At 55.3% G+C, this 57,671-nt stretch carries 41 protein-coding genes (2 of these 41 running past the window's edge); 24 read left to right on the top strand and 17 right to left on the bottom strand.

Going from position 1 to position 57,671, the window contains the following annotated elements; genetic code table 11:
* The 3 genes from ABSH60_RS19665 to ABSH60_RS19675 all read left to right on the top strand — a co-directional run.
* Positions 1 to 487, top strand: partial view of a phytanoyl-CoA dioxygenase family protein gene (locus tag ABSH60_RS19665; protein WP_056777312.1) — the 3' portion only. The gene continues 281 nt to the left of window position 1, outside the view; only the last 487 of its 768 coding nucleotides appear in the window; its start codon lies off the left edge, out of view; the stop codon is at positions 485 to 487.
* Positions 488 to 626: 139 nt separating this feature from the next.
* The gene (locus ABSH60_RS19670) at positions 627 to 1,463 is read left to right on the top strand and encodes an AraC family transcriptional regulator (RefSeq protein WP_056777310.1); all 837 of its coding nucleotides are present in this window, start codon (positions 627 to 629) and stop codon (positions 1,461 to 1,463) included.
* Between the two features lie 80 nt (positions 1,464 to 1,543).
* On the top strand, positions 1,544 to 2,074 hold the full coding sequence (locus ABSH60_RS19675; RefSeq protein ID WP_390975440.1) for a chorismate mutase: 531 nt from the start codon (positions 1,544 to 1,546) through the stop codon (positions 2,072 to 2,074).
* A gap of 57 nt (positions 2,075 to 2,131) precedes the next feature.
* Here the strand turns inward: ABSH60_RS19675 and ABSH60_RS19680 are convergent, their stop codons facing one another.
* Positions 2,132 to 3,046, bottom strand: a complete 915-nt coding sequence (locus ABSH60_RS19680; protein WP_238485019.1) for a DMT family transporter — start codon at positions 3,044 to 3,046, stop codon at positions 2,132 to 2,134.
* The gene (locus ABSH60_RS19685) at positions 3,043 to 3,636 is read right to left on the bottom strand and encodes a TetR/AcrR family transcriptional regulator (RefSeq protein ID WP_056777300.1); all 594 of its coding nucleotides are present in this window, start codon (positions 3,634 to 3,636) and stop codon (positions 3,043 to 3,045) included. The genes ABSH60_RS19680 and ABSH60_RS19685 overlap by 4 nt, the downstream gene beginning before the upstream one ends.
* A 200-nt stretch (positions 3,637 to 3,836) precedes the next feature.
* On the opposite strand from ABSH60_RS19685, the gene ABSH60_RS19690 reads away from it, so the two are divergent.
* The 4 genes from ABSH60_RS19690 to ABSH60_RS19705 all read left to right on the top strand — a co-directional run bounded on the left by ABSH60_RS19690 (position 3,837) and on the right by ABSH60_RS19705 (position 7,752).
* Positions 3,837 to 4,262, top strand: coding sequence for a CopD family protein (locus ABSH60_RS19690; RefSeq protein ID WP_390975442.1), 426 nt, complete (start codon positions 3,837 to 3,839; stop codon positions 4,260 to 4,262).
* A gap of 196 nt (positions 4,263 to 4,458) precedes the next feature.
* Entirely contained in the window at positions 4,459 to 5,481 is a 1,023-nt protein-coding gene (locus ABSH60_RS19695; RefSeq protein WP_390975444.1) for a substrate-binding domain-containing protein, read from the top strand.
* 156 nt (positions 5,482 to 5,637) lie between these two features.
* Entirely contained in the window at positions 5,638 to 6,681 is a 1,044-nt protein-coding gene (locus ABSH60_RS19700) for an oxidoreductase (RefSeq protein ID WP_056777292.1), read from the top strand.
* Positions 6,682 to 6,741: 60 nt separating this feature from the next.
* On the top strand, positions 6,742 to 7,752 hold the full coding sequence (locus ABSH60_RS19705; RefSeq protein ID WP_390975446.1) for a bile acid:sodium symporter: 1,011 nt from the start codon (positions 6,742 to 6,744) through the stop codon (positions 7,750 to 7,752).
* A gap of 64 nt (positions 7,753 to 7,816) precedes the next feature.
* Here the strand turns inward: ABSH60_RS19705 and add are convergent, their stop codons facing one another.
* The 3 genes from add to malX all read right to left on the bottom strand — a co-directional run bounded on the left by add (position 7,817) and on the right by malX (position 11,881).
* Positions 7,817 to 8,815 (bottom strand): adenosine deaminase, encoded by a 999-nt coding sequence (gene add / locus ABSH60_RS19710; RefSeq protein ID WP_056777285.1) that lies wholly within the window; start codon positions 8,813 to 8,815, stop codon positions 7,817 to 7,819.
* 207 nt (positions 8,816 to 9,022) lie between these two features.
* Positions 9,023 to 10,207: a PatB family C-S lyase gene (locus ABSH60_RS19715; protein WP_390975449.1), complete on the bottom strand. Its 1,185-nt coding sequence runs from the start codon at positions 10,205 to 10,207 to the stop codon at positions 9,023 to 9,025.
* Between the two features lie 60 nt (positions 10,208 to 10,267).
* On the bottom strand, positions 10,268 to 11,881 hold the full coding sequence (malX, locus tag ABSH60_RS19720; RefSeq protein ID WP_056777271.1) for a maltose/glucose-specific PTS transporter subunit IIBC: 1,614 nt from the start codon (positions 11,879 to 11,881) through the stop codon (positions 10,268 to 10,270).
* A 256-nt stretch (positions 11,882 to 12,137) separates the two neighbouring features.
* Between malX and malI the strand changes: the two genes are divergently transcribed.
* Positions 12,138 to 13,169: a Mal regulon transcriptional regulator MalI gene (malI, locus tag ABSH60_RS19725; protein WP_056777268.1), complete on the top strand. Its 1,032-nt coding sequence runs from the start codon at positions 12,138 to 12,140 to the stop codon at positions 13,167 to 13,169.
* A 100-nt stretch (positions 13,170 to 13,269) separates the two neighbouring features.
* Here the strand turns inward: malI and araA are convergent, their stop codons facing one another.
* Positions 13,270 to 14,775: an L-arabinose isomerase gene (gene araA / locus ABSH60_RS19730; RefSeq protein ID WP_122095370.1), complete on the bottom strand. Its 1,506-nt coding sequence runs from the start codon at positions 14,773 to 14,775 to the stop codon at positions 13,270 to 13,272.
* 36 nt (positions 14,776 to 14,811) lie between these two features.
* On the bottom strand, positions 14,812 to 16,491 hold the full coding sequence (locus ABSH60_RS19735) for a ribulokinase (RefSeq protein WP_390975452.1): 1,680 nt from the start codon (positions 16,489 to 16,491) through the stop codon (positions 14,812 to 14,814).
* 416 nt (positions 16,492 to 16,907) lie between these two features.
* On the opposite strand from ABSH60_RS19735, the gene ABSH60_RS19740 reads away from it, so the two are divergent.
* The 4 genes from ABSH60_RS19740 (at position 16,908) to araC (ending at position 21,748) form a co-directional block, all read left to right on the top strand.
* Positions 16,908 to 17,894: an arabinose ABC transporter substrate-binding protein gene (locus ABSH60_RS19740; protein WP_056777260.1), complete on the top strand. Its 987-nt coding sequence runs from the start codon at positions 16,908 to 16,910 to the stop codon at positions 17,892 to 17,894.
* Between the two features lie 148 nt (positions 17,895 to 18,042).
* The gene (gene araG, locus ABSH60_RS19745; protein WP_122095368.1) at positions 18,043 to 19,626 is read left to right on the top strand and encodes an L-arabinose ABC transporter ATP-binding protein AraG; all 1,584 of its coding nucleotides are present in this window, start codon (positions 18,043 to 18,045) and stop codon (positions 19,624 to 19,626) included.
* A 17-nt stretch (positions 19,627 to 19,643) separates the two neighbouring features.
* Positions 19,644 to 20,648 (top strand): L-arabinose ABC transporter permease AraH, encoded by a 1,005-nt coding sequence (gene araH / locus ABSH60_RS19750; RefSeq protein ID WP_056777255.1) that lies wholly within the window; start codon positions 19,644 to 19,646, stop codon positions 20,646 to 20,648.
* A gap of 176 nt (positions 20,649 to 20,824) precedes the next feature.
* The gene (araC, locus tag ABSH60_RS19755; RefSeq protein ID WP_056777252.1) at positions 20,825 to 21,748 is read left to right on the top strand and encodes an arabinose operon transcriptional regulator AraC; all 924 of its coding nucleotides are present in this window, start codon (positions 20,825 to 20,827) and stop codon (positions 21,746 to 21,748) included.
* 112 nt (positions 21,749 to 21,860) lie between these two features.
* Here araC and ABSH60_RS19760 read toward each other — a convergent pair whose 3' ends face one another.
* Positions 21,861 to 23,804 carry an exoribonuclease II gene (locus ABSH60_RS19760; RefSeq protein ID WP_136375058.1) on the bottom strand — a complete coding sequence of 648 codons (1,944 nt, stop codon included), beginning with the start codon at positions 23,802 to 23,804 and terminating at the stop codon, positions 21,861 to 21,863.
* A 148-nt stretch (positions 23,805 to 23,952) separates the two neighbouring features.
* Complete coding sequence (locus ABSH60_RS19765; RefSeq protein WP_390975455.1) at positions 23,953 to 26,259, bottom strand: FdhF/YdeP family oxidoreductase; 2,307 nt, start codon at positions 26,257 to 26,259, stop codon at positions 23,953 to 23,955.
* A gap of 461 nt (positions 26,260 to 26,720) precedes the next feature.
* Here ABSH60_RS19765 and ABSH60_RS19770 point away from each other — a divergent pair, with 461 nt between their 5' ends.
* The 3 genes from ABSH60_RS19770 (at position 26,721) to ABSH60_RS19780 (ending at position 36,689) form a co-directional block, all read left to right on the top strand.
* Entirely contained in the window at positions 26,721 to 27,890 is a 1,170-nt protein-coding gene (locus ABSH60_RS19770; RefSeq protein ID WP_056777378.1) for a serine hydrolase, read from the top strand.
* A 297-nt stretch (positions 27,891 to 28,187) separates the two neighbouring features.
* On the top strand, positions 28,188 to 31,289 hold the full coding sequence (locus tag ABSH60_RS19775; RefSeq protein WP_390975457.1) for a hypothetical protein: 3,102 nt from the start codon (positions 28,188 to 28,190) through the stop codon (positions 31,287 to 31,289).
* Positions 31,290 to 31,772: 483 nt separating this feature from the next.
* Complete coding sequence (locus ABSH60_RS19780) at positions 31,773 to 36,689, top strand: hypothetical protein (protein ID WP_390975459.1); 4,917 nt, start codon at positions 31,773 to 31,775, stop codon at positions 36,687 to 36,689.
* Positions 36,690 to 36,766: 77 nt separating this feature from the next.
* Here ABSH60_RS19780 and ABSH60_RS19785 read toward each other — a convergent pair whose 3' ends face one another.
* Together ABSH60_RS19785 and bla are read right to left on the bottom strand one after the other, a co-directional pair.
* Positions 36,767 to 36,994, bottom strand: coding sequence for a hypothetical protein (locus ABSH60_RS19785; protein WP_015697366.1), 228 nt, complete (start codon positions 36,992 to 36,994; stop codon positions 36,767 to 36,769).
* A 168-nt stretch (positions 36,995 to 37,162) separates the two neighbouring features.
* Positions 37,163 to 38,050: a class A beta-lactamase gene (bla, locus tag ABSH60_RS19790; RefSeq protein ID WP_390975461.1), complete on the bottom strand. Its 888-nt coding sequence runs from the start codon at positions 38,048 to 38,050 to the stop codon at positions 37,163 to 37,165.
* Positions 38,051 to 38,162: 112 nt separating this feature from the next.
* Between bla and ABSH60_RS19795 the strand changes: the two genes are divergently transcribed.
* The gene (locus ABSH60_RS19795; protein WP_390975463.1) at positions 38,163 to 39,041 is read left to right on the top strand and encodes a LysR substrate-binding domain-containing protein; all 879 of its coding nucleotides are present in this window, start codon (positions 38,163 to 38,165) and stop codon (positions 39,039 to 39,041) included.
* A 45-nt stretch (positions 39,042 to 39,086) separates the two neighbouring features.
* Here the strand turns inward: ABSH60_RS19795 and ABSH60_RS19800 are convergent, their stop codons facing one another.
* From ABSH60_RS19800 to ABSH60_RS19810, 3 genes are all read right to left on the bottom strand, one after another.
* On the bottom strand, positions 39,087 to 40,034 hold the full coding sequence (locus ABSH60_RS19800; RefSeq protein ID WP_390975464.1) for an aliphatic sulfonate ABC transporter substrate-binding protein: 948 nt from the start codon (positions 40,032 to 40,034) through the stop codon (positions 39,087 to 39,089).
* A 9-nt stretch (positions 40,035 to 40,043) separates the two neighbouring features.
* Positions 40,044 to 41,141 (bottom strand): LLM class flavin-dependent oxidoreductase, encoded by a 1,098-nt coding sequence (locus ABSH60_RS19805; RefSeq protein WP_390975466.1) that lies wholly within the window; start codon positions 41,139 to 41,141, stop codon positions 40,044 to 40,046.
* An 878-nt stretch (positions 41,142 to 42,019) separates the two neighbouring features.
* Positions 42,020 to 42,931, bottom strand: a complete 912-nt coding sequence (locus ABSH60_RS19810) for a LysR substrate-binding domain-containing protein (RefSeq protein WP_390975468.1) — start codon at positions 42,929 to 42,931, stop codon at positions 42,020 to 42,022.
* A 184-nt stretch (positions 42,932 to 43,115) separates the two neighbouring features.
* Between ABSH60_RS19810 and ABSH60_RS19815 the strand changes: the two genes are divergently transcribed.
* Both ABSH60_RS19815 and ABSH60_RS19820 read left to right on the top strand, forming a co-directional pair.
* Positions 43,116 to 43,721, top strand: a complete 606-nt coding sequence (locus ABSH60_RS19815) for a cysteine dioxygenase (RefSeq protein ID WP_390975470.1) — start codon at positions 43,116 to 43,118, stop codon at positions 43,719 to 43,721.
* On the top strand, positions 43,714 to 45,333 hold the full coding sequence (locus tag ABSH60_RS19820; protein ID WP_390975472.1) for a rhodanese-like domain-containing protein: 1,620 nt from the start codon (positions 43,714 to 43,716) through the stop codon (positions 45,331 to 45,333). Before ABSH60_RS19815 ends, ABSH60_RS19820 begins: the two co-directional genes overlap by 8 nt.
* 63 nt (positions 45,334 to 45,396) lie before the next feature.
* On the opposite strand, the gene ABSH60_RS19825 is transcribed toward ABSH60_RS19820, so the two are convergent.
* Entirely contained in the window at positions 45,397 to 45,663 is a 267-nt protein-coding gene (locus ABSH60_RS19825) for a DUF3811 domain-containing protein (protein ID WP_056779328.1), read from the bottom strand.
* An 864-nt stretch (positions 45,664 to 46,527) separates the two neighbouring features.
* Between ABSH60_RS19825 and ABSH60_RS19830 the strand changes: the two genes are divergently transcribed.
* The 3 genes from ABSH60_RS19830 to ABSH60_RS19840 all read left to right on the top strand — a co-directional run bounded on the left by ABSH60_RS19830 (position 46,528) and on the right by ABSH60_RS19840 (position 50,003).
* Positions 46,528 to 47,643, top strand: coding sequence for an ABC transporter substrate-binding protein (locus ABSH60_RS19830; RefSeq protein ID WP_056777811.1), 1,116 nt, complete (start codon positions 46,528 to 46,530; stop codon positions 47,641 to 47,643).
* 125 nt (positions 47,644 to 47,768) lie between these two features.
* Positions 47,769 to 48,662, top strand: coding sequence for a LysR family transcriptional regulator (locus ABSH60_RS19835; RefSeq protein WP_183846988.1), 894 nt, complete (start codon positions 47,769 to 47,771; stop codon positions 48,660 to 48,662).
* Positions 48,663 to 48,863: 201 nt separating this feature from the next.
* Positions 48,864 to 50,003 carry an NADH-dependent flavin oxidoreductase gene (locus ABSH60_RS19840; protein WP_390975475.1) on the top strand — a complete coding sequence of 380 codons (1,140 nt, stop codon included), beginning with the start codon at positions 48,864 to 48,866 and terminating at the stop codon, positions 50,001 to 50,003.
* Between the two features lie 56 nt (positions 50,004 to 50,059).
* On the opposite strand, the gene ABSH60_RS19845 is transcribed toward ABSH60_RS19840, so the two are convergent.
* A complete protein-coding gene (locus ABSH60_RS19845; protein WP_390975831.1) occupies positions 50,060 to 52,123 on the bottom strand; it encodes a TonB-dependent siderophore receptor in 2,064 nt (687 codons plus the stop codon).
* A gap of 629 nt (positions 52,124 to 52,752) precedes the next feature.
* Here ABSH60_RS19845 and ABSH60_RS19850 point away from each other — a divergent pair.
* The 3 genes from ABSH60_RS19850 to ABSH60_RS19860 are packed head-to-tail and all read left to right on the top strand — an operon-like array spanning position 52,753 to position 56,579.
* On the top strand, positions 52,753 to 53,478 hold the full coding sequence (locus ABSH60_RS19850; protein WP_056777792.1) for a gluconate 2-dehydrogenase subunit 3 family protein: 726 nt from the start codon (positions 52,753 to 52,755) through the stop codon (positions 53,476 to 53,478).
* A 44-nt stretch (positions 53,479 to 53,522) separates the two neighbouring features.
* The gene (locus ABSH60_RS19855; RefSeq protein ID WP_122095352.1) at positions 53,523 to 55,292 is read left to right on the top strand and encodes a GMC family oxidoreductase; all 1,770 of its coding nucleotides are present in this window, start codon (positions 53,523 to 53,525) and stop codon (positions 55,290 to 55,292) included.
* Between the two features lie 15 nt (positions 55,293 to 55,307).
* Entirely contained in the window at positions 55,308 to 56,579 is a 1,272-nt protein-coding gene (locus ABSH60_RS19860) for a c-type cytochrome (RefSeq protein WP_390975477.1), read from the top strand.
* 111 nt (positions 56,580 to 56,690) lie between these two features.
* Here ABSH60_RS19860 and ABSH60_RS19865 read toward each other — a convergent pair whose 3' ends face one another.
* On the bottom strand, positions 56,691 to 57,671 hold the 3' portion of the coding sequence (locus tag ABSH60_RS19865; protein WP_122095350.1) for an anion permease. Its footprint extends 531 nt past the window's final position; the window shows 981 of its 1,512 coding nt (coding positions 532-1,512); its start codon lies beyond the right edge, outside the window — the gene reads right to left on this strand; its stop codon occupies positions 56,691 to 56,693.

Here is a 57,671-nt window from a genome sequence, read left to right on the forward strand (position 1 = left end):
TTCTGTCTGCCGCCATATTTTTCAGGGAGCCTTCAAGGTGTCGAGCCTGAACGGACGGGAAGCGTTGCACCACGGCGGGCATCAGCCGCTTCATGCAGACTGGAAAAAACCGCGCCCGGATTTCCCTAAAGTGCATCTGGTGAATGCCATCGTGGCGATTGACGATCTGAGTGCTGCCAACGGCGCGCCGCGTATCATTCCCGGCACGCACCATCGCCCGGAGCTGCCGGAAGAGGTGCTGGCCGACCCCGCGCTGCCGCATCCTGATGAAGTGATGTTTGAAGCCCCCGCAGGCAGTGTCATGATTTACAACGCGCACGCCTGGCATGGCGGCACCAATAACACCCTCGGCACACGCCGCCGGGTGCTGCACAGTTTGTATATCGACCGTGACGATATGCAGCAGCAGGATCAGCGCAAGTGGCTGAAGCCCGAAACGGCCAGCCGTCTGACACCTGCGCAGAAATGGTTACTCGACGTGCTGTGACGTCTGACGGAGTGAAACGCCCGGCCTGCAGGTCGGGCTTTTTTTTGGCAATTTGCGCAGGGTCACAGAGTCCGCCACCGGCATAACATCGAAGTTGTTACGGGTATGTTATGGTAAAAGGAAATCCCCGGAGGCTCACATGCTGACTGACGTCATTGAAACCCTTTTCCGATCGGTGTCCGGCAGCGGCGCGCCGGTGGTGCGCTTCCCGGATAACTCCCAGCCGCCGCCCGAACTGGCCTGTGTGGTGAGCTTTCCGCGTATCGAATTTGTGGTCGAAGGTGAGGTGCATGATCGCAGTATCACCCGCGACAAGGGTTTACTCAGGCAGGGGGACGCCGTTTATATCCCCGGCGGGAAGTGGAATCTGACGGTATGGGACCGTCCCGCGGTGTTGCTGAGTATTCTGTTCAGCAAAGAAAAGCTGGGTTTCAGCCTGCAATTCTGGGATGGCAAGGCCTTCACCGGCACCGACAAACAGAGCGTGCCGCGCCTCGGCCCGCGCGTGGGATCCTTCCTGTTGCAGGCCATGAATGAAAGCGTTTCTCTTCCCGACGATCAGCAAACCGCCCGCTGCGTGGTGGCCGGATTGCTGAGCCATTGCCTTGAGCAGTTATCCAACAGGGCCCAGGTGCTGACCCGCAGTGGCGCACTGTTTGAGATGGTGAAAAAATACATCGACGAAAATGCTTCGCTGCCGCTGACGCGGGAAAACGTGGCGAAACGCTTCCACATCACCCCCAATTACCTGTCGCATCTGTTCAGAAAATCCGGCGATATCGGCTTTAGCGAATACCTCAATCACGTGCGTCTGGAGCGGGCGAAACTGCTGCTCAAAGGCTACGAGCTGAAAATTAAAGAAGTCGCGAGTCATTGCGGATTTGTGGACAGCAATTATTTCTGCCGTGTGTTTCGCAAAAGCACTGCGCGATCCCCTTCGCAATACCGTAGCCAGTGGCTGAGCCAGTTGCCCTGATTTTTTTGCATATTGTCACGCTGCGGTATTATTGCGGGTCTATGCTACTTTTTTTAACCCGTAATGATAAGGAATGAGTGATGCACCAGCTCGTGTTGTTTTTATCTTTGTTCTGCATGGCCAGTTCGGCTTTCGCCAGCCCCGATGCGGCGACTTCTCTGGCTTCAGCGATGAATCAGCGCATGGCGGTGATGAAAGATGTGGCGGGGTATAAAGCGGCCCATCATTTACCGGTTGAGGATTTGGTCAGGGAACAGAAAGTGCTGGCCGAAGCTCAGGAAGAGGCGGGGAAAGCGGGCGTGGATGCTCAGTCGGTCGCGCCGTTTATTCAGGCGCAGATGGATGCGGCGAAAGCCATTCAGTACCGCTATCTGGCGGACTGGCTGTCGCAGCCGGAACCTGAGTGGAAACCCGCCGATCTGGCGGACGTCAGAAAACGGATTTCACAGTACGACAAACTGATCCTCGACACGCTCAGCCAGCAACTGAATGCCGGAGGATTCAGCAAGGAAGAGCGTGCGCGGATGGTCAGCCTGCTCAACGCGCCGCACCTGAGTAATGCCGATAAACAGCGCCTGGCAGATTCACTGGGAATCATTAAACCTAAGTAAAACCCTTCACCCGGAGGGAATGGCGCACTTTTCGCTGCCATTCCCCCGTCTCTTGTTCTACGCCTGCGCCAGCCGGCGTCTCTTCACCGGCACCGTGATCCACAGCAGGCAGGCGACGATCAGGCCAATCCCCACCCAACCCAGAGCGGGCAGCCTTTCGCCGACTATCACCACCGCAAGCACCGCCGCAACGGCGGGTTCGAGCAGCGTAATGGTGGTCGCCATACTGGCGGGAATGCGCGCCAGCCCGTAGCCGTAACAGAGATAGCCGATAAACATCGGGACCAGCGCCATGTAAATGCCGACGGCGGCGTTATTCCATGAGGCCAGCAGCGGCGCGCCGGTGGCAAAAAGTACCGGCATCAGCATTATTCCGCCGAAGCCAAAGGTTGCCCCCATGGCGGTGCGCGAAGGAATGCCGCGCTGCATCAGATGACGCGCCGCCCAGGAGTAGAGCGCGTAGGTCAGACCGGCCAGCAGCCCGAGCGCAATGCCGGTGATCACCTCTGACTGCTGCGCCGTGGAGGAGGAGTGAGCACTTTCGGCCAGACAGAGCAGCACCATGCCTGCGACACCTGCCGCCGCGCCGGTCATCCAGCGGCGCGTCAGGCGTTGTCCGTCAAGACCATATTCAATCAGTGCAGACAGCAGCGGGGCGGAACCGATGGAAATCACCGTCCCGACCGTCACCCCCGCCAGATGCATGGAGGCATAAAACGCCAGCGGATACACCGCCACCGCCAGCGCCCCGGTCAGCAACATCCGCCAGTGATGGCGCAGCGTGGCGCGGTGACGGGCAATGCCCCGCAGGGCGATCAGCGCCTGCAACATGCCGCCAACGCCCATCGCCACCGCACCGATGGCAACGGCGCTGACGCCCGGCGCAAAGGTTGCCGCCGTTCCGGTGGTTCCCCACAACAGTGCGGCGATCAGTACGCCGCCCATGCCTGACATACGTTCACCGGGATTCATGCCTGCGTCGCCTCCATCATCTCTTCAGCCATCGCCATTGCCTGCCGGACACAATCGCCGTTGCCTTCAAGCCCCGCGCGGGACATGGCCCCTTCGAGCAGGAAGGAGAAGTGACGCGCCATCCGCTGTGCTTTGAGTTCATCGCCGTTAAGCAAAGTGAGAAGGTGGGCAGTCAGAATCGATTCCACCTGTTCTTTGTGCCCGCGCACCGCTGTTCTGCCGGGGGCGCCGGCGGGTAACTCCGCGGCGGCATTGAGTAATCCGCAACCGCGAAAGCCGCGCTCATAGGCAAATTCCGCGTGATCCTCATACGCCAGAAACACCGCCAGCACGCCTTCTCTGGCGTCAGAAGTCTGTTGCAGACGGCGGCTGTAGAGCATCAGCCATTCGTCGTGGCGGATCTCAATGTACGTGGCCACCAGTTCAGCTTTGGATTCGAAATTGTTGTAGAGGCTTTTTTTGGCCACACCGGCTTTTTTGACGATGGCATCAATGCCCGTCGCGGCGATGCCATCGTTATAAAACAACACTCTGGCCGCGCCCAGCAGGCGGTCGCGGGCGCTTTCTGCGGGAGAATCGGAGACTGGCATGGCGCAATTCCTTCGGGGTGAGTAAGTGGTAGGTATACCAGTCTACCTACTGGTGGCAAAAAACGAAAGGGCCAAAGTGGGCGGGTTAACCGTGCCTTTACTGGGGGAAAGAGACATAATCCGGTAAAAGCCGTTTGCAGACAGCAGGTTGGTTCTGTCCGGCAGAGCAATATGTCGTTAACTTTCAGAAGGAATAAAACATGCTTCATGAGTGGCTAAATGCCGTACACGTTATTGCAGGGGTGTTGTGGATTGGCGGAATGATGGGGATGGCGATGGTTTTCGCGGTCACCGGCAACGCGGCGGCGCAGGAGGCCAGCCAGGCGGCGCTGCTCGGCTATGTGCGCAAATGGAACCGCTGCGTCACCAGCCCGGCGATGCTTCTGCTGTGGATCGCCGGTGTCTGGATGATTGTCAGTTACGGCAAATTCCCGCACGCCTGGTTGCTGATCAAACTGCTGGTGGTGGTGGGACTTTCCGCCCTTCACGGCATGCTTTCCGGTGAACTTCGCCGCCGTGCAACCGGCCAGCCGACCAAAAACTTCGCCATTTTAGGTAAGGCGTCGGCAATTATCGTGGTGGCCGTGGCAGTGATCGGGGTGTTAGCGGTGATCAGACCCTTTTAATGGCGCGGCAGTGACCGGCTAAAACGGCCTTAACCGGCAATAAAAAATCCACGCTCAGACGTGGATTTTTTATTGGCATCAATTTCGTAACAAACACTAAACATTTTCAGCTTAACCCGCTGGCGGCGCTGTGAGAAACTGGCAATGATTGCGCAAACATTCTAATTTTTGACACCCGAAAACAGTGGGCAATGCTTTGAATAACACCCAAAAAACCTATAAGAATCGAACCCGTTCGGCCACGCTCGAAGATGTGGCGAAAGAAGCCGGTCTGTCACCGATGACGGTGAGCCGGGCGCTGAACAACCCGAAAGTGGTGCGCCCGGCGACCATCTCCCGCGTGATGGACGCGGTGAATATTACCGGCTACATCCCCAACATGCTGGCCGGTGGGCTGGCGACCAGCCGCACCAAGCTTATCGCGGTGGTGGTGCCGCAGATTAACAACAATATGTTTGTCGATACCGTGCAGGCGATAAGCGATGAGCTGGCGCTGCGCGGTTACCACATGCTGCTGTGCATTGTCGGCTACGAGCCGGAGGCGGAAACGGACATTGTGGCGACACTGCTTTCCCGCCGCCCGGACGGCATCGTGCTCACCGGTATTCATCACACCTCAGAACTGAAACGCATTATTCTCAACGCCAATATTCCGGTGGTTGAAATCTGGGATTTAACGCCCACGCCCATCGACATGCTGATCGGCTTCTCCCATGAAAAAGTCGGCAACGCGATTGGCGCGTATTTTCTGGATAAAGGCTTTACCCGCTTCGGCTTTATCTGTGCCTCTGACCGCCGCGCTGTGGTGCGGAAAAAGGGTGCGCAGGCGGTGTTGCGCACCCGGCCTGAGCATGAGATTGAAGAGCTGATTGTCTCCCGTCCGGCCAATATGGAAGTCGGGCGCAATGCGCTGCGTCAGATGATGGCGGACGGTAAACGTTTCGATGCCATTATTTGCAGTTCTGACACGCTGGCGCAGGGCGCGATTATGGAGGCGGAAGCGCAGGGGCTGCGGGTACCGGGCGATCTGTCAGTTATCGGCTTCGCAGACCTGAATTTTGCTGCCCATAACCGCCCGGCAATCACCACCGTCAGCGTGGATAAGTGGGAACTCGGGGTGAAGGCGGCCCGGATGCTGGCGGATAAAATCGAAGGCATTCCGGTGGCGGAAAGCGTGGTGGATCTCGGCTATTCGCTGGTGATCCGCGAATCCGCATAAGGCCTTCAGGGAATATCTCGCGGGGATTTATGCCTGCATCACAGCGGCTTATCACCTTTAGAAAACGTAATTTTAACTTGTTCGCCACCTTATCCTGGTGTCAAATCAGACACATTGCGTCCTGACGGGCAAGACCGTTAACAAAAGGAAAATACTATGTCTCAAACTCTGCGGGTTGGCCTCATCGGTTATGGCTTCGCCAGCAAAACCTTCCACTCACCGCTGATCGACGGCACGCCGGGTCTGGAACTGGCCGTGGTGTCGAGCAGTGATGCCGGAAAAGTGCATGCAGAATGGCCGCAGGTCAGGGTAGTGGATTCCCCTGAGAAAGTGTTTGCCGATCCGGATATCGATCTGGTGGTGATCCCCACGCCAAATACCACGCACTTCCCGCTGGCGAAACTGGCGCTGGAAGCGGGTAAGCACGTCATCGTCGATAAACCCTTTACCGTCACGCTGGAAGAGGCCCGCGAGCTGGATGCGCTGGCGCGTGAAAAAGGCAAAGTGCTGTCGGTGTTCCATAACCGCCGCTGGGACTCCGATTTCCTGACCGTGAAAACGCTGATCAACGAAGGTTCTCTTGGCGATATCGTTTATTTCGAATCGCATTACGATCGTTACAAACCGCAGGTGCTGGAACGCTGGCGTGAGAGCGCGGCGCAGGGCAGCGGCATATGGTATGACTTAGGATCGCATCTGCTGGATCAGGCATTGCAGTTGTTCGGTACGCCGGACACCTTACAGGCCGATCTGGCGGTGCTGCGCCCCGGCGGTAAAGCGGTGGATTATTTCAACGCCGTGCTGACCTATCCGCGCCGTCGCGTGGTGCTGCACAGTACCGTCTACGCCGTAGCCGAAACGGCGCGCTTTATCGTGCAGGGCGAAAAAGGCAGCTATGTGAAATTCGGGCTGGATCCTCAGGAAGATCGTCTGAAAGCGGGCGAACGTTTGCCGCAGGCTGACTGGGGTTACGACATGCGCGATGGCGTGGTGACGCTGAGCCATGACGGCGTGCTGGCGGAAAAATCACTGCTGACCCTGCCGGGCAACTATCCGGCCTATTACGCCGGTGTGCGTGATGCGATTAACGGACAGGGTGAAAATCCGGTGCCCGCGGGCGACGCTATCCGCGTGATGGAACTGATCGAACTGGGTATGCAATCTTCTGAGCAACGCGCGACGCTGAACGTCAAAAAATAAGTCGCCGTTGTTATTTTCACGAGGTGTTAACCGCACCTGTTTATCTGGCAAGGAAGGTCCATGTCCTGGTTAAAAATCGATAAGTTTTTGCTGATCCTGATCTGTGTGGTGGTGGTCGCGTCGTTCTTTCCTTGTGAAGGGATTTACAAAACGATCTTCGAACACCTGACCACCGCGGCCATCGCGCTGCTGTTCTTTATGCACGGCGCGAAGTTGTCCCGCGAAGCGATCATGTCGGGGATCGGCCACTGGCGTTTGCACGTTGTCGTTTTCCTCAGCACCTTCGCACTGTTCCCGCTGCTCGGTCTGGGAATGAAGTGGCTGTTGCCGGTGGGGATTTTAACCCCGACGCTGTATTACGGTTTTCTGTATCTCTGTGCGCTGCCTGCCACCGTGCAGTCGGCCATCGCCTACACCTCGGTGGCGGGCGGGAATATTCCGGCGGCCATTTGCAGTGCGTCGGCCTCCAGCATTCTCGGTGTTTTCCTTTCGCCGGTGCTGGTGGGCCTGCTGATGCATACGCAGGGCGGCACCAGCGATACGCTGCATGCCATCGGGTCGATCGTGTTGCAACTGATGGTACCTTTCATCATCGGGCATCTGTGCCGTCCGCTGATCGGGGGTTGGGTACAGCGACATAAGAAAATCGTTAACGTGACCGACCGCTCTTCCATCCTGCTGGTGGTGTACGTGGCCTTCAGCGCGGCGGTGGTTGAAGGGATCTGGCATCAGATTGACGGCTGGTCACTGCTGGCGGTGCTTGGTTGCTCGATTTTGCTGCTGACCATTGTGTTGATCATCAATACGTTTGTGGCGCGCTTGTTTGGCTTTAACACCAAAGATGAAATCACCATTGTCTTCTGCGGGTCGAAGAAGAGCCTGGCGAACGGGATCCCGATGGCGAACGTGTTGTTCCCGGCGGCAGCCGTCGGGGCGATGGTCTTACCGCTGATGATTTTCCACCAGATCCAGCTGATGGTGTGCGCGGTGCTGGCCTCACGTTATGCCAGACGTGTGGCGCGTGAAGACGCGGCTGCACGGGTGAAAAAAGAAGACGTGACATCAGCGTAACCGGCTGACAGAAAGACAAAAGGGCGAGAATCATTCTCGCCCTTTTTTATGGAGTCAGAAACGGTTACGCCGAGACTTTGTCGCGGATTGCCTGTTTTTCTGCATCGGTCAGGAAGGCCATGGTCAGGCCGTTTTCCTGCGCTTTGCGGATTTCATTTTGCGTCAGGCCCGCGGCTGGCGCGGCAACGTTGTACTCGTTGGCGATCTCAATGCCCTGAACCGCCGGGTCATCGGTATTGATCGACGCCAGAACGCCGTGACGCAGGAACGTCGCCAGCGGGTGCTGCTCAAGCGAGGCCACGGTGCTGGTTTGAATATTGGAGGTCAGGCAGGATTCGATACCAATCTGGTGCTTCGCCAGGAAATCCATCAGCGCCGGATCTTGCGCTGCTTTCACGCCGTGGCCGATACGCTCAGCGCCCAGTTCACGGATGGCCTGCCAGATGCTTTCAGGGCCTGCCGCCTCACCGGCGTGAACGGTAATACGCCAGCCTGCATCACGCGCGCGGTTAAAGTGGCTGAGGAAAAGACTGCCCGGAAAACCGAGTTCATCACCGGCCAGATCCAGCGCGGTAATACCGTCGCGGTGAGCCAGCAGGCCTTCGAGCTCCTGCACGCAGGCATCTTCACCAAAAGTACGGCTCAGAATACCGATCAGACGCACATCGATATCATGATTTTTTTGCCCTTCACGGATCCCTTCGATCACCGCTTCCACCACGCCGGCAACCGGCAAATTGTGATTCATCGCCATGTAGTACGGCGAGAAACGCAGCTCGGTGTAATGCAAACCGGCCTTCGCGGCATCTTCCACGTTTTCTTTAGCAACGCGACGGCAGGCGTCGATGTCGCCCAGCACTTTCACGCCCCAGTCCAGTTTTTGCAGGAAGCTGACCAGATCCGGTTCCGCGTGCATCACCTGCACGTGCGGGCGCAGGGCGTCGAGTTCGTCAGCAGGCAGGGTCAGATTAAACTGACGGCCTAAATCGAGAATGGTTTGAGCGCGAATGTTGCCATCAAGGTGGCGGTGGATATCAGTGAGGGGAAGGCGTGTGTCGATCATGGTGTGCACTCATTATTATTGAAATGTGCGGGGCATTATAACTGGATTTAGTTGCGCAACAAGGAAGGTTTTGGTTTTGCTCCCTCCCCGGCGATGAGGAGGGTTGGGGTGGGTGATGAAGAAAAACTCAGCCGTCTGCTGTGTGTGCTGGCATTGACATCGCCTGCAAACACGCCGTGCAGCCTCCCCCTTCGCAGGGGGAAGCGCTTACCGTAATGCTTTGATAACGCTGATTAATTTTTCAACTCCCGCTTCAACTTTCGAGCGCGGGCAGCCGACATTGAGACGCAGGAAACCGTTGCCTTCTTCACCGTAGGTATATCCCGGCATGATGGCGACTTTTTGATGTTCGATCAGCTCTTTTTGCAGCAGTTTGTCGTCAATGCCCAGCGGGCGCAGGTCGATCCACGCCAGATAAGTGGATTGCGGCGGCTGCCAGTTGAGGGCCGGGAACGCGGCATTCAGCTTGTCGGCCACATAGCGCAGATTGCCCTGCAAATAGTTGCGCAACGCATCCAGCCAGGGCTCCCCGGCCTGATAAGCAGCCACGTGAGCGTGGATCGCCAGCACTGCCGGAGAGGATAATCCGTCGCAGGCTTTGAGCTGATGCAGATAGGCCTCGCGCTGCGCTTTGTGGCTGATCAGCCCGTAAGCGCCGGTCAGCGCCGGAATGTTGAAGCTTTTCGAGCCGGAAGTCAGCAGCGCCCATTCGCCACGGCCGGTTTCATTCCACGGCGTATGCGTGTTGTCGCCCCAGACCATGTCCATGTGGATTTCATCGCTGATCACCCGCACGTTGTGGCGCTCACACAGTTCAGCAATCAGCGTCAGCTCTGCGCGCGTCCAGACTTTTCCGGTCGGGTTGTGCGGGCTGCATAACAGCAGCACTGAGCAGGTCGGCTGTGCCAGCAGCGTTTCCAGCTGGCGGGCATCCAGCGCCCAGTCGTTGCCCTTTTTGGTCAGCGGGCTGGACAGCATGGTGCGCTGATTGCCTTCCACCACTTTGAAAAATGCGTCGTAAGCGGGGGTGAAGGTCACCACGCCGTCGCCCGGCTGGCTCCACTGGCGGATCAGTTGCGCCACCATGTAAATCACCGACGGGCCGTATACCACCATGTCGCGATCGATCTGGCTGTTGAATCGCTGCTGATACCAGTGCGCGACCGCGCCGAGGAAATCGTCGTGCTGCCAGCGGCTGTAGCCGAGGACGCCGTGTTGCAGACGTTTTTGCAGGGCTTCGAGAATGCACGGCGCGGCGGCGAAATCCATGTCGGAGATGGTGAAGGGCAGTAAATCAGCGCTGCCAAAACGGTCAGCGACGTAATCCCACTGCGTACACCAGCTGCCGTGGCGATCCACCACGGTGGAAAAATCGAAAGAAGTTGAAGTCATTTTTCACTCCCTGAAGAAAGCTGAAAAGGGCGACACAAGGTCGCCCTGCGGATTCAATGCTTACGCCGTCACCCCTTGCGGAGCTGAATGGCTGGCCGCTTCGCGGATCAGATAATCCAGTTCATCTTTCACCGACTGTACCTGCGGCCCGATCACGACCTGCAAATTGTGGTCGTTGAGATGAACCACGCCAATGGCACGGTTAGCTTTCAGTGTTGCGTCATCCACCCGTGACATATCCGAGACGGAAAGGCGCAGGCGGGTGATACAGTTGTCCAGAGAGACGATATTTTCGGCACCGCCCAGCGCGCTGAGAATAGCCGGGACGTTGTAGCCAGATTTGCTGGAAGAAGGCACCGGCGCGGCGTCAGGCATACTTTCCGATTCGCGACCCGGCGTTTTGATATTAAAGCGCATGATGGAGAAGCGGAAGATGGCATAGTAAGCCGCAAACCAGATGGCTGCCACAACGGGTACCAGATACCATTTGGTTGCCGTGCCGTGCAGGATGCCAAAGACCACGAAATCGATGATGTTACCGTCGGTATTGCCGATGGTGACGCCCAGAACCGACATAATGGTGAAGCCCAGACCGGTCAGAATAGCGTGGATCACATACAGCACTGGCGCCACGAACAGGAACAGGAATTCGATCGGTTCTGTGGTGCCGCCCACCACGCACGCCACCACGCCGGAAATCAGCAGGCCTTTAATTTTATGACGGTTTTCAGGTTTCGCGCAGTGGTACATCGCCAGCGCTGCGCCCGGCAGGCCGCCGAGGAAGGCAGGCATTTTGCCCTGAGACAGGAACTGTGTGGCACTCTCAGAGAAACCGTGCGTGGTCGGGCAGGAAAGCTGTGCCTGGAAGATGGTCAGCGCGCCGCTCACTTCACGGCCACAGACATCCAGCGTACCGCCGGCTTCGGTGAAGCGGATCAGTGCCACCAGAATATGATGCAGACCGAACGGCAGCAGCAGACGTTCGCCGGAACCAAAAATCATCGGCCCGAACACGCCCGCGCCCTGAATCAGACGGCCAAGGCCATTGATGCCTGCGGCGAAGAACGGCCAGATAAGCGGGATCAGCAGACCGACTAAACCGAGCACCACGGTGGTGACGATAGGCACGAAACGGGTGCCGCCGAAGAAGGCCAGTGCATCCGGCAGGCGGATGGTGTTGTAGCGTTCATGCAGCATGTACACGATGATACCGACGATCACCGCGCCCAGAATACCGGTGTCGATAGACTGAATCCCGAGGATCATCTGGATGTTGTTGGCCTTCAGTACCGCAGGATCCACGGTCGGCAGCGTGCCGTTGGCGGTCAGGTAGAAGTTAATCGCCAGATTCAGCACCGCGAAGCCGACGAAGCCGGAAAACGCCGCAACGCCTTTGTTCTCACGCGCCATGCCCAGCGGGATTGCGATAGCGAACATCACCGGCAGGAAGCTGAACGCGAAGGAACCGACTTTGCTCATCCAGACGAAAATCAGCTGGAGGATCGGATTGCCCAGTGCGGGGAGCAGGGTCACCACATCGTGGCTGCTTAACGAGCTGCCGATGCCCAGCATGATGCCGCAAAACGACAGCAGAGCCACCGGCAGCATGAAGGTTTTACCCAGACTCTGGAAGAATTCCCAAAGCGTAATTTTTTGTTTTTTACTGGCAGGCATAGCTGCTCCCTGTAAGTGTTGGTGTTAGCTGTGTGTTGACGGCGCTAAAGATAAAACGTTTTACCTAAATAATACGTGGCGTGAATCACAATATTCGATAATTCGCTCTGTGCGGGGGATAGTGGCAGGTTTAACGTTTTACTCAATCCGGTGAATTAGGTATAACTGTCTGACCACGCTTATTTTTTAATGTTGTAAATAATGCGGGCGGGAAAGGATCCCGTTTTATGGAGTTTGAAATGAACGATGACGTCCAATGAATCATAAAAAAATCACGATTATTGACGTCGCGCAGCACGCGGGAGTTTCCGTCACCACGGTGTCACTGGTGCTGAGCGGCAAAGGACGAATTTCACAGACCACCTCTGAACGCGTAAACCGTGCGGTCGATGAACTGGGGTTTGTGCGCAACCGTCAGGCCAGTACGCTGCGCGGCGGTGAATCCGGCGTGGTCGGGCTGATTGTTCGCGATATCTGCGAGCCTTTTTATGCGGAAATGACCGCCGGGCTGAGCGAGATGTTTGAAGCGCAGGGCAAAGTGCTGTTTCTGCTGCAAAGCGGCTCAACCGGCAAGGGCCTTGAGCGCTGTTTTGATACCTTACTGACGCACGGCGTTGACGGCATCGTTATCGCCGGTGGGGTGAATTCGATTGCCGGGCTGAAAGAAAAAGCGGAAGAACATGGGGTGCCGCTGATCTGCGCGGCGCGCTCCGGCGGTATCGAAGGGGTGGATGTGGTGCGCCCGGACAACATGCTGGCCGCGAAAATGGCCACCGAATATCTGATCAAGCGCGGGCATAAACAGATCGCGTATCTTGGCGGCCTGAGTAATTCGCTCACCCGCGCCGAGCGGCTGGGCGGGTTCTGCGCCACGCTGTTGCAATACGGCCTGCCGTTTCGCAGTGAGTGGATCATCGAGTGTGATTATCAGCAGAAATGCGCCGCCGATGCAGCAGAAGCCTTGTTATCCCGTTACCCGAAAATCAGCGCCATCGTCTGCCATAAAGCCTCCGTTGCGCTCGGTGCCTATTTTGGCGTAATGCGTACCGGCACCCAGGTCGGCGGCGGCGCTGTTGATAACTTCTTCCAGCAAAAAGTCGCGCTGATCGGCATGGAGGATGCGCCGGAATCCGCGCTGACTGAGCCTCCGCTGACGTCAATCGTCAACTCGGCCAGGGAAATTGGTTATTCGGCGGCACGCCGGTTAATGCTGAGGATTGGGGGGCAAAATCTGGAAGCACAAAATATTATCGTCGCACCGGGGCTGGTGGAGAGGGAATCGGCGTAAGGCGGATTTCACAGCGGCGAAACAGACTCTGCGCGCCGCTGCGAAATCTCATCATGACTCAGCGTGATTCACATGGCCGCCGTGGCGACGGCCTGCGTGATTAACGGCTGCACAGCTTGTAATACACCTCATTCCAGCGGATCTGGTTTTTGAAGTCTGCCAGCGTCGTGTCGTTATCTATCACCAGCAACTCAATTCCGGAAAGCTCGGCATAAAGACGCAGCGCGTCGATATCCAGTGCCTGCGAGAATACCGTGTGGTGCGCGCCGCCGCCGAGGATCCAGGCTTCTGCTGCGGTAGCCAGTGAGGGCTGGGCTTTCCAGATAGCGCGGGCGACCGGCAGTTTTGGCAGCGGATGAGGCTGTTCGACGGTATCCACCAGATTGACCAGCAGACGGAAGCGATCGCCCATGTCGATGACGCTGGCGTTCACCGCCGGACCTGCCGGGGTGGAGAAGATCAGACGCGCCGGATCCGCTTTGCCGCCTATGCCGAGAAACTGCGCATCCAGCAACGGTTTTTCTTCTTTGGCAATCGACGGGCACACTTCCAGCATGTGCGAGCCCACCACCAGATCGTTCCCTGGTTTGAAGTGGTAGGTGTAATCTTCCATAAACGACGTGCCGCCTTTCAGGCCGCTGGCCATCACTTTCATGATGCGCAGCAGGGCAGACGTTTTCCAGTCGCCTTCGCCGCCAAAGCCGTAGCCTTTTTGCATCAGACGCTGTACCGCCAGCCCCGGCAGTTGTTTCATGCCGTGCAGATCTTCGAAGTTAGTGGTGAAGGCACCAAATTTGCCTTGCTCGAGGAAACGGGTCATGCCCAGTTCGATCTTCGCGGCGTCCAGCAGGTTTTCACGGCGTTCGCCGTTGACTTTGACCGTATCGGTGAGACGGTACGTGGCCTCGTACTCTTCCACCAGCGTATCCACGTCACCTTTGCTGACTTCGTTGATCACACTCACCAGATCGCCGATACCGTACGCGCTGACGGTGTAGCCAAACTGGATCTGTGCGGCCACTTTATCGCCTTCGGTCACTGCCACTTCACGCATGTTGTCGCCAAAACGCGCCACTTTCAGGTGCTGACTTTCATTTTTCGCCGCTGATACGCGCATCCACTGAGCGATACGGCGATGGGATTCACCGTCCTGCCAGTGCCCGGCCACCACGGAATGCTGCTGACGCATACGGGCACCGATGAAGCCAAATTCACGGCCACCGTGCGCAGTCTGGTTCAGGTTCATGAAGTCCATGTCCATGGTGTCCCACGGCACTTCGGCGTTGAACTGCGTATGGAACTGTAACAGCGGCTTGTGCAGGATGCTCAGGCCGGCGATCCACATTTTGGCCGGCGAGAAGGTGTGCAGCCAGGTGATGATCCCCACGCACGGGTTGTGGTAGTTGGCTTCGCGGCACAGGGCGGTGATTTCGTCCGGCGTGGTCACCAGGGGTTTAAGCACCAGCTTAATCGGCAAACCGGCTTCCGTGTTCAGGCCGTTCACCACTTTTTCGGCATTCTCTTTGACCTGACGTAACGTTTCCGGCCCGTACAGATGCTGACTGCCGATAGCGAACCACACTTCGAGATGTTTAAACGCGTCCATTTGTTACTCCTGAATATCGGATATGAGAAAGAGGAATTAATGCGTCGTCTTCGCTGCGAACAGCGGTTCAGTCGTGACACACCATTGCTGATAACGTTCGTACAGGCGCTGATATTGCTCGACGCGCTGCGGATCCGGCAGCAGCGTGCGTTCGATGCTGCAGGCCATTTTTTCCTGCGCGGCAGGCACGTCGCTGAATTCACCGGCGGCGACGGCGGCAAAGATCGCCGCACCCAGCGCACAGCACTGATCAGACGCGACAATTTGCAGCGGACGGTTCATGGCGTCGGCGCACACCTGCATGATGACCGGCGATTTACGCGCAATGCCGCCGAGGGTCAGGACGTTTTCCACCGGAATATCCTGCTGTTCGAAACACTCCATGATGGCGCGTGCGCCAAAGGCGGTGGCGGCGATAAAGCCCCCGAACAGTTCCGGCGCTTCGGTACCTAAATTGATATCGGTAATCACGCCTTTCAGGCGCTGGTTGGCAAACGGCGTACGGCGGCCGTTGAACCAGTCGAGCACCAGCGGCAGGTGATCCAGTTTCGGATTGGCGGCCCAGGCGGCGGTGAGATCCGACAGGAGGTTTTTTTGTAATGCGGATAACTGCGTTTGCAGTTCAGGATGGGTTTTTGCAGCCTGAATCAGCGGCCAGCTCAGCAGACGGCTGAACCAGGCGTACATGTCGCCAAAGGCAGACTGCCCGGCTTCCATCCCGATCATGTCCGGCACCACGCTGCCTTCGACCTGACCACAAATCCCGGCAATGGCACGATCGTTAACGCGGGCTTTATCGGCAATCAGAATGTCGCAGGTGGACGTGCCGATGACTTTCACCAGCGTATACGGCTGTGCGCCCGCACCGACGGCGCCCATATGGCAGTCGAATGCGCCGCCGGAAAGCACCACGCTTGCCGGTAAACCGAGGCGTGCTGCCCATTCAGGGGTGAGTGTACCGACGGCCTGTTCGGCAGTAACGGTATCGGTAAACAGCGGATACGGCAGGTTTTCGACCAGCAACGGATCAAGGGCGGCGAAGAAATCTTTCGGTGGCAGGCCGCCCCACGACGGATGCCAGAGCATTTTGTGCCCGGCGCTGCAACGTCCGCGGACCACTTTGTCCGGCGCGGTGGTGCCGGAAAGCAGGGCGGGCACCCAGTCGCACAGTTCAACCCACGACGCGGCGGCTTCTTTCACCGCGGCATCAGCGCGGGAAACGTGCAGGATTTTCGCCCAGAACCATTCGGAGGAGTAGACGCCGCCGATGTAGCGGGAGTAATCAGGGAAATCGCCGCTGCGGCACAGACGGTTGATCTCTTCGGCTTCTTCTATTGCCGTGTGATCTTTCCACAGCACGAACATGGCGTTCGGGTTTTCGGCAAATTCCGGGTTAAGCGCCAGAATGTTGCCCTGATGATCGACAGGCGCGGGTGTTGAGCCGGTGGAATCGACACCGATACCGACCACGCGGGCGGCGCGCTCATGGCCCAGGCGGGTCACCACGTTTTTTATCGCCTGTTCCATCGCTTCTATATAGTCGAGCGGGTGATGGCGGAACTGATTTTTAGCCGCATCACAGTAACGGCCTTCATTCCAGCGCGGGTAATACACGACATCCGTTTCTATCTCAGCACCCGTCTGACAATCAACCGCCAGTGCACGGACAGAATCGCTGCCAAAATCCAGACCAAGAGCAATCGCACCTTGCGTCATTCTTTCTCACTCCTTCAGGTTTGCCGTAGTCATTACGGCGGCGAATCGAATTGCTCTAACAGTAGGAGGATGTCAAAAAGGCAGTGAGGAGGCGTTAGCTGGAAGTATGCACAAATCTGCTCCCAATGATGTTTCTGTGAGGTTGGTCAAATGTTAGCGTTTGGCTAAAATCGCTATATCTATGCACATTCCTGCTGTTTTCCCGGCGTGTGATAGCGCTCTACATTCCGCTGCAAAATTACCGCTAAAACTTAACCCGTCTTACAAGAGAGTGTGACGTAAATCCGCTATACACAGGACTTCGGCGCATCCTCACTTTGTTTCCTTACGCTACTGATAACGTTTTCACGATGGCGGCAAACCACCAGATTTCAGAGCGCAATTGTGAAAAACAACAATAAAAGTCGGAGAACATCATGCATAAATTCACTAAGGCATTAGCGGCGGTAGGGTTAGCAGCCGTTATGTCACATTCAGCTATGGCAGCAGAAAATCCGAAGCTGGGTTTCCTGGTTAAACAGCCTGAAGAACCCTGGTTCCAGACTGAATGGCGCTTCGCCGATAAAGCCGGTAAAGACCTGAACTTCGAGGTCATTAAAATCGCCGTGCCGGATGGTGAAAAAACGTTGAATGCGATTGACAGTCTGGCGGCGAACGGCGCGAAAGGTTTTGTTATCTGTACGCCGGATCCCCGTCTCGGGCCTGCCATCATGGCGAAAGCGCGCAGCTATGACATGAAAGTGATCCAGGTGGATGACCAGTTCGTGAATGCCAAAGGCAAGCCAATGGAAGAAGTGCCGTTAGTGATGATGGCCGCGACCAAAATCGGCGAGCGTCAGGGGCAGGAACTGTATAAAGAGATGCAAAAACGTGGCTGGAAACCGGCTGAGACAGGCGTCATGGCCATCACCGCCGATGAGCTGGACACCGCACGTCGTCGTACTTCCGGTTCTATGGACGCGCTGAAAGCGGCCGGTTTCCCGGAAAAACAAATCTACAAAGTGCCGACCAAATCTAACGATATTCCTGGCGCACTGGATGCCGGTAACTCCCTGCTGGTGCAACATCCTGAAGTGAAAAACTGGCTGATCATCGGCATGAACGACAACACCGTGCTCGGTGGCGTGCGTGCAACGGAAGGTCAGGGCTTTAAAGCGGCGAACGTGATCGGCATCGGTATCAACGGTGTGGATGCGGTGAATGAGCTGTCGAAAAGCGCGCAAACCGGCTTCTACGGTTCCCTGTTACCCAGCCCGGATATCCACGGTTACAAAAGTATCCAGATGCTGAACGAATGGGTGACCAAAGGCGTTGAACCACCGAAATTCACCGAAGTGACTGACGTTGTGCTAATCACCCGCGACAACTTCAAAGAAGAATTGAAGAAAAAAGGGCTCATGTAATTTCCGGGATCATTTGAAAAGAGCATCAGATAACGCTGCTGCATAACGGACGACAGTTTTTTTTATAAGTTATTTATAAAAGGTTACGTACTGTTTTCTGCTGTGCAGTGGCGTGCATTCAACTTCACTTAATTTCCAGGTAGCCACTATGACTCAGCAATCTTCAACCAAGACGCCTTTGCTGAAACCGTCGCTGACGGAGTTTGATGCGGCCAAGCCGTATCTGGAATTCCATGACATTGGCAAAACTTTTCCGGGCGTGAAAGCGCTGGACGGAATTTCTTTCAATTGTTATGCCGGGCAAATTCACGCACTGATGGGCGAAAATGGCGCAGGTAAATCGACGCTGTTAAAAATCCTCAGCGGTAATTATCAGCCGTCGCAGGGCGTTATTCACATTAAAGGCCAGCCGGTCAGTTTTAATAAAACCACTGACGCACTTGATGCGGGCGTGGCGATTATTTATCAGGAATTACATCTGGTGCCGGAAATGACGGTGGCAGAAAACATTTACCTCGGACAATTGCCGAGCAAACACGGTTTTGTGAACCGTAAACTGCTGCGCTATGAAGCCAAAATTCAGCTCGAACACCTCGGGCTGGACATCAACCCGGATACGCCGCTCAAGTATCTCTCCATCGGTCAGTGGCAGATGGTGGAGATCGCCAAAGCCCTGGCGCGTAACGCCAAAATCATTGCCTTTGACGAGCCGACCAGTTCGCTCTCTGCCCGTGAAATCGAACAATTGTTCAGGGTTATCCGTGAGTTGCGTGCCGAAGGGCGCGTGATTTTGTATGTCTCCCACCGTATGGAAGAAATCTTCGCGTTAAGTGACGCTGTCACGGTGTTCAAGGATGGCCGCTATGTGCGTACCTTCGACGACATGACGCAGGTCGATAACAGCAAACTGGTGCAGGCGATGGTGGGCCGTAATCTGGATGATATATACGGTTACGCACCGCGTCCGCATGGCGAAATCCGTCTCGAACTGGATGAAGTCAAAGCGCCGGGCGTGAGAACGCCGGTCAGCCTGACGGTGCGTCAGGGGGAAATTGTCGGTCTGTTCGGGCTGGTCGGTGCAGGGCGCAGCGAGCTGATGAAAGGATTATTCGGCGGCACGCGCATAACCGGTGGCACACTGAGGCTGGACGGTGCGGTGATGAACATCCGTAAACCGGCGGATGCCATTCGTCAGGGCATCATGCTTTGCCCGGAAGACCGCAAGGCTGACGGCATCATTCCGGTTCACTCGGTGCGCGACAACATCAACATCAGTGCCCGCCGTAAAACGGTGAAAGCAGGGTGCCTGATCAACAACGCCTGGGAAGCGAAAAATGCGCGCAAGCATATCGAGGCGCTGAATATTAAAACCCCGAGCGATCAGCAGCTGATCATGAATTTGTCCGGCGGTAATCAGCAAAAAGCCATTCTTGGCCGCTGGTTATCGGAAGACATGAAAGTGATTTTGCTGGATGAACCGACGCGCGGCATTGACGTCGGCGCGAAACATGAAATTTATAACGTGATTTATTCTCTGGCAAAACAAGGCATTGCGGTGCTGTTTGCGTCCAGTGACTTACCGGAAGTGCTGGGTCTGGCCGACAGAATTGTGGTGATGCGCGAAGGCGCCATCTCCGGCGAACTGTCCCATGACGAAGCCACCGAAGAAAAAGCGCTGGGGCTCGCGATGTTGCGAACGCCAGACCTGACTTCTGCCCCTGACGCAGCCTGACCGAGGAGCAAAATATTATGTCGAGTATGACAACCAATTCCGCCAAACCGGATCAACCCTCAGCGGCTTCACGCGGCGGCCAGGGCCTGATGCGTATCTGGGACAGTTACGGCATGTTAGTGGTGTTCGCCGTGCTGTTCATCGCCTGTACCATTTTCGTGCCAAACTTCAGTTCTTTCATCAACATGAAAGGTCTGGGGCTGGCGATTTCAATGTCCGGGATGGTCGCTTGCGGCATGCTGTTCTGTCTGGCCTCCGGTGATTTCGATTTGTCCGTGGCATCGGTCATTGCCTGCGCGGGTGTCACCACGGCGGTGGTGATTAACCTCACCGAAAGCCTGTGGATTGGCGTCGGTGCGGGGCTGGTGCTGGGGATGCTGACCGGTTTACTTAACGGTTTCGTGATCGCCCGGCTGAAAATCAATGCCCTGATCACCACGCTGGCAACCATGCAGATTGTGCGCGGTCTGGCGTATATCATTTCCGACGGTAAAGCGGTCGGTATCGAAGATGAGCGTTTCTTCGCCCTCGGTTATGCCAACTGGTTCGGGCTGCCTGCACCGATCTGGCTGACCGTCGGCTGCCTGATTATCTTCGGGCTGCTGCTCAACAAAACCACTTTCGGGCGTAACACGCTGGCGATTGGCGGTAATGAGGACGCGGCGCGTCTGGCCGGTGTGCCGGTGGTGCGTACCAAAATCATCATTTTCATGTTGTCCGGGCTGGTGTCGGCGGCAGCGGGGATCATTCTGGCGTCGCGTATGACCAGCGGCCAGCCAATGACATCGCTGGGCTTTGAGCTGATCGTTATCTCTGCCTGTGTGCTGGGTGGCGTTTCACTGAAGGGCGGTATTGGCAAGATTTCCTACGTGGTATCCGGGATCCTGATCCTCGGTACGGTTGAAAATGCCATGAACCTGCTGAACATTTCCCCGTTCTCGCAGTACGTGGTGCGTGGCTTGATCTTGCTGGCGGCGGTGATCTTCGACCGCTACAAGCAGAAAGCGAAAAAGACACTGTAAACCGGTTTTGTGATAACGCTTTCACCGCGCTTTTTTCACGGCATTTAACGCTTTCAGGGGTTAAGTGCCGTAAAAACGCGTGGTTGTTCACAAATTGATAACCTTTACTGGCAGCGTTTTCACCGCCGATTAGAATAGATGAAAAATCCATAGCCACGTGATGTTCAGGAGGTTCGATGTATCACCGCATGATTCAGGATCAGCAGCAAAATCCGCTGTTACCGGGTTACAGTTTTAATGCTTATCTGGTCGCCGGAATGACACCGATCCTTGCTGATGGCCCGCTGGATTTCGCCATTGACCGCCCCGGCGGCATGAAAGGCTTTATTCTCAACCTGACGGTAAAAGGCCAGGGGAAAGTTTTTGACGGCGAGGATACCTTTTATTGCAACCCCGGCGATCTGTTGCTGTTCCCGCCGAAAGCGCGCCATCTTTACAGCCGCTCGGCTAATGCAGACTCCTGGTATCACCGCTGGGTCTATTTCCGTCCGCGCGCCTACTGGGCCGACTGGCTGGAATGGCACACCAAAACCCGCGACGTCGGGCGCCTCTCTTTGCCGAATAACACCCTGTTGCTGGAATTCGACCGGCTGTTCGCAAATATCGAACAGACGCAAAAATCAGGCCGCCGTTTTTGCGAAGAACTGGGCATGAACCTGCTCGAACGTCTGCTGCTGCGCGCAATGGAAGAAGACCCGCAGAGCCCGCAAAAAATCATGGATCCGCGCGTTATCGAAGCCTGTCAGTTTATTACCGGTAATCTGGCTGGTGAGCTGCGTATTGATGAAGTCGCCCGCCATGTCTGCCTGTCGCCATCTCGGCTGGCGCATTTGTTCCGCGAGCAGGTGGGGATTAACATTCTCCGCTGGCGGGAAGATCAGCGGGTGATCCGCGCCAAACTGCTGTTGCAGACGACGCAGGAGTCGATTGCGACCATCGGGCGCGTGGTGGGGTATGACGATCAGCTGTACTTCTCAAGGGTATTTCGCAAGCGGGTGGGGGTCAGCCCGAGTGATTTCCGCCGCCGCAGCGTCGAGATCAATTACCCGGCAAAGCCTTACCGGGCGCAGGCGGATAATGCGGTGGCTTATCACTTCTGAGCTTCACACAGCCTGAACAGTGATGAGCAAAATTCAGACGAACGTTGACAAAGCAGACAAAAAAAAGCCGGTATAAAAACCGGCTTTTCTCTTTTTAACGTACTGACGAAAGTTACGCCGCAGGTCGGGCGATCACATTTCGGTTTTCCATGCGCACTTCCGCAATCGTCACATCAATGATGTCACTCTGGCGGTAGGCCACTTCGCCTTTAATCAGCACGGTGCCGGTGTCAGCGCTGCACACCAGCTCGTCGCGCACGCTGTGCAGGAACGGAGCAGGAATGAACGCCACGGCGCCGATATCTTGCAGACGGATACGCAGGCCGCCGCGGGTCACATCGATAATTTCAGCGCTGAACTTCACCTCAGTACCGACTTTATCTTCCAGATAACGGGCGTACAGCCAGTCACCGACATCACGCTCTGCCATGCGGTTCGCACGACGGCGTTCTGCCAGCTGTACGGTCATCTCATCCTGAGGTTTCTCAGCAGACTGTTGCAGGATCATCGCTTTCAGCAAGCGGTGGTTCACCATATCGCCGTATTTACGGATGGGTGACGTCCAGGTGGCGTAAGCTTCCAGACCCAGACCAAAGTGCGGCCCCGGCGTGGTGCTGATTTCTGCAAAGGTCTGGAAACGACGAATGCGGCTGTCGAGGAACTGCGTTGGCAAGGCATCAAGCTTACGGCGCAAGGCGCAGAAGCCCGGCAGTGTCAGCATCTCTTCGGCGTTGGCTTGCACGTCATTGGCCTGCAACACGGTGACCGCGTTCTCAACCAGCAGCGGATCAAAACCGGTATGCACGTTGTAAACGCCAAAACCGAGGCTGTCGCGCAGGGCGATGGCGGCGCAGACGTTGGCGGCAATCATCGATTCTTCCACGATGCGGTTAGCGATGCGGCGATGCTCGGCGACGATTTCCAGCACGTTGCCTTTCTCACCCAGCACGAAGCGGTAATCAGGACGATCTTTAAACACCAGCGCGTGCTCAGTACGCCATGCGCTGCGCACGTCACAGACGCGTTTCAGCAGGCGGATCTGCGAGGCGATCACCTCACTGGCCGGCTGCCATTCGCTTTTCTCTTCGGTTTCCAGCCAGTCAGACACGTTATCGTAAGCCAGCTTGGCTTTGGACTCGATGGTCGCGGCGAAGAAACGAATGTCACTGCCCAGGGTGCCATCGGTGCTGAGCGTCACAGAGCACGCCAGAACCGGACGGCTGACATCCGGCCACAGTGAACAGATGTCGTCGGACAATTCACGCGGCAGCATCGGGATGTTAAAGCCCGGCAGATAGTTGGTGAATGCGCGTTTTTTAGCAATATTGTCGAGATCGCTGCCTTCTGCTACATAAGCTGTCGGGTCAGCAATCGCGATGGTCATTTGCAGGGTGCCGTCGCCGTTGTCTTTGACATACAGCGCGTCATCCATGTCCTGCGTGCTGCCGCTGTCGATGGTGACAAACGGCAGGGCAGTCAGATCTTCGCGGGTCAGGCCTTCGTCGCGCAATTCGGCGATGTCAGATTTTGGTGCCTCGCGTTCAAGATTATGACGTGCCAGTGTCACCCACCACGGCGCGAGATCGTCAGTGCCGGTGGTGATCCACTCGGTGATTTCAGCCTGGAAGCTGTGATCACCTTCTTTCAGCGGGTGGCGGCGCATTTCAGCCACACACCAGTCGCCGTCGCTCACTTCATGATTAATGTTACGGGCAACGCGGCACTGAATGGAATCACGTAATAAAGGGTGATCGGGAAGAATAGTAAGACGGTCGTCTTTTTTGGTCACACGACCCACAAAACGGCTGAGGAAAGGTTCAACCAGGGTTTCCGGCTGGACGACTTCACGCTCTTTTTCGGTTTGCAGTGAGGCGATCACGCGGTCACCGTGCATGACTTTTTTCATGTACGGAGGCGGAATGAAATAGCTTTTTTGGCCGTCTACTTCAAGAAAGCCAAAGCCTTTCTCAGTGCCTTTCACAATGCCTTCGACACGTGGAGTCTGAGAGTGAAGTTGCTGTTTTAGCTGCGCGAGCAGCGGGTTATCTTGAAACATATCGTCCAGAGAATTGGGGGTTAATGTGGCTCGATTAGCGGCAGACAGTTTTACGCGATCTGGCACCGTCGGGCAAGCTCTTATCCCCCCTTTCGCCTCATAACGCCGACGCGAAAGGGAGGATTTACGGCACACCCCGCAAAAGGGATCAGGCGATACGTTGCAGATCGACTGTTTGTTCACAGCGACGGATTGTCACCGGCACCGCTTTTGAGGTCGGGGTGTGGGTCTGATCGCCAAAACTCGACATCGGCACCAGCGGGTTGGTTTCCGGATAATAGGCCGCCAGATTGCCGCGCGGAATGTCGTAGCTCACCAGTTTGAAACCGCTGACTTTGCGCTCAACGCCATCGTTCCACAGCGTTTCGATTTCCACCAGTTCACCGTCTTTCAGCCCTAAATCGGCCAGATCCTGCGGGTGAATAAACAGCACTTCACGCTGGCCATAGACGCCACGGTAACGGTCATCAAGGCCGTAAATCGTGGTGTTGTACTGGTCATGGGAACGAAGGGTCTGCAGCGTAAACGGCGCATTGCGATCGCCCATCGGGATCAGCACATCAGGCAACGGCGCGGCGCTGAAATTCGCCTTGCCGCTCAGGGTGTTGAAATTCAGTTCTGCCGCCGCATTGCCCAGATAGAACCCGCCTTTAATGTCGCAGCGCGCATTAAAGTCTTTAAAGCCAGGAATGGTCGCTTCGATGTGATCGCGGATCAGATTGTAATCATCCGCCAGCGCCATCCAGTCGAGGTATTTGTCGCCGAGAACCGCATCGGCGATACCGCAGACAATGGCCGTTTCGGAACGCTGTTCTTTGGATAACGGAATACCCACGCCTTCGGACGCATGCACCATGCTGAAAGAGTCTTCGACGGTGATGAACTGCGAACCGGTGGCCTGCATGTCCAGCTCGGTACGTCCCAGGGTTGGCAGGATCAGCGCTTCGTGGCCCGGCGTCAGGTGGCTGCGATTCAGTTTGGTACTGATCTGCACCGACAGTTCAAGATTGCTCAGCGCCTGGAGGGTACGTGGCGTATCCGGTGCCGCCGCCGCGAGATTCCCGCCAAGGCAGATCAGCACTTTCGCTTCTTTACTCAGCATGGCTTCCAGCGCTTCTACGGTGTTGTGGCCCGGAGTCCGCGGTGGGGTGAAATGGTAATGTTTTTCCATCGCATCCAGCAGGGCTTTCGGCGCTTTTTCGTCGATACCCATGGTGCGGTTACCCTGCACATTACTGTGGCCACGCACCGGACAAAGCCCCGCGCCCGGTTTACCCAACTGACCAAACAGCAGTTGCAGGTTGGTGATTTCACGCACGGTCGGCACGGAATGCTTGTGCTGAGTAATGCCCATCGCCCAGGTACAGATCACGCGTTCGGCGTGCATATAAATAGCCGCGGCTTCGCGCAGATCCTGCTCGCTCAGGCCAGACTGTTCAGTGATTTTTTCCCAGCTGGTGGCATCCACTATTGCCAGATACTCGTCCACGCCAGCGCTGTTTTGCGCAATAAACGCGTCATCGAACAGGGACGGCTGGCCGGAGGCAATGCGCTCGCGGTGAGTTTGTAACAGCGCTTTGACGATGCCGCGTACGGCCGCCATATCGCCACCCAGATTTGGCTGGTAATAGGCGGAGCTGATGCGACCGGCTTTCGGTGTGACCACTTCCAGCGGTTTTTGTGGATCGGCAAAACGCTCCAGACCACGTTCGCGCAGGGTGTTAAAGCTGACCACTTTCGCGCCGCGATCGGCTGCGTGACGCAGGCTGTGCAGCATACGCGGGTGGTTGGTTCCCGGATTCTGCCCGAAGACGAAAATGGCATCGGCTTTTTCAAAGTCGTCCAGACGGACCGTGCCTTTGCCGACGCCGATGCTCTGTTTCAGGCCAACGCCGCTGGCTTCATGGCACATGTTGGAACAGTCAGGGAAGTTGTTGGTGCCGAACATGCGGCCAAACACCTGATACAGATATGAAGCTTCGTTGCTGGCGCGTCCGGAGGTATAAAAATCGGCCTGGTCCGGGCTTTCCAGACCTTTCAGATGGCTGGCGATCAGCGAAAAGGCAGCATCCCAGCTGATCGGTTCGTAATGGTCGGTGGTGCGGTTGTAGCGCATCGGGTGGGTCAGACGTCCCTGATATTCCAGGAAATAATCGCTCTGCTCACGCAGTTTGCTCACGCTGTGCTGGGCGAAAAACTCCGGTTCGACGGCTTTACGGGTGGCTTCCCAGCTGACGGCTTTCGCCCCGTTTTCGCAGAAGCTGAACGTACTGTGATTATCATCGCCCCAGGCGCAGCCCGGACAGTCAAAACCGCGACCTTTGTTAACACGCATCAGGTTACGTAAGTTTGAGAGGACTTTTTTACTGTCGAAGACGAAACGGGTGGTGGATTCTAATGCACCCCAGCCACCGGCCGCGCCGTGGTAGGGTTTGATCTCAGTTTTGAATTTCATAATTATGCTTCGCAGGTGGTTTTTATTCTGGTCTGGAAACAATCGGATCGGCAAAATGTTAATCGGATTGTTAATTTTATGTCACAAGTTTAGGAGGGCGAGGGGAATACGTCTAATCGAATGCCGTGATGGTGTGATAGATAACCTCTATGGCGCAAAAAGTTCGGCGCGAAATCCACATTTCCCAGTTCTGACGGGGGCTTAAAGTCAGTTTCATCAGGTTAAAAAACAGCAGGTTGTGATAATCAAAATTGATTGCGCGGGCAACTGACTGTTTTGCTGAAAAAGCGTCCAACTTGTAACTGAACCGTTTCATTATGAAATGCTTAGCAAAAGACTAAGGGTTTTTCTGTACGCCGATTTAAGGCACCCTATGCCGCAGATCTCAATCTATGATTTTTTTGTATATTGCCTGTGCATTTTTATGCGCCGGTCAATACGGCACGTTTAAGGAAGACTCAGTGAAACGTAGTGTAATAAGTGTTTTGTCTTGTGTGTTGATGTTCTCTGCGGGCAGCGCCCACGCTGTCGCGCCACTCGATTTCCCGGTTGTGCCACCGAGCATTGATGCCGCCTCGTTTGTCCTGATGGATTACGCCAGCGGTGATGTGCTGGCGGCAGGGAATCCGGACGATCGCCGTAACCCGGCCAGCCTGACCAAACTGATGACCGGCTACGTGATTGACCGTGCTTTGGATCAGAAAAAAATCACCATGAATGACGTGGTGACCGTGCCTCAGGAAGCCTGGGTGGCGGGTAATAAAAGTCTCGATGGTTCTTCCCTGATGTTCCTCAAACCGGGCGACCGTGTTTCCGTGCGTGATTTGATCCGCGGCATCATCATTACCTCCGGTAACGATGCCTGCGTGGCGATGGCTGACTATGTGGCAGGCAGCCAGGACAGTTTTGTCGGCATGATGAACAAATATGTCGTCAGCCTGGGCCTGACCAACACCCATTTCGAAACCGTGCACGGTCTGGACGCGCCGGGGCAGTTCACGACGTCATACGATCTCGCCAAGCTTTCCCGTGCCATCATTGGCGGCGAGCCTGAGGAATATCAGATGTATGCCGAGAAATCGCTGACTTATGACAACATCACTCAGCAAAACCGTAACGGCCTGTTGTGGGATAAAAACCTGCAGGTAGACGGCCTGAAAACCGGTCATACCGAAAGCGCCGGTTTTAACATTATCGCTTCGGCAACGCAGGGTGACCGTCGTCTGATTGCCGTCGTCATGGGCGGGAAAAGTTCAAAAGGGCGTGAAGAGCAGGCACGTAAACTGCTGACTTGGGGCTTCCGCGAATACACCAGCAAGCAGATTTTCAAAGCGGGTCAGACTGTCTCTGATGAACATGTCTGGTACGGTGCGAATTCCCAGGTGAAAGTCGGTTCGCTTAGCGATGTATTCATCAGCGTACCGCAGGCGGATGCCGATAAACTGAAAGCACAGTACGTTCTGACCAATCCACAGGTTGAAGCACCGCTGAAAAAAGGCCAGGAGCTGGGCAATATCAATATCGTGGATAACGGCAAAGTGATTAAAACCGTGCCGCTGGTGGCATTAGAAGATGTCGCCGAGGGCGGAATCATCAGCCGGGCGATCGATTATGTGAAACTGAAAATTTAAAATAACTTTCTTAATAATAAGTATTAATAATCCCTGGTGAAATGACCGGGGATTTTTTTTTGCCATAAATTTGAAGTATTGATAATTTATAAAATATGACGGAGTTATTGTTTTTAAATGTAATTGGCGCAATTCATATTATTTTCTATAAATTCATCTCGTTTTTATTTTTAATTAATGCATTAATGATGGTGGTGAATTATCAATGTTTATTTTTTAAATTTTTCGATTGATTCATCAAACAAATTAGCATGAGTATTAATGGTTTTTTTAAATATATATAAATGGAGTTATATAATGAGTGAAGAAAAAACAAAATCAGACCTGGTAATTCCTGAAGTTAGTCAATTCAGCGCGGAAACATCAACAGATTATTCCCCTGGGAAAGAAAATATCGCGCTCGCTGTGACGGCAGCCGGGATAACCTACAACGGTACCACGGGTAATGATTCGTTTACGGGCGGCACAGAAGATGATCATCTTCGCGGCGGTGACGGTGATGACTCGCTGACCGGCGGGGCGGGTGCTGATGTTATCGACGGAGGTGCCGGAAATGATTATCTCAGTGGCAGCACCGGGCTGGATACTTTCATGTTCGCCGTTGGCCACGGTCAGGATCTGATACGCGATAACTCATCCAGCGAAGCCGGTAATGATACGTTGCGTTTTACGGGGGCGAAGGCGGACGTGGGCGGATTTAGCCGTGAGGGAAACAATCTGGTCATTCATGCGTACGGCACCGCAGACCGCGTAACGATAGAAAATTACTTCTTGAGTGGCGAATCCAAAACCAGCGGTTTTCGTCACTACAGTTTTGAGTTTGACGACATCACGCTGACGGAGTCAGATTTGGCAACGGCCGGGATCCCTTTCTACGCTACAGCGGGGGATGACCGGATCGACGGATGGTACGGACGAGATGTGCTGAACGGCGGTGCGGGTGAGGATTATCTATACGGCGGATCCGGTGACGACTATATCAGCGGCGGTGCCGGTGATGACTCGCTGACCGGCGGGGCGGGTGCTGATGTTATCGACGGAGGTGCCGGAAATGATTATCTCAGTGGCAGCACCGGGCTGGATACTTTCATGTTCGCCGTTGGCCACGGTCAGGACGTGATTAGCGATAACTCATCCAGCGAAGCCGGTAATGATACGTTGCGTTTTACGGGGGCGAAGGCGGACGTGGGCGGGTTCAGCCGTGAGGGAAACAATCTGGTCATTCATGCGTACGGCACCGCAGACAGCGTAACGATAGAAAATTACTTCCTGAGTGGCGAATCCAAAACCAGCGGTTTTCGTAACTACAGTTTTGAGTTTGACGACATCACGCTGACGGAGTCCGATCTGGCGACGGCCGGGATCCCTTTCTACGCTACAGCGGGGGATGACCGGATTGACGGATGGTACGGGCGAGATGTGCTGAACGGCGGTGTGGGTAATGATTTTTTTTACGGCGGATCCGGTGACGACTTTCTCAGCGGCGGAGCCGGAGATGACTCGCTCGTCGGCGGGGCGGGTGCTGATGTTATCGACGGAGGTGCCGGAAATGATTATCTCAGTGGCAGCACCGGGCTGGATACTTTCGTGTTCAAAGTTGGCCACGGCCAGGATCTGATAACCGATAATTTTTCCAGTGAAGCCGGTAATGATACGTTGCGTTTTACGGGGGCGAAGGCGGACGTGGGCGGGTTCAGCCGTGAGGGAAACAATCTGGTCATTCATGCGTATGGCACCGCAGACCGCGTAACGATAAACAATTACTTCATTGACGGCGAATCAGAAACCAGCGGTACTCGTCACTACAGTTTTGAGTTTGACGACATCACGCTGACGGAGTCCGATCTGGCGACGGCCGGGATCCCTTTCTACGCTACAGCGGGGGATGACCGGATCGACGGATGGTACGGGCGAGATGTGCTGAACGGCGGTGTGGGTGAAGATTCTTTTTACGGCGGATCCGGTGACGACTTTCTCAGCGGCGGTGCCGGTGATGACTCGCTGGCCGGCGGGGCGGGTGCTGATGTTATCGACGGAGGTGCCGGAAATGATTATCTCAGTGGCAGAACCGGACTGGATACTTTCGTGTTCAAAGTTGGCCACGGTCAGGATCTGATAACCGATAATTTTTCCAGTGAAGCCGGTAATGATACGTTGCGTTTTACGGGGGCGAAGGCGGACGTGGGCGGGTTCAGCCGTGAGGGAAACAATCTGGTCATTCATGCGTACGGCACCGCAGACCGCGTAACGGTAGAAAATTACTTCATTGACGGCGAAATCAAAAACGGCGTTACTCGTCACTACAGTTTTGAGTTTGATGACATCACGCTGACGGAGTCCGATCTGGCGACGGCCGGGATCCCTTTCTACGCTACAGCGGGGGATGACCGGATCGACGGATGGTACGGGCGAGATGTGCTGAACGGCGGTGTGGGTGAAGATTCTTTTTACGGCGGATCCGGTGACGACTTTCTCAGCGGCGGTGCCGGTGATGACTCGCTGGCCGGCGGGGCGGGTGCTGATGTTATCGACGGAGGTGCCGGAAATGATTATCTCAGTGGCAGCATTGGGCTGGATACTTTCATGTTCGAAGTTGGCCACGGTCAGGATCTGATAACCAATAACTTTTCCAGCGAAGCCGGTAATGATACGTTGCGTTTTACGGGGGCGAAGGCTGACATGGGTGGGTTTAGCCGTGAGGGAAACAATCTGGTCATTCATGCGTACGGCACCGCAGACCGCGTAACGGTAGAAAATTACTTCATTGACGGCGAATTAAAAAACAGCGCTACTCGTCACTACAGTTTTGAGTTTGACGACATCACGCTGACGGAGTCAGATCTGGCGACGGCACGGATCACCTTCTCAGGGACAGACGGAAATGATAACGCACACGGCTGGTACGGCGTCGACCTGATGAACGGTGGCGGCGGTGACGATTCGCTGAGTGGTGGGTCCGGAGATGACGTTCTGAACGGCGGCGTGGGTAATGACTCACTCTATGGCGGAGCGGGGCAGGATACCTATCTGTTTGCTAACGGACACGGTAATGACTCGGTCACTGATTTCGCAGGTATGCTTGAAGGCAAAGATATTATTGAATTCAGCGATCTCAATCTCACCGACCTGTGGTTCTCGAAAAGTAACAGTAATCTGCTTATTACCGAATCAGGATCTCAGGATTCCGTTGAAGTGATGAACTGGTATTCCAGTGCTGACAGCCAAAATAAAGTCATTCATACGCATGATGGCTATGAAATTGATGCAGCCCAGGTGCAGCAGCTGGTTGAAGCGATGAGTACGTTTGCCGCAACGCATAGCGAACTATCAGCAGCAGATCAGCAAACAGACTTTATGCACTCTGTCAGTGTTTCATCCTATCTGGAAGCCGCGAAATAATGTAGTGCGGTAAATATCAAAAGCTCCTCTGTTTTCACGGAGGAGCTTTTTTATTTCTGACATCTCAGGATATTTATTCAGAACACTTTGGAAGAAAAGTCCGTTTTACTTCGCTTTCAAATTAGAAAATGTCGCCGAGGGCGGAATCATCAGCCGGACGATCGATTATGTGAAACTGAAAATTTAAAATAACTTCCTTAATAAAAAGTATTAATAATCCCTGATGAAATGATCAGGGATTTTTTTTGCCGGGAACTTGAGGTGTTGATAATGTATAAAACATGACGGAGTTATTGTTTTTGAATGTAACTGGCGTAATTCATATTATCTTCGATAAATTCATCTCGTTTTTATTTTTAATTAGTGCATTAATGATGATGGTGAATTATCAATGTTTATTTTTTAAATCTTTCGATTGATTCATCAAACAAATTAGCATGAGTATTAATGGTTTTTTTAAATATATATAAATGGAGTTATATAATGAGTGAAGAAAAAACAAAATCAGACCTGGTCATTGCTGAAGGTAGTCAATTCAGCGCGGAAACATCAACAGATTATTCCCCTGGGAAAGAAAATATCGCGCTCGCTGTGACGGCGACCGGGATAACCTATAACGGTACCACGGGTAATGATTCGTTTACGGGTGGAAAAGAAGATGATCATCTTCGCGGCGGTGACGGTAACGACTGGCTCAGCGGAGGTTTGGGAGATGACGTTCTTAAAGGCGATACTGGTAACGACAACCTCAACGGCGGCGCTGGTGCCGACGTGCTGGAAGGCGGGGCTGGCAATGATTATCTTTACGGCGGAGAAGGACTGGACAGCTTTATCTTCGCCGCCGGCCACGGTGAGGATGTTATCACTGATAGCCGTTCGTCAGACATCGGTAATGACGTTTTACGGTTCAATGGAGCCAGTTCGGGCTCGGCGCGGTTTAGCCGCGAGGGTAACAGTTTGATCATACAGGCCTACGGCGCGGACGACCGGGTGAGCGTCACTAACTTCTTTATAAATGGCGAAAGTTCGGGAGAGATTTTCCGTCAGTACAGCTTTGTCTTTGACGATAGAACTCTGACGGAGACAGACCTCCTGTCAGGGGTCACGTCATGGGGAACCGCAAATAATGATAATGAGTCGGGCTGGTACGGTGTAGACCTCATGTATGGCGGTTTGGGTAACGATTCGCTACGTGGAGGCTCAGGAAATGACGTTCTGAACGGCGGAGCCGGTGATGATACGCTCGGTGGCGGAGCTGGAGTCGATATTCTTGAGGGGGGGGCAGGCAATGACCGTCTTAGCGGTAACGAGGGGCTGGATACTTTTATCTTTGCCGTCGGACACGGTCAGGATGTGGTCAGTGATGCTCCTTCGACCGACATCGGAAATGATGCTTTGCGGTTTACGGGGGCGAATAGCCAAAATGCCCTTTTCAGCCGCAAGGGAAACGATCTGATCGTTCATGCCTATGGAACAGATGACAACGTAACAGTGATCAATTTTTTCAATAATCCTGAAACACCCGGGACGGTGTTCCGCCAGTTCAGCTTTGTGTTTGATGATAAGACGCTGACGGAACCGGATCTGCTATCGGGCGTCACAACCTGGGATACAGAGGGTAATGACAATGCGTTGGGCTGGTACGGTGTAGACCTCATGTATGGCGGATTGGGTAACGATTCGCTACGTGGAGGCTCAGGAAATGACGTTCTGAACGGCGGAGCCGGTGATGATACGCTCGGTGGCGGAGCTGGAGTCGATATTCTTGAGGGGGGGGCAGGCAATGACCGTCTTAGCGGTAACGAGGGGCTGGATACTTTTATCTTTGCCGTCGGACACGGTCAGGATGTGGTCAGTGATGCTCCTTCGACCGACATCGGAAATGATGCTTTGCGGTTTATGGGGGCGAATAGCCAAAATGCCCTTTTCAGCCGCAAGGGAAACGATCTGATCGTTCATGCCTATGGAACAGATGACAACGTAACAGTGATCAATTTTTTCAATAATCCTGAAACACCCGGGACGATGTTCCGCCAGTTCAGCTTTGTGTTTGATGATAAGACGCTGACGGAACCGGATCTGCTATCGGGCGTCACAACCTGGGATACAGAGGGTAATGACAATGCGTTGGGCTGGTACGGTGTAGACCTCATGTATGGCGGATTGGGTAACGATTCGCTACGTGGAGGCTCAGGAAATGACGTTCTGCACGGCGGAGCCGGTGATGATACGCTCAGTGGCGGAGCTGGAGTCGATATTCTTGAGGGGGGCTCAGGCAATGACCGTCTTAGCGGTAACGAGGGGCTGGATACTTTTATCTTTGCCGTCGGACACGGTCAGGATGTGGTCAGTGATGCTCCTTCGACCGACCTCGGAAATGATGCTTTGCGGTTTATGGGGGCGAATAGCCAAAATGCCCTTTTCAGCCGCAAGGGAAACGATCTGATCGTTCATGCCTATGGAACAGATGACAACGTAACAGTGATCAATTTTTTCAATAATCCTGAAACACCCGGGACGGTGTTCCGCCAGTTCAGCTTTGTGTTTGATGATAAGACGCTGACGGAACCGGATCTGCTATCGGGCGTCACAACCTGGGATACAGAGGGTAATGACAATGCGTTGGGCTGGTACGGTGTAGACCTCATGTATGGCGGATTGGGTAACGATTCGCTACGTGGAGGCTCAGGAAATGACGTTCTGCACGGCGGAGTCGGTGATGATACGCTCAGTGGCGGAGCTGGAGTCGATATTCTTGAGGGGGGATCAGGCAATGACCGTCTTAGCGGTAACGAGGGGCTGGATACTTTTATCTTTGCCGTCGGACACGGTCAGGATGTGGTCAGTGATGCTCCTTCGACCGACATCGGAAATGATACTTTGCGGTTTACGGGGGCGAATAGCCAAAATGCCCTTTTCAGCCGCAAGGGAAACGATCTGATCGTTCATGCCTATGGAACAGATGACAACGTAACAGTGATCAATTTTTTCAATAATCCTGAAACACCCGGGACGGTGTTCCGCCAGTTCAGCTTTGTGTTTGATGATAAGACGCTGACGGAACCGGACCTGCTATCGGGCGTCACAACCTGGGATACAGAGGGTAATGACAATGCGTTGGGCTGGTACGGTGTAGACCTCATGTATGGCGGATTGGGTAACGATTCGCTACGTGGAGGCTCAGGAAATGACGTTCTGCACGGCGGTGCAGGCAATGACTCCCTTTACGGTAACAGCGGTGAGGACACCTACCAGTTTACTGCCGGCCACGGTAAAGACTATGTGTATGACTCTGCGGGCAGCGGTGAAAATGGTGATATTTTACGCTTCACTGGTGCGGCATCGGGCGCAGCCCGTTTCAGTCGCGAAGGTAACAACCTTATCATACAGGCCTACGGAAGCGATGACAGCGTGACGGTCAGCAACTACTTTTCCGGTACTGATCAACCCGGAGGGATTTACCGCCAGTTCAGCTTTGTCTTCGACGATGCGACGCTGACGGAGGCGGATCTGGCGAGGTCGGGGATGACGTACAACGGAACGGACGTTGGTAACAATGCCTCGGGCTGGTATGCACCTGATTTTATGTACGGCGCAGGCGGTAACGACTCGCTGCAGGGAGGGGGCGGAAATGACGTTCTGAACGGCGGTGCGGGCAATGACTCACTTAATGGCAACAGCGGTGAGGACACCTACCAGTTTACTGCCGGGCACGGTAAAGACCATGTGTATGACACAGCGGGTAGCGGTGAAAATGGTGATATTTTACGCTTCACTGGTGCGGCATCGGGCGCAGCCCGTTTCAGTCGCGAGGGTAACAACCTTATCATACAGGCCTACGGAAGCGATGACAGCGTGACGGTCAGCAACTACTTTGGCGGTACTGATCAACCCGGAGGGATTTACCGCCAGTTCAGCTTTGTCTTCGACGATGCGACGCTGACGGAGGCGGATCTGGCGAGGTCGGGGATGACGTACAACGGAACGGACGTTGGTAACAATGCCTCGGGCTGGTATGCACCTGATTTTATGTACGGCGCAGGCGGTAACGACTCGCTGCAGGGAGGGGGCGGAAATGACGTTCTGAACGGCGGTGCGGGCAATGACTCACTTAATGGCAACAGCGGTGAGGACACCTACCAGTTTACTGCCGGGCACGGTAAAGACCATGTGTATGACACAGCGGGTAGCGGTGAAAATGGTGATATTTTACGCTTCACTGGTGCGGCATCGGGCGCAGCCCGTTTCAGTCGCGAGGGTAACAACCTTATCATACAGGCCTACGGAAGCGATGACAGCGTGACGGTCAGCAACTACTTTGGCGGTACTGATCAACCCGGAGGGATTTACCGCCAGTTCAGCTTTGTCTTCGACGATGCGACGCTGACGGAGGCGGATCTGGCGAGGTCGGGGATGACGTACAACGGAACGGACGTTGGTAACAATGCCTCGGGCTGGTATGCACCTGATTTTATGTACGGCGCAGGCGGTAACGACTCGCTGCAGGGAGGGGGCGGAAATGACGTTCTGAACGGCGGTGCGGGCAATGACTCACTTAATGGCAACAGCGGTGAGGACACCTACCAGTTTACTGCCGGGCACGGTAAAGACCATGTGTATGACACAGCGGGTAGCGGTGAAAATGGTGATATTTTACGCTTCACTGGTGCGGCATCGGGCGCAGCCCGTTTCAGTCGCGAGGGTAACAACCTTATCATACAGGCCTACGGAAGCGATGACAGCGTGACGGTCAACAACTACTTTGCCGGTACTGATCAACCCGGAGGGATTTATCGCCAGTTCAGCTTTGTCTTCGACGATGCGACGCTGACGGAGTCAGACCTGGCGAAGTCGGGGATGACCTACAACGGAACGGACGTTGGCAACAATGCTACGGGCTGGTATGCATCTGACCTTATGTACGGCGCAGACGGTAACGACACGCTGCAGGGAGGGGGCGGAAATGACGTTCTGAACGGCGGCGTGGGCAATGATTCACTCTATGGCGGAGCGGGGCAGGATACCTATCTGTTTGCTAACGGACACGGTAATGACAGGGTCACTGATTCCGCAGGTAAGCTTGAGGGCAAAGATATTATTGAATTCAGCGATCTCAATCTCACCGACCTGTGGTTCTCGAAAAGTAACAGTAATCTGCTTATTACCGAATCAGGATCTCAGGATTCCGTTGAAGTGATGAACTGGTATTCCAATGCTGACAGCCAAAATAAAATCATTCATACGCATGATGGCTATGAAATTGATGCAGCCCAGGTGCAGCAACTGGTTGAAGCGATGAGTACGTTTGCCGCAACGCATAGCGAACTATCAGCAGCAGATCAGCAAACAGGCTTTATGCACTCTGTCAGTGTTTCATCCTATCTCGAAGCCGCGAAATAATGTAATGCGGTAAATATCAAAAGCTCCTCTGTTTTCACGGAGGAGCTTTTTTATTTCTGACATCTCAGGATATTTATTCAGAACACTTTGGAAGAAAAATCCGTTTTTACTTCGCTTTCAATATAGGTATTTAAACCCCATCCGGCGCGCGCTAATTCTTTCATCTTTTCAAGATGCTCGGGGCCGGGGTGACGGATATCGTACAGATACACGTGATTATTTTTGAAACGGACTTTGATCGAGTTGGCATCTATCTGGAAGCTGACAACCTGTGAATCACCGCTTTTGTTGGCGTAATTTTCCATGCTGCATCCTGTTAGCTAAGCCTGATATCGGGCGACCTCATCTATTAACCACGTTCGGCCATTTGACACAGGGCGGAAGTTCACAGTTTGCGCAACGCACGGAAAACAAAGCTGAATACGGTAGCAGGAACACCGCTCATGACGTTCTCAGGCCATGAGCGGTGAAGATTACAAGTTTTCCGTCACGATTTTGGCGGCCGCCGCCAGCACATCTTTACGTGCTTTGGCATCCTGCTGCGGTTGGGTGAAATAGGTGACCAGAATGAGCGGCGCATGGTTATCGGGCCAGATCACTGCAATGTCATTGGTGGTGCCGTAATCGCCGCTGCCGGTCTTGTCGCCGACCTGCCACGTTGCCGGAAGGCCTGCGCGGATGCTGGCTGCGCCGGTGGTGTTACCTTTTAACCATTGCACAAGCTGCGCGCGCTGCGGTTCAGCCAGCGCATTGCCCAGCGTCAGTTTACGCAGACTTTCAGCCATCGCCAGCGGGGAGGTGGTGTCACGATTGTCGCCGGGGATCGCCGTGTTGAGGCTTGGTTCCGTGCGGTCGAGGCGGAAAGTCTCATCGCCCAGGGAACGTGCAAACTGCGTCACTTTTGCCGGGCCGCCGAGCTGCGCGATGAGTTTATTCATCGCCACGTTGTCGCTGTACTGAATCGCCGCCGCACCCAGTTCACCCAGCGTCATGCCGGTATCAAGGTGTTTTTCAGTGATCGGGTTGTAGTTCACCAGATCGGACTTTTTGATATCCACGTGCTTATTCAGCAGGTTTTTATCCGTTTCGCTGGCTTTCAGAATCCCTGATGCTGCCATCACTTTGCTGGTGCTGCACATGGCGAAACGCTCATCCGCGCGGTAAAGCGTCTGCGTGTTACTGGCCGTGTCGATCATCGCCACGCCTAACCGCCCGCCGGTGCTTTTTTCCAGTTCAGCGAGTTTTTGTTGTACGGCTTTTGCTTGTGCGGGCGTCTGAGCCCACAGCGGTGCACTGGAAAATAACAAAGGCATCAGCGCCACAGTGAGCCACGCTTTCTGACGAAATGTATTCATGAACATAGAAATCCTTATCGGTGTTGGTGTGGAAGCCGGCAATATCCTTGTTTGGTGCAGGATTGACAAGCGAGAATAATTTCGCGCAGGATAAAGAAAAACTTATGGATAAGTCATTATGCGGACCTCGCTGCCTCTCAATGCGTTGCGTGCTTTTGAAGCCTCGGCCAGACATCTCAACTTTACCCGTGCCGCACTCGAACTGAGCGTCACGCAGGCGGCGGTCAGCCAGCAGGTACGTTTGCTGGAAGATCAGCTGGGCACTGCCTTGTTCAAACGGTTGCCGCGCGGGCTGGAACTGACCGATGAAGCGCTGGTGTTATTGCCGGTATTATCCGAAGCTTTCAGCCAGATTCAAACCGTGCTCAAGCGCTTTGAGGGCGGGTATTTTCATGAAGTGCTGACCATCGCGGTGGTGGGTACTTTTGCCGTAGGCTGGTTATTGCCGCGGCTGAAAGCCTTCCGGGAGCAGCATCCTTTTATCGAACTCAAAATTCTGACCAACAATAACGTGGTTAATCTGGCGTCCGAAGGGCTGGATTACGCGATCCGTTTTGGAACCGGCAACTGGGCGGCGACGGAAAACCGGCTGTTGTTTGACGCGCCGCACACGGTGTTATGTTCTGCGGACATTGCCCGCAGACTTTCTACACCGGATGCGCTGACGAAAGAAATACTATTGCGTTCGTACAGGCCGGATGAATGGGATCAATGGATGATCGCCGCCGGTCTGGACCCCTGGCGTGCTGCCGGGGCGGTGTTTGATTCCTCGCGGCTGATGGCCGAAGCGGCGATGCAGGGGGAAGGCGTGGCGCTGGTTCCCGTGTCGATGTTTACCCGCGAAATGGAGGCCGGATGTCTGGTTCGTCCGTTTGCCACTGAAATAACGCTCGGCAGTTACTGGCTGACCCGGCTTAAATCGAAACGCATGTCTGCCGCGATGCAGGTGTTCGAGGAATGGCTGTTCAGCCAACTGGCCGAAAGGTCTGAAGAATAAGCGCGCAGTGCAGTGGGCACCGGCAAACTCCCGGTGCCCGCAGCGCTAAAGGGATGGTTTCAGCAGGAAACTGTGATCAAAGGTGCCACTGACATTGAGCGCCACCGGCAGCAATCCCTGAGCATGATAAAAATCAGCGGTTTGCTGTTGCTGCGTCTCCGTCGCCGCATCGATCTGCTGCCAGTAGGACTTGCGGCGCTCAAAAGAGAGTTTCGCCGCATCCAGCGGGAAGCCGATAATCTTCGCCAGTTTTTCACTGTACGCATCCAGATTTTTATACGCCCAGATCTGCGCATCGCTCAGCCGTTGCAGATAATCAGCAATCGCCTGGCGTTTACCCTGATCTTTCAGCGCCGTCTCCGTGGCGGCGAGGAAACTGTTCCCTGACCATAACCCCCGGCCATTAATCAGCACGCGCAGATGATCCTGCGTTTCGGCGAATGCCGTGTAAGGTTCCCACGTCGCCCAGACATCCACCGAACCTTGCGTCAGCGCGAGTTTGGCATCGCTGGGTGGCAGGAAACGGAAGGTGACATCTTTGGCACTCAGCCCGGCAGAGGCCAGTGCTTTCAGCGCCACAAAATGCCCGATAGATCCCCGGTTGGTGGCGATACTCTTGCCTTTCAGATCGGCAGCCGTTTTGATCGGGCTGTCGGGCCTGACCAGCAGCGCCGTGCCGTAAGCATCAGATTTATCCACCGCAATGGCTTTCACCTGCGCGCCCGCCGCTTCGGCAAACAGCAGCGGCGCATCGCCGATAATCCCGACATCCACGGCCTGCGCGTTGAGCGCTTCTGCCAGCGGAGCAGCAGCCGGGAACTCCGACCATTCAATTTTGTAGGGCAGATTATCCAGTTTGCCCGCCGCTTCCAGCTGGGCGCGCATATTCCCTTTCTGATCGGCCACGCGCAGGGTGACGGAGTCGGCGAATGCCGCAGACGTGCTGGCGATAAGAGACACCATCAACAGCAGATTTTTTACATTGACTCGCATTGCAATTCCTCAGACCAGGCTGGCACGGGCAGGGTGGTGAGCGGCCTGACGTGCAGCGATTTTCTGCTTCGTCAGCGGGATCAGGGATTTGCCGTATTCAACGGCATCATTGAGCGGGTCAAAACCGCGGATCAGGAAAGTGGTGATGCCCAGGTCATAATATTTCAGCAGCGCGTCAGACACCTGTTCAGGCGTACCGACCAGCGCTGTGGAGTTCGATCCCCCGCCGATGAGCCCGGCAATACCGGTCCACAGGCAGCTGTCGAGACGATCGCCTTGCGCCACGGCATTCAGTAACCGCTGAGCCCCGACGCTCTGTGGTTTTGCTGCCAGAGTCTGGCCGCTGGTAGCCCGTTGTGCAGTGGCTTTCGCCAGGATCTCGTCGGCCTTTGCCCAGGCTTCTTCTTCCGTTTTACCGAGGATCGGGCGGAATGAGATGCTGAAGTCGATGTCACGCTGATGCTGTGCGGCCGAGGCTTTCACCGCGGCCACGGTTTCTGCCGCGCTTGCCAGCGGTTCGCCCCACAGCGCGAAGACATCGGCATGTTTACCGGCAACACGGATGGCATCTTCAGACGACCCACCGAAGAACACAGGCAGCCGTTGCTGAGAGGGTTTGATGGCTGAGAAGGCTTTCTCCGCCTGATAAAACTCGCCCTGATGGTCGAAATCTTTTTCCGAGTACCAGCTTTTTTTCAGGACATCAATGTATTCATCCGTGCGCTGATAGCGGCCTGACTTTGGCACGAAATCCCCGTCGCGACGCTGTTCTGCATCGCTGCCGCCGCTGATGATATGCACTGCCACGCGGCCGTCCAGCAAGTGATCGAGCGTGGCGAGTTTACGTGCCGCCAGCGTCGGGGCAACAAAGCCGGGGCGATGGGCCAGCAGGAAATGAATACGGGACGTGTTTGCGCCAGCATGCGCGGTGACCAGAAAGGCATCCGGCTGGTCGGAGGCATAGGCCACCAGAATGCGGTCGAAACCGGCGTTTTCGTGGGCTTTGGCGAAATCAGCGATGTATTTTTTATCAAAAATCGGGCCAGTTGGCGGAATGATTTCAGACGCCAGCCGATGGCCGATCATACCAATAAATTGCACGCTCATGAGCTGTCACTCCTCAGGTCAGAGGCCAGCGAACCAAGACTGCGCTGGCAGGAGTTATCACCATAAACGGGTTTTTACTATGTTAGAAATTCATTATGTGGATAAGTTAATATGAAAAATGCGCATTAAGATTTGGGCGGTGGGTTGCCACCCACACGGGTCCTGCGAATGCGTTTTAACGTCAAGACCTTGGGCTCGCCGCCCAAACGGGCCTTAAGGGGGGCTTATCGCCGCCCCCCTTAAGAATCCCGGGCTCTTTTTACAACGCGCTGCCGCTGGCAGGCTATATTCCAGCGGCTCCGGCTATTGCCGCAAACGCCGCCGCTGCGCGGTCCTCTCATTTCAGGTTCGGACCCGCTCGGAAAAACCCCCTCGCGGTTTCTCACCGTTCATTCGACGTCGTTTTGAGCGCGGCCAGAGGCTATGTAAAACGGAGGTTTTTCTCCTCCCCCTGCGATGTGAAAGGAGGAAAGCAAAACCAAACACATCGTTTCTGCTTTAAAAACGCCAGTGGCCGCGCTCAAAAATCACGCCGGAGGGAGTGGTGGAAAACCGCGCGTCTGTATGCGCGGGTTGTAACCCGACCGGAGGGCACCGCGCAGCGGCGGGATTTTGCGGCAATAGCCGGAGCTCCTGAAACATAGCCAGCGAGCGACAGCGCGCAGTGAAAGAGCCTGGGATTCTTAAGGGGGGCGGCGATAAGCCCCCCTTAAGGCCGGTGTGGGTGGCAACCCACGGTGTTGACCTTAAGGCCGGTGTGGGTGGCAACCCACGGTTTTGACGTTAAAATGCTTTCGCAGAACCCTTAGGCCGGTGTGGGTGGCAACCCACGGTCTTAACGTTAAAACGCATCCGCGGAATCCCTCGCCCACGAGAATCTAATACTCTATCCCCGTCTGAACCGGTAAATCCAGGCCGTGCGCGATGGCGGCGGCGAAGGCATCAATGGCGGGGATCTGGCTGGCAGGGACATTGGGATAGACCAGCCATAACTGGCTGCGCGGGGCGAAATCTTTCAGGGCGTACAGCGCCAACTCAGGGCGCAGGCGGTGATGTTCCACCAGTGCGCGTGGCATCAGGCCGAGGCCGCGGCCTTCGGCGATGAGGGAGAGTTGCAGCGTGACACCAAAGGCTTCGAGATTGATCAACAGTGGCAAACCCTGTTCGATTAATGCCCGTTGCAGCGCCGCGCGAAAACCGCAGCCTTCCGGATTGAGGATCCACCCGTGCTGATAACACTCCTCCAGCCGCTGCGGCAACGCTGCTGTGGCTTTCGGTCCGACCACCACCAGATCTACGGCGCCGAGAGGCTGATTCTCAATGCCTGCCGGAAATTGTTTACTGGCGGGAAACAGCACCACCGCTGCTTCAAGCTCCTGACGCTGTACGCGCAGCAACAATTCTTCGCCCCAGCCGCTGGATAACCGTGGCTGAATTTCCGGGAACTGGCTGGAAAGCATCTTAAGCGCGGGCAGCAGGCTGCTTTCGCTCAGGCTTTGCGGAACCGCCAGACGCAGCAGGCCGGACGGCGGGCTGTCGGCAGCCACCAGATCGCTGAGCGCATCCACTTCGCGCAAAATATGGCGGCATTGCTGGTAAACACGTTTACCCATCAGCGTCGGTTTCAGCGGTTTGGTTTGCCGGTTCAGCAACGGGATGCCCAGTGATTCTTCGAAATTCTGTACGCGGCGGGTAATTGCCGGTTGCGTGAGCCCCAGCTCATCGGCGGCCAGACGCGTCGATTGCAGGCGAATGACCGCAACAAACGCGGTTAAATCTTCAATTTTCATGGCATCCGGTATCCGTCAGAGAATCAACATCAGTCCGCGCAGCATAAAACAATTTGAAGTATGACGCTGGATCGCACCGCACATTTTTATGTGTTAAATGCATATTAGCTTATCCATAAAATGAATTTTGGTTGAGTTTGACCAGTGCTAGCCTGTCCTGAATGTTGATCAAAAGGGGAAGGCGATGACCGCTTTACATACCGTGCCACTGCGCCAGTTTCTGGCCGACTTCACGCGGCTGATTCAGGAACCGCATGGTCAGACCGAGGTACTGGCGCAGGGCAGCACACTGCTGGCGACACTGATCGGCCAGGATAACTGGCTGCCGGAAGCCTTTGCTGAGCCACATGCCGAACACTATCAGCAATATTTGCTGTATGCCGATCCGCTGTCGCGATTTTCCGTGGTCAGTTTTGTCTGGGGGCCTGGGCAAACCACGCCGGTGCATGACCACCGGGTCTGGGGGCTGATCGGGATGCTGCGCGGGGGAGAAACCAGCCAGAATTATGTGCGCCACAGTGACGGCACCCTGCAACCCGAAGGACCCGCCGTGACACTGCATCCGGGCGATGTAGAGAAAATCGCGCCGGATGTGCTGGATATTCATCAGGTCAGCAATCTTTACGCCGATCGCGTTTCGGTCAGTATTCACGTTTATGGCGGCAATATCGGCGCAGTGTCACGGGCGGTCTACTTGCCCGACGGCAGCGAGAAAACCTTTATTTCCGGCTATTCCAACTCACTCCTGCCCAATGTCTGGGATCTGTCAAAAGAGAATCCGTATGTCTGATGCTCAAACCTTACCGCTGCGTCATTTTTCGTGGCTGCGACAGGCGTTGATCGCCGGGCAGGAAGTCGCGCTGGTTGATGTTCGTGAAGAAGCCGCCTTTGCCACCGGCCATCCGTTGTTTGCGGTCAATCTGGCACTGTCAAAACTGGAGCTGGAAGTGTTGGATCGCATTCCGCAGCGTAAAACGGCGGTGACGCTGTATGACAACGGCGAGTTCTATGACGCCGCGCGCGGCGAGCGCAAAACCACGCGGGCGGCGGCGTTGCTGCGCGCGCTGGGGTATCAGGATGTCGCCGTGCTGGCGGGCGATCTGGCTGGCTGGAAAGAGGCCGGCGGGGAAATCTTCATTGATGTGAATGCGCCGGGCAAAGCGTTTGGTGAATGGGTGGAACATCACTATCAGACGCCTTCACTGAGCGCAGAACAGGTGCTGGCACTGCAACAGCAGGGCGCGAATATCGCGGTGCTGGATGTGCGTCGTTTTGATGAATTTCAGACCATGAGCATTCCCGGCGGCGTCAGCGTACCGGGAGGGGAGCTTGTGCTGCGCTTGCGTGATGTCGTACCTGATGCAAGTACACAGATTATTGTTAACTGCGCAGGCCGAACACGCAGCATTATCGGTACACAATCTCTGATCAATGCCGGTTTCAGTCAGCCGGTAGCGGCTTTACGCAACGGCACCATTGGCTGGACGCTGGCGGGCCAGACACTGGCGTATCAGCAACAGGCGCAGTTTCCGCCGCTCAGTGAGAAGTCACGCCAGGCGGCGCGGGAAGGTGCGCAGGCTCTGGGAATTCGTGCAGGCGCCCGCACGGTGACGTTGTCACAAATCCGCGACTGGCAGCAGGACGATTCCCGCACGTTATACCTTTTTGATGTCCGCACGGCAGAGGAGTTTCGCGCCGGTCATTTACCGGGTGCGCGACATGTTGCGGGCGGTCAGCTGATTCAGGAAACCGATCATTACGCCAGCGTGCGCGGTGCGCGGGTGGTGCTGGCCGATGACGACGGCGTACGCGCCACTATGGCCGCATCCTGGCTGGCGCAGATGAACTGGGAAGTATACGTTGCGGACGTTAGCGCGGAAGACTTCAACGGGCAAGGTGACTGGAAGGCCAGCGTTGCCCCCGCGCCGGCGGTGGAATCGGTCACGCCGCAGACAGTGCAACACTGGCTGGCAGAGGGCGACACCGGGGTGATTGATCTCACCACCAGCGCGAACTTCCGCAACCGACGCATTCCGGGCGCAGTGTGGACCACACGCGGCAACATCCCCCAGATTATCGCTTCGCAGCCTGAGAAACAGCACTGGGTGGTGACGTGCACCAGCGGCCTGCTCGCACGTTACGCTGTCACAGAAATCGCTGCGCTGACGGGTAAAAATACTTTTTTGCTGGAGAAAGGAACGGTGGGCTGGATTGATGCCGGTCTGCCGCTTGAGCACGGCGATTCGGTGTGGCTGGAGGATCCACAGGATCGCTATCGCCGCCCGTACGAAGGCACGGATGTGAGCCCGCAGGCGATGCAGGATTATCTCGACTGGGAATATGGTCTGGTGGCGCAACTGGAAAAAGACGGTACGCACGGTTTTGTATTATTGACGTCGTGAAATGACATAAAGCAGAGCGGGGCTGACGCCTCTGCGTGAAGAACGCAGAGGATCAGTTAATGCTTAACGACGGCCACGCGGATGGGTGCGGGCAGTCCAGTCATAGGTTGCAGAGGTACTTGGCACGGCTTTATTACGGCGTTTTTCCGCACGCGCTTTAGCCGCGACCTTTTCCTTCTCTTCCATCAACTTATCGATGTAATCATCTTTAATGCGGTTATTTTCAGAATTGGTCAACTCACGGCCCTGTGCTTTACGAGCCCGGTCCAGCAAGGTTTTCAGCTCGCGCTGTTCGCTTTCCGTCATATCTTGTTGTGTCAGTCTTTTCATTTTTAACGCGTCCTGTGAGGAAAGTGGCAACCAGTGTAGTCGTTAACGGGGGGAAATGCCCGCAGAATGCGTTTTAACGTCAAAACCGTGGGTTGCCATCCACGCCGGCCCTGCGAATACGTTTTAACGTCAAAACCGTGGGTTGCCACCCACACCGGGCTTAAGGGTTCTGTGTAAGCCTTTTAACGTCAAAACCGTGGGTTGCCACCCACATCGGCCTTAAGGGGGGCTTATCGCCGCCCCCCTTAAGAATCCCGGGCTCTTTCACTGCGCGCTGCCGCTCGCTGGCTATGTTTCAGAAACTCCGGCTATTGCCGCAAACGCCGCCGCTGCGCGGTCCTCTCATTTCAGGTTCGGACCCGCTCGGAAAAACACCCTCGCGGTTTCTCACCGTTCATTCGACGTCGTTTTGAGCGCGGCCAAAGGCTATGTAAACAGGATTATTTTCTCATCCCCGCGAAGTGGGAAGAGAAAAGCAAAACCATACACATCGTTCGACTTTAAAAATGCCATTGGCCGCGCTCAAAAATCACGCAGAAGGGAGAGGTGGAAAACCGCGCGTCAGTTTGCGCGGGTTGTAACCCGACCGGAGGGCACCGCGTAGCGGCGGGATTTTGCGGCAATAACGCTAGCCGCTGAAACATAGCCCGCGAGCGGCAGCGCGCAGTTAAAAAAACGCAGGATTCCAAAGGGTTTCGTTTAAAACCCTTTGGGCCCGTTTGGGCGGCGAGCCCAAGGTCTTGACGTTAAAACGCATTCGCAGCCCTTAAAGCCAGTGTGGGGGGCACCCACGGTCTAACCCTTATTTGCGGAACCTAACGATAATCATTATCATCCTCGCATTCCGTTTCTCCCCGAGGTGTTATGCGTAAGTTCTCTCCTTTATTACTGATTTCGTGCCTGCTGATGGCCGCTGGCGTGCAGGCTAAAACCGTTACGGACATTTCCAACCGTACGGTCACGGTGCCTGATAACCCGCAGCGGATTGTGGTGGGGGAAAGCCGTATGCTTTATACGCTGGCGTTGGTGCAGGACGGCAACCCGGCGCAGCATGTGGTGGGGTGGCCGGGGGATATGGCGACGCTGGATGCGCAAAGCTGGGCAATCTATCTGAAAGCCTTTCCTGAAATCGGCAATATCCCGCTGCTGGGGCAGAACAACTACACCCAGATGAGCGTTGAAAAGGTCATTGCGCTCAAACCGGATCTGGTGATTCTGCCGATCTACGCCAAAAAGCAGGATAACCAGGATCTGATGCAGGAAGCGCTGACCCGCGCGGGGATCCCGGTGATCTACGTCGATCTGCGTGTCGATCAACTGCATAACACGCTGCCGAGTGTGAAACTGCTGGGCGATGTGCTGAATCACCCGGAAAAAGCGGCGCGGTTTATCGCTTTTTATCAGCAACATATGAACCGCGTGCAGGAAAGAATAGCCGCGTATCACGGAAAAAGGCCCACGGTGATGTTGCAGCTGCATCTTGGCCGCCGCGAGACGTGCTGCACCACAGTGTCACACGGCAATCTGGCGGATCTGCTGGCGTTCGCCGGGGGTGATAATATTGCGAAAGGAGCGTTCAAAAGCGTCTACGGCGATCTGAACCCGGAAGCGGTGATCGTCGCCAATCCGGATGTGTATATCACCACCGGCATGGCGGGGCCGGAAGGCAAAAGAGTGTCAAACCTGATGCTCGGGCCGCAGGTAACGCAGGAGGAAGCCGCGCAGAGTTTCCGTCAGGTGATGGACAAACAACCGGTGCTCTCCACGCTGAAAGCCGTGCGGGAAGGGCGTGCGTACAGCGTCTGGCATAATTTCTACCTCAGCCCGTACCACCTGGTGGATGTCGAGGTTTTTGCTAAAGCGATGTATCCGCAGCTGTTCAAAGACGTTGACCCGCAACAGACGATGCAGGATCTCTACGCTCAGTTCCTGCCGGTGCCCTTCAGCGGCACTTACTGGAGTTCCTTGCCAGCCAGATGACGCCATCTGAAAACTTTCCCTGACGCGCAGGATTTTTAAGTCCACAAGAATGTGCAGACAGGCTACCCTGAGTTCAGTGAACCTTGCCCGTAAGACCTGCACGGACTGATTACACAGGAAACTGAATGCGTCGAAAAAATGTGAATGATTATCAGGCTTTTATCGCCGTTGCGCGTGAGCAAAGCTTTACCAAAGCGGCAGCGCAGCTCGGCGTTTCGCAGTCGGCGCTGAGCTACACCATCAGAACGCTGGAAGCCCATCTCGGGCTGCGGTTGCTGACTCGTACAACGCGCAGCGTCTCGGTCACCGAGGCGGGTGAACGTTTGCTCAGCCGTATCGGGCCTCATTTTGACGAAATCGAAAACGAGATCGCCGCCATCAGCGGGATGCGTGAAAAACCCGCTGGCACGGTCCGCATCACCGCAATTGAACATGCCGCCGAATCCATTCTCTGGCCGAAACTGACGCCGATGCTGCTCGAATATCCGGATATTCACATTGAGATCATCAGTGAATACGGGCTGAAAGATATCGTCGCTGAACGCTATGACGCCGGTGTCCGGCTCGGCGAACAGGTGGATAAAGACATGATTTCCGTGCCCGTTGCCCCGAACTTCAGTTTTGCGGTGGTCGGATCGCCGTCTTATTTCGAAGGCAAAACGCGGCCTGTCACGCCACGGGATCTGAATGAACACAGCTGCATTAAACTCCGGCTGCCCACCCACGGCGGCTTTTATGCCTGGGAATTCAGCAAGCAGGGTACCGAACTTAAGGTGCGTATTGACGGGCGATGTACTTTCAGCAGCATCGGGCTGATGCGACAGGCCGCGCTGGACGGGCTGGGGCTGGCCTATCTGCCCAAAGATGTGGTGGAACCGGCGCTGCAATCCGGTCAGCTGATTCAGGTATTGGCCGACTGGTCGCCGCCGCGCACGGCGTATCACCTTTATTACCCCAGCCGTCGCCAGCATTCTCCTGCATTTGCGCTGGTGCTCGAAGCACTGCGCTACCGTCCGTAATATTCCTCCCGCAAACCCATTGGGCTGATGGTTTCAGCTCAATGGCTCCTGATTAAGAAAATAGCCTTCTAAGCTCATGCAGATTTATCCCTCTAATCACTTAATAGCAAAGAGATTATGATCAGCCCCCTGAACCCGCCACGGCCCGTGTGCCGCGGCGCCGTGCATATCCACATTTCTATCGACTAAGGTAAACCTCTCATGACACCACGCGCTCTGCTTGAAGCATTTCCCTTTGCACCGGGGCTTACCCTGCGCAACCGTATTGTAATGGCGCCGATGACCACCTGGGCAGGTAACGATGATGGCACCGTCTCTGCTGAAGAAGAGGCTTATTACCGCCTGCGGGTAAAAGACGTGGGGCTGGTGATCACCGGTTGCACGCATGTTCAGCAAAACGGGATCGGCTTCACCGGCGAGTTTGCTGCGTATGATGACACTTTCATTCCCGGTTTAACGCGGCTGGCTGCGGCGGCGAAAAGCGGGGGCGCACCGGCAATCCTGCAGATTTTCCATGCCGGTGTGAAAACCCATCCGGACCTGGTGTCCGATATTGTGGCCGCAAGCGCCGTTGCCGGTGAGGCGGGGCCATTTGCGCCTGCGGTGGTACCGCGTGAACTGGCGGATCACGAAGTTGAAGACATTGTTGAGGCGTTCGGCGAGGCGACCCGTCGCGCCATTGCCGCCGGTTTTGACGGCGTGGAGCTTCATGGAGCCCACGGTTTTCTGTTGCAGAATTTCTTTTCTCCCCATTTTAATCAGCGCAGCGATCGCTGGGGCGGTTCGCTGGCGCACCGGATGCGCTTCCCGCTGGCCGTTGTTTCCAAAGTGCGTGAAACCATTGCCCGCTATGCCACGCAACCTTTCCAGCTGGGTTACCGGATCACGCTTGATGAACATGAAGAGGACGGGCTGCGCATCGGGGAGTCACTGAAACTGGTGGATAGTTTGATCGACAGCGGGATCAGTTATCTGCACGTCTCGCTGGGCAATGCATTAGAGGCGCGCCCGGTTGATGCGCCGCAAGGGCCGGCGATTATTGCTATCGTGCGCGATCATCTCGCCGGACGGATCCCGCTTATCGCCGCGGGTCAGATGAGAACGCCTGAACAGGCAGAGCAGGCGCTGGCTGCCGGCGTTTCTCTCGCGGCAATCGGGCAGGGGCTGGTGATGAATCCGGACTGGGTGAAATATGCCAAAGGCGAGGCGCAAAGCCAGATTGCGCTGGACGTTGCTGCCCCGGACGTCGTGCCACTCGCCATCCCTGAAAAGCTGTGGCGCGTCATCGAAAATACCCCCGGGTGGTTTAACGTGCGACCGGCCACCGGGTCAGTCTCGTAAGCGGAAAGTGAGAAAACACGCAGGCGCCTGGTGTGGCTGACGCCTGCGTGAAAAGATCAGAAATCCACTGCCGCCGAAAGCACCACATTGCGCGGTTCGCCTTCGATAACGCGTAAATTACCGGCGCTGGAAGAGTAATACTCTTTATCGAACAGGTTATTCACGTTTAATTTGATCTGCGTATGTTTGCCCAGCAGCTGATTATCCCAGGCGACAAACGCATCCGCCACGGTGTAATCCGGCAGGGTGAAGCTGTTTTCCGGATCGCCCGCACGGGAGCCCATATAACGCGCACCGCCACCGATGCGGAAATCACCCGGCACCTGCGACCAGCGCAGAGTGTGGCTCAGATACAGGCTGCCCATGTTGGTTGGCGCATTCACCAGGCGGTTACCGACGTTGGCGGAATTCACGTCATCTTCGGTGATTTCGGTTTTGTCATAACTGTAGCTGGCCGTCAGATCCCAGTCCTTAGCGACTTCCCCGTTAATCTCCAGCTCCGCCCCGGTCGAACGCGCTTTCGGAATGTTACGCGTCACGCCGTTGATGAACACCGACATGTCCTCTTCATCGATGCGGTACACCGCCAGCGTCGCGTCCAGACGCGGTGAAATCTGCCATTTGGTGCCGACTTCATAGGTTGTGCCGCTTTCCGGCGAAGCCACATTACCGTTGTCATCCACATCGGTGGATGGTGTAAACGACTGGCTGTAGTTGGCGTAGAACGACAGATCGTCAGTCAGTTTGTACACCACGCCCACCTGCGGCAGGAATTTATCATCGGTATCGTCCAGACTTTGGGTTGGATTAACGAAACCGGAGGTCTGTTTCTGGTTGTAATGCTGATAACGCCCGCCGACCACACCAATCCATTTATCCGTCAGATGAATGCTGTCTTTCAGATAAATTGATTTGTTGTAGAGGGTGTTCCGAAGATTGCTGTTGCTGTCGGAATAGGTGCTGCTGTTGGTGATCGGCTCAACGCCGTACACCGGCGCATACATATTGAAGGTGCTGAAGGTTTTGCCACGGTAAGAGTACTGTTTGTAGGTTTCGTTTTTTTCGTAATCGACGCCAATCAGCAGGTCGTTCATTATCCCGAAGATCTCCTGATTGCCGATCCAGTCCCAGGAGGTATAGCTGGTCTGATGGTTGAATCCCCGGTTGGCATCCGCACGACGCGTCACCGCGCCGGTATCGGTGTTGACGGCGGTGGCACGGACTTCATTGCTGTCATAGCGGCGTTGCTGCCAGGCGTAGGTCAGACGGGTTTTCCAGTCCTCGTTCAGCTGATATTCCCAGGTGGTGTTCAGGCGCTTCGTTTTGCCCCACGCGTGGTTGGCCAGTTCGTCAAGACGACGGTTGTAAGGGATATCCAGCGGTTTACCGTTGCTGAATACCGTTCCGCGATCGTAGGGAATGTCGTATTTGTATTCCTGATAACTGACGTTAAAACTGGCTTTTTCACCGAACCAGCTCAGCGAAGGAGCGAGCAGGGTGTGCGAATCGCTGCCAAAGTTACGCCAGTAATCTTCGTACTGGCGTTCGGCGATCATACGAAACGCGAAACCGTTCCCCAGCGGGCCGGTGACATCAAGCGTGCCTGCACCGCCGCCAAATCCGCCGGTCCGGCCACTGACGCGGGTATTCCATTCATACTGCGGCTTTTTGCTGATCATGTTGATCACGCCGCCGGGGTTTTGAATACCGTAAAGCAGGGAAGCGGAACCCTTGAGCACCTCGATGTGATCGATGGTGGAGTCAAAGCCCAGCCCCTGATTACTGCGCACGCCGTCGATCAGGATTGAACCATCACTGTTGGCGCCAAATCCGCGTTTGACGAAGCCGTCTTCCGTGCCGCCCAGCGTATTCCCCTGAGCCACGCCGCTGACGAACTTCATCGCGTCATTCAGCGAGGTGACGTCGTAATCCTGGATCATCGACTGCGTGACCACGCTGACTGACTGCGGAGTTTCACTGAGCGGAGTCTCACTTTTGCTGGCGGTGGAACTCTGCGTGGCGCTGTAATCGGTGGTGTCCGGGGTATCCGCCTGTGCATTGACGGTAATGGAATCTTCAGAAGCAGGCTGCGCCGCGAGCAGCGGCGAACAATGGAGCATAGCTAACGCAATGACGGATTTTTTGAATCCGCCGTGAGCCCCGCGCGGGGCGTGCTGGTAAGACATGTGAGTAATCCCCTGAAAGAAAGTCGAACAAAGTAAATACAAATGATAACGGTTTGCATTCTAGTTTCTGGCGCAGGTAAAGGGAATCAAATTGATGATGACAATAATTACAATTGAACGCGCAGGGAGAGGGATAGGGCACAAATGCAGGTCAATGATCAGCCTGATACCGCAACTTTTCTGGCGACCGGAATGACAGGTAATTTCCTTTAATTCTCTTAATTAATCTCAATGTTAGAAATGTTAGCTACCAATTCCAACAAAATATAACAGAACATTGCCTGCTGAAATTATATTCCCGCCGATCACGGCCTGAGATTACATAAGATATTTCAGGGTTTTATTGCTAATTATCTTAGGTTTTTGATAAACGAGTAATTAAATTAACCTGCTGTTTATTAAGTATTTTTAAGTCATTTTTATTGGTGTGAAAAAGGTTTCCTCATAATCGGTAAGGAAATTGTCGTTTATTTTTGATGTTGCGGTGATATTATAAATTTGTACCTAAATAATAATAAATACCAACCCAAACTTAACATCAGGCATGTGAGAGTCGTAATTCTATGCTCCTTCAAAAGAAAACTACCCGTCGCAAGTTTTTACTTGGGTCGCTGATGGCATTGCCTGTCGGCACCATCATGATGAAAGGGCTGTCAGCAGCAGAAGCGGCTGAGATGGCTGCCCCGGATTTACTCGATTATAAACCCGTGTTTTTCAGCGCAGAGGAATGGCAATTCATTATGGCCGCCGCTGACCGTCTGATCCCTGCAGGTGGCAAAGGCAAAGCGCCGGGCGCGCTGGAAACCAATGTGCCGATCTTTATCGATCAGCAAATGCATGGCGATTTCGGTGAAGAAATCTACATGCAGGGGCCGTTTAACGTACATGCACCGGCCACGATGGGGTATCAGATCCCGTTTCGTCCGCAGCAAATCTACAAAACCGGTATTCGCCTGGCGAACAGCTGGTGCCAGCAAAATCATCAGAAAGCCTTCCACGAACTTCCCGATCAGGACAAAGAGCAGGTGCTGACGAAGTTGCAGAAGAACGACATCCGCTTTGCCGATTTGGGCGAAGAGAGTCTCGTGGCCTCGCAATTCTTCAGCGAACTGCTGTCAGACACCAAACACGGTTATCTGGCGGATCCAATCTACGGCGGTAATAAAGGGATGAAGGCGTGGATCGCCATCGGGTTCCCCGGCGCGCGCGCGAGTTTCACGGAATGGGTGAAACAGCACAACGTCCCTTACCCGCTGGGGCCTGTGAGCCTGCAGGGCGCGCGTGCCTGAGGGCCGCGTCTTATTACCGTTTCTGAAGAATGACAGGATAAAAGATGGCACAAGTAACTAAACCAGAAGTCGACGTTGTGGTTGTCGGCCTCGGCTGGGCGGGCTCGCTGATGAGCATCGAGCTGGCGATGGCGGGCCTGACGGTGCGTGCGCTGGAACGCGGCGGCGACCGCGGCTATGAAGAATTTGCCTACCCGAAGCCGGCGGATGAATACGCCTACGCGGTACGAAACAAAGTGATGGCGACCCCGGCGCAGGCCGCGGTGACCGTGCGTTACAACATGAGTGAGACCGCGCTGCCGACCCGTAAATGGGGCGCATTTGCGCCAGGCACCGGCGTTGGCGGCTCGGGTCTGCACTGGACTGCGGTACTGATCCGCCCGACACCGACCGATTTAAAACTCAAAACCTACGCTGACGAAGCCTACAAACCCGGCATTTTGCAGGAAGACATGCGGATCATGGATTTCCCGTTCAGCTGGGATGAAATCGAGCCGTATTACACCAAGTTTGAGCACATCTGCGGGCAATCCGGTAAGACCGGCAACCTGCGCGGCCAGATTATGGAAGGCGGCGATCCGTTCGAAGGTCCGCGTTCTGAGCCATACCCGCTGCCGGCGCTGGAAGACACGCTCAACAGCAGCATGTTTGCCGAAGTCACTAAAAAGATGGGCTATCACCCGTTCCCCAACCCGTCGGCGTGCGTTTCCCGCGCCTGGACCAACCCGTATGGCAATCAGATCGCACCCTGTAACTACTGTGGTTATTGCAGTAAATATCCGTGCCTGAACTACTCGAAAGCCTCGCCGCAAACCGCTGTGATGGACGCGCTCAAACGTATGGAGAACTTCTCGTATGAAGTTCACGCCAACGTGATGAAAGTCGAGTTGCACGATGACAAGAAAACCGCCAAAGGCGTGATCTATATTGATGCCGACGGCAACGAGTGTTTCCAGCCCGCCAAAATCGTGGTGCTGAGCAGCTTCCAGTTCTGCAACGTGCGCCTGATGTTGCTCTCCGGTATCGGCAAACCTTACAACCCGATCACCGAAGAAGGTGTGGTTGGGCGTAACTATGCGTTCCTGAGTAACGGCGGTTCGACGCTGTTCTTCAAAGACAAAAACTTCAACCCGTTTGCCACCGCGGGCGCCACCGGCCAGATGTTCAACGACATTTCTCCGGGCAATTTCGATGGCGCATCCCTGGGCTTTATCGGCGGCGCGAAGATCCACAGTTCTCAGGCCACCGGCACGCCAATCAGCACCTCGCTGCCAAAAGGCACGCCTGCGTGGGGCACCGGCTGGAAAGAAGGGATGGAAGAGTGGTACGGCCATTCGATGAAAATCAGCATCACCACCACCTGCCAGTCTTATCGCGACATTTATCTGGATCTCGATCCGAACTACAAAGATGAATACGGTTATCCGCTGCTGCGCATGACGTTCGACTGGAAACAGAACGAACTCAAATTGCAGCAATACCTGAAAGGCATCGTCGGCAATATCACCAAAGAGCTCAACCCGGACAGCTACAGCGAAAGCTTCCTGCCGATGGACGCGCACTTTGACCTGACCAAATACGTGTCCACGCACAACGTGGGCGGCGCGGTGATGGGCGATAACCCGAAAACCTCGGCGCTGAATAAGTTCCTGCAAAGCTGGGATGTGCATAACGTCTTTGTGCCGGGCGGAAACGCGTTCCCGCAAAACTTCCAGGCCAACCCGACGGACACCATCGGCGCGATCACCCTGATGGCGGCGCAGGCGATCAAAGATCAGTATCTTAAAAATCCTGGCCCACTGGTTCAGGCATAAGCGGAGATGAACAGAATGAAACTCAAACGTTTATTTATCGCTAACGCCTTGCTGCTGGGTGTCGGTTTTATGGCGAATGCGCAGGCGGATAACAGTTCACCGCCTGACAACGCGGCGCTGATAAAGCAGGGCGAATATGTGGCGCGTCTCGGCGACTGCGGTGCGTGCCATACGGCGGCGGGCAAACCGGCGTTTTCCGGCGGACTGGCGATCAATTCGAATCTCGGCACGATTTATTCCACCAATATCACCCCGGACAAAGACCACGGTATTGGCGGCTACACCGAAGCGCAGTTCTCGGATGCGGTGCGCAAAGGCGTTCTGCCGGACGGCACCCGTTTGTACCCGGCGATGCCGTATCCTGATTACGCCAAAATCAATGATGAAGATATGCACGCGCTCTACGCTTACTTTATGCAGGGCGTCAAACCGAGCGCAGAACAGCCGCCGGAAACGGATCTGAGCTTCCCGTTCAGCCAGCGCTGGGGCATGCGTTTCTGGAACTGGGCGTTTGCGTCTGATAAGCCATTCCAGCCAATCGGTGGGGTATCAGAGCAGGTAAACCGTGGCGCGTATCTGGTGGAAAGTCTGGGGCACTGCGGCAGTTGCCACACGCCGCGCGGATTCGGCATGAACGAAAAAGCGCTCGACAGCAGCGACACTGATTTCCTCGCGGGCGGCAGCCTGAACAACTGGGATGTGCCTTCCCTGCGCGGCGTCGCGCACTGGAACGAACAGGAAATCGTCGATTATCTCGGGACAGGGCGTAACGATAAAGCGGCAGTGGGTGGCGAAATGACGTCGGTGGTCGAGAACAGTACCGCGCACATGACCGATGACGATCTCAAAGCCATTGCCGCGTACCTCAAATTCCTGGGCGGCAATCCGCCGGTTCCGGCAGAGGACACGCAGAAAGCCAGCGCAACCGAAGCGAAACTGACGGCGGCGAAAAACCTCAGCGAAGGCGAGCGTCTGTATCTGGATAACTGCGGTGCCTGCCACTTTGTGACCGGAAAGGGCGCGCCGGGCGTGTTCCCGCAGCTGGATCAGGCCACGATTGTGAACTCACAGGATCCGACCGGGCTTATCCATACCATCCTCGCCGGTGCACAACAGCCGTCCACGGCCCGCGCGCCTTCAACGCTGGTGATGCCTGGTTTTGCAGCGCGTCTGAGCGACGAAGAAGCCGCGCAGCTTGCGACCTTTATCCGTCAGGGCTGGAGCAACTCGGCGCCAGCGGTATCGGCGAAAGACGTGAGCGAAGTGCGAAAAACACTGGCGCACTGACGTTTTGAGCGGCAAGTCTGACAGCAAAACGGCCTTCCGAAAGGGAGGCCGTTTTTTTTATCAGTTTTAAATATCAGGTTAAACAGTGCAAGGGATTAACCCGCTGTCGGATCAGAACATCAGCACCATCCACGGATAGCCGATGAGCATCAGGCCGCCGAGGAAAATAGCGCCGAAGATGGTGCCCAGACGCCAGTAATCTTTCGTCGGCAGGTAGCCGCTGCCGTAGTAAATCGGGCTCGGGCCGGTACCGTAAGGGGTGATGATGCCCATCACACCCAGCGAGGTCACCATCATCAGGCAGTAAACCGGCATGTTGATGCCAGGGATCGCCGCCGCAATGGTCAGCATCGCCGGTAACAGGGCGGTGGTGTGTGCGGTGGTACTGGCAAACAGATAGTGCAGCAGGAAGAAGGCAATCAGCAGCATGACGGCGGCGACCTGCGGGTCGAAACCGTCGAGCAGTTGCCCGCCTTCTTTACCCAGCCAGGCGATAAAGCCAACGCGGGCCAGACCATCCGCCAGCGCGACCAGCGTGGCAAACCAGGCGAAAGTATTCCAGGCCGGTTTGTTGCTGATAATGTCGTTCCAGTTCAGCACGCCGGTCCACAACATCAGCACCACCACCAGCAGCGCGGCCAGCGCCGGTTCGATCCAGGCGGCGGCGAAAATCCACATCAGCAGCGCAGAACAGACGAAGACCAGCAGCAGGATTTCGTTACGCGACAGCTTGCCGAGTTTTTCCAGTTCACTTTTGGCCCAGCGCGGCACTTCATCATTGATCTTCACTTCCGGCGGATAGAACCAGTAAGCCAGTAACGGCATGGTGAGGATCAGCAAAACGCCGAGCGGCAGGAAGGCGAGGAACCACATGCCCCAGGAGATTTCAAATCCGGTAATGCTTTTCACCAGCGCCAGCGCCAGCAGGTTCGGCGCCAGCGCCGACAGGAACATCGAGCTGGTAATACAGGCGGCAGTAATCGCGACCCACATCAGGTAGGAACCGATTTTACGGGCGCTCGGATCATTGGGTTTGGAGCCGTAAAGCGGCGGCAGGTTGGCGATGATCGGGTAGATGGTCCCGCCGCTGCG

Origin of the sequence: Rahnella sp. R3(2024), assembly GCF_042920125.1 — a bacterium.
Lineage (GTDB): Bacteria > Pseudomonadota > Gammaproteobacteria > Enterobacterales > Enterobacteriaceae > Rahnella > Rahnella rivi.

Coding starts and splice junctions, on each gene's coding strand:
- ABSH60_RS19670 (WP_056777310.1), top strand. CDS start 627: ATGCTGACTGACGTCATTGAAACCCTTTTCCGATCGGTGTCCGGCAGC.
- ABSH60_RS19675 (WP_390975440.1), top strand. CDS start 1,544: ATGCACCAGCTCGTGTTGTTTTTATCTTTGTTCTGCATGGCCAGTTCG.
- ABSH60_RS19680 (WP_238485019.1), bottom strand. CDS start 3,046: ATGAATCCCGGTGAACGTATGTCAGGCATGGGCGGCGTACTGATCGCC.
- ABSH60_RS19685 (WP_056777300.1), bottom strand. CDS start 3,636: ATGCCAGTCTCCGATTCTCCCGCAGAAAGCGCCCGCGACCGCCTGCTG.
- ABSH60_RS19690 (WP_390975442.1), top strand. CDS start 3,837: ATGCTTCATGAGTGGCTAAATGCCGTACACGTTATTGCAGGGGTGTTG.
- ABSH60_RS19700 (WP_056777292.1), top strand. CDS start 5,638: ATGTCTCAAACTCTGCGGGTTGGCCTCATCGGTTATGGCTTCGCCAGC.
- ABSH60_RS19705 (WP_390975446.1), top strand. CDS start 6,742: ATGTCCTGGTTAAAAATCGATAAGTTTTTGCTGATCCTGATCTGTGTG.
- add (WP_056777285.1), bottom strand. CDS start 8,815: ATGATCGACACACGCCTTCCCCTCACTGATATCCACCGCCACCTTGAT.
- ABSH60_RS19715 (WP_390975449.1), bottom strand. CDS start 10,207: ATGACTTCAACTTCTTTCGATTTTTCCACCGTGGTGGATCGCCACGGC.
- malX (WP_056777271.1), bottom strand. CDS start 11,881: ATGCCTGCCAGTAAAAAACAAAAAATTACGCTTTGGGAATTCTTCCAG.
- malI (WP_056777268.1), top strand. CDS start 12,138: ATGAATCATAAAAAAATCACGATTATTGACGTCGCGCAGCACGCGGGA.
- araA (WP_122095370.1), bottom strand. CDS start 14,775: ATGGACGCGTTTAAACATCTCGAAGTGTGGTTCGCTATCGGCAGTCAG.
- ABSH60_RS19735 (WP_390975452.1), bottom strand. CDS start 16,491: ATGACGCAAGGTGCGATTGCTCTTGGTCTGGATTTTGGCAGCGATTCT.
- ABSH60_RS19740 (WP_056777260.1), top strand. CDS start 16,908: ATGCATAAATTCACTAAGGCATTAGCGGCGGTAGGGTTAGCAGCCGTT.
- araG (WP_122095368.1), top strand. CDS start 18,043: ATGACTCAGCAATCTTCAACCAAGACGCCTTTGCTGAAACCGTCGCTG.
- araH (WP_056777255.1), top strand. CDS start 19,644: ATGTCGAGTATGACAACCAATTCCGCCAAACCGGATCAACCCTCAGCG.
- araC (WP_056777252.1), top strand. CDS start 20,825: ATGTATCACCGCATGATTCAGGATCAGCAGCAAAATCCGCTGTTACCG.
- ABSH60_RS19760 (WP_136375058.1), bottom strand. CDS start 23,804: ATGTTTCAAGATAACCCGCTGCTCGCGCAGCTAAAACAGCAACTTCAC.
- ABSH60_RS19765 (WP_390975455.1), bottom strand. CDS start 26,259: ATGAAATTCAAAACTGAGATCAAACCCTACCACGGCGCGGCCGGTGGC.
- ABSH60_RS19775 (WP_390975457.1), top strand. CDS start 28,188: ATGAGTGAAGAAAAAACAAAATCAGACCTGGTAATTCCTGAAGTTAGT.
- ABSH60_RS19780 (WP_390975459.1), top strand. CDS start 31,773: ATGAGTGAAGAAAAAACAAAATCAGACCTGGTCATTGCTGAAGGTAGT.
- ABSH60_RS19785 (WP_015697366.1), bottom strand. CDS start 36,994: ATGGAAAATTACGCCAACAAAAGCGGTGATTCACAGGTTGTCAGCTTC.
- bla (WP_390975461.1), bottom strand. CDS start 38,050: ATGTTCATGAATACATTTCGTCAGAAAGCGTGGCTCACTGTGGCGCTG.
- ABSH60_RS19795 (WP_390975463.1), top strand. CDS start 38,163: ATGCGGACCTCGCTGCCTCTCAATGCGTTGCGTGCTTTTGAAGCCTCG.
- ABSH60_RS19800 (WP_390975464.1), bottom strand. CDS start 40,034: ATGCGAGTCAATGTAAAAAATCTGCTGTTGATGGTGTCTCTTATCGCC.
- ABSH60_RS19805 (WP_390975466.1), bottom strand. CDS start 41,141: ATGAGCGTGCAATTTATTGGTATGATCGGCCATCGGCTGGCGTCTGAA.
- ABSH60_RS19810 (WP_390975468.1), bottom strand. CDS start 42,931: ATGAAAATTGAAGATTTAACCGCGTTTGTTGCGGTCATTCGCCTGCAA.
- ABSH60_RS19815 (WP_390975470.1), top strand. CDS start 43,116: ATGACCGCTTTACATACCGTGCCACTGCGCCAGTTTCTGGCCGACTTC.
- ABSH60_RS19820 (WP_390975472.1), top strand. CDS start 43,714: ATGTCTGATGCTCAAACCTTACCGCTGCGTCATTTTTCGTGGCTGCGA.
- ABSH60_RS19825 (WP_056779328.1), bottom strand. CDS start 45,663: ATGAAAAGACTGACACAACAAGATATGACGGAAAGCGAACAGCGCGAG.
- ABSH60_RS19830 (WP_056777811.1), top strand. CDS start 46,528: ATGCGTAAGTTCTCTCCTTTATTACTGATTTCGTGCCTGCTGATGGCC.
- ABSH60_RS19835 (WP_183846988.1), top strand. CDS start 47,769: ATGCGTCGAAAAAATGTGAATGATTATCAGGCTTTTATCGCCGTTGCG.
- ABSH60_RS19840 (WP_390975475.1), top strand. CDS start 48,864: ATGACACCACGCGCTCTGCTTGAAGCATTTCCCTTTGCACCGGGGCTT.
- ABSH60_RS19845 (WP_390975831.1), bottom strand. CDS start 52,123: ATGCTCCATTGTTCGCCGCTGCTCGCGGCGCAGCCTGCTTCTGAAGAT.
- ABSH60_RS19850 (WP_056777792.1), top strand. CDS start 52,753: ATGCTCCTTCAAAAGAAAACTACCCGTCGCAAGTTTTTACTTGGGTCG.
- ABSH60_RS19855 (WP_122095352.1), top strand. CDS start 53,523: ATGGCACAAGTAACTAAACCAGAAGTCGACGTTGTGGTTGTCGGCCTC.
- ABSH60_RS19860 (WP_390975477.1), top strand. CDS start 55,308: ATGAAACTCAAACGTTTATTTATCGCTAACGCCTTGCTGCTGGGTGTC.